Annotated in this window: 49 protein-coding genes, 1 tRNA gene and 1 pseudogene (2 of these 51 only partly in view); 27 read left to right on the plus strand and 24 right to left on the minus strand. The window is 64.4% G+C overall.

The features are described from left to right. The 6 genes from vioA to J0O65_RS04240 form a co-directional block, all read left to right on the plus strand. Positions 1–187 carry the end of a flavin-dependent violacein biosynthesis tryptophan-2 monooxygenase VioA gene (gene vioA / locus J0O65_RS04215; protein ID WP_251373412.1) on the plus strand. Its footprint begins 1,124 nt before the window's first position, so the window shows 187 of its 1,311 coding nt (coding positions 1,125–1,311); its start codon lies beyond the left edge, outside the window; the stop codon is at positions 185–187. After that, a complete protein-coding gene (vioB, locus tag J0O65_RS04220; protein ID WP_215404433.1) occupies positions 184–3,198 on the plus strand; it encodes an iminophenyl-pyruvate dimer synthase VioB in 3,015 nt (1,004 codons plus the stop codon). Before vioA ends, vioB begins: the two co-directional genes overlap by 4 nt. A 1-nt stretch (position 3,199) precedes the next feature. Further along, positions 3,200–4,489 (plus strand): NADP-dependent violacein biosynthesis oxygenase VioC, encoded by a 1,290-nt coding sequence (vioC, locus tag J0O65_RS04225; RefSeq protein ID WP_215404435.1) that lies wholly within the window; start codon positions 3,200–3,202, stop codon positions 4,487–4,489. Further along, complete coding sequence (gene vioD / locus J0O65_RS04230) at positions 4,489–5,607, plus strand: flavin-dependent violacein biosynthesis monooxygenase VioD (RefSeq protein ID WP_251373414.1); 1,119 nt, start codon at positions 4,489–4,491, stop codon at positions 5,605–5,607. The genes vioC and vioD overlap by 1 nt, the downstream gene beginning before the upstream one ends. A gap of 9 nt (positions 5,608–5,616) precedes the next feature. Then, positions 5,617–6,198 (plus strand): violacein biosynthesis enzyme VioE, encoded by a 582-nt coding sequence (gene vioE / locus J0O65_RS04235; protein ID WP_215404437.1) that lies wholly within the window; start codon positions 5,617–5,619, stop codon positions 6,196–6,198. Positions 6,199–6,289: 91 nt separating this feature from the next. Continuing rightward, entirely contained in the window at positions 6,290–7,453 is a 1,164-nt protein-coding gene (locus J0O65_RS04240; RefSeq protein WP_215404439.1) for an MFS transporter, read from the plus strand. Between the two features lie 138 nt (positions 7,454–7,591). Here J0O65_RS04240 and J0O65_RS04245 read toward each other — a convergent pair whose 3' ends face one another. After that, complete coding sequence (locus tag J0O65_RS04245) at positions 7,592–7,783, minus strand: hypothetical protein (RefSeq protein ID WP_215404441.1); 192 nt, start codon at positions 7,781–7,783, stop codon at positions 7,592–7,594. On the opposite strand from J0O65_RS04245, the gene J0O65_RS04250 reads away from it, so the two are divergent. Then, on the plus strand, positions 7,782–9,134 hold the full coding sequence (locus J0O65_RS04250) for a dockerin type I domain-containing protein (RefSeq protein WP_215404442.1): 1,353 nt from the start codon (positions 7,782–7,784) through the stop codon (positions 9,132–9,134). The genes J0O65_RS04245 and J0O65_RS04250 overlap by 2 nt on opposite strands. Positions 9,135–9,192: 58 nt before the next feature. Further along, a complete protein-coding gene (locus J0O65_RS04255) occupies positions 9,193–9,828 on the plus strand; it encodes a PEP-CTERM sorting domain-containing protein (protein WP_215404443.1) in 636 nt (211 codons plus the stop codon). Between the two features lie 16 nt (positions 9,829–9,844). On the opposite strand, the gene J0O65_RS04260 is transcribed toward J0O65_RS04255, so the two are convergent. Further along, the gene (locus tag J0O65_RS04260; protein ID WP_251373419.1) at positions 9,845–12,349 is read right to left on the minus strand and encodes a cation-translocating P-type ATPase; all 2,505 of its coding nucleotides are present in this window, start codon (positions 12,347–12,349) and stop codon (positions 9,845–9,847) included. Positions 12,350–12,550: 201 nt separating this feature from the next. On the opposite strand from J0O65_RS04260, the gene J0O65_RS04265 reads away from it, so the two are divergent. The 3 genes from J0O65_RS04265 to J0O65_RS04275 are packed head-to-tail and all read left to right on the plus strand — an operon-like array spanning position 12,551 to position 15,560. Continuing rightward, entirely contained in the window at positions 12,551–13,330 is a 780-nt protein-coding gene (locus J0O65_RS04265; RefSeq protein ID WP_215404445.1) for a universal stress protein, read from the plus strand. 23 nt (positions 13,331–13,353) lie between these two features. Further along, positions 13,354–14,136 carry an enoyl-ACP reductase FabI gene (gene fabI / locus J0O65_RS04270; RefSeq protein ID WP_215404860.1) on the plus strand — a complete coding sequence of 261 codons (783 nt, stop codon included), beginning with the start codon at positions 13,354–13,356 and terminating at the stop codon, positions 14,134–14,136. Beyond that, positions 14,133–15,560 carry a bifunctional enoyl-CoA hydratase/phosphate acetyltransferase gene (locus J0O65_RS04275; RefSeq protein WP_215404446.1) on the plus strand — a complete coding sequence of 476 codons (1,428 nt, stop codon included), beginning with the start codon at positions 14,133–14,135 and terminating at the stop codon, positions 15,558–15,560. Before fabI ends, J0O65_RS04275 begins: the two co-directional genes overlap by 4 nt. Before the next feature lie 305 nt (positions 15,561–15,865). On the opposite strand, the gene J0O65_RS04280 is transcribed toward J0O65_RS04275, so the two are convergent. The 3 genes from J0O65_RS04280 to J0O65_RS04290 form a co-directional block, all read right to left on the minus strand. Next, on the minus strand, positions 15,866–16,855 hold the full coding sequence (locus J0O65_RS04280; RefSeq protein WP_215404861.1) for a zinc-dependent alcohol dehydrogenase family protein: 990 nt from the start codon (positions 16,853–16,855) through the stop codon (positions 15,866–15,868). Between the two features lie 46 nt (positions 16,856–16,901). Further along, positions 16,902–17,342, minus strand: coding sequence for an Hsp20/alpha crystallin family protein (locus J0O65_RS04285; RefSeq protein WP_215404447.1), 441 nt, complete (start codon positions 17,340–17,342; stop codon positions 16,902–16,904). Positions 17,343–17,440: 98 nt separating this feature from the next. Then, positions 17,441–17,887 carry an Hsp20/alpha crystallin family protein gene (locus J0O65_RS04290; RefSeq protein ID WP_215404448.1) on the minus strand — a complete coding sequence of 149 codons (447 nt, stop codon included), beginning with the start codon at positions 17,885–17,887 and terminating at the stop codon, positions 17,441–17,443. A gap of 370 nt (positions 17,888–18,257) precedes the next feature. Between J0O65_RS04290 and J0O65_RS04295 the strand changes: the two genes are divergently transcribed. Then, on the plus strand, positions 18,258–18,725 hold the full coding sequence (locus J0O65_RS04295) for a pyridoxamine 5'-phosphate oxidase family protein (RefSeq protein WP_215404450.1): 468 nt from the start codon (positions 18,258–18,260) through the stop codon (positions 18,723–18,725). Between the two features lie 192 nt (positions 18,726–18,917). On the opposite strand, the gene J0O65_RS04300 is transcribed toward J0O65_RS04295, so the two are convergent. From J0O65_RS04300 to J0O65_RS04310, 3 genes are all read right to left on the minus strand, one after another. Then, positions 18,918–20,582, minus strand: a complete 1,665-nt coding sequence (locus tag J0O65_RS04300) for a bifunctional aminoglycoside phosphotransferase/ATP-binding protein (protein WP_215404452.1) — start codon at positions 20,580–20,582, stop codon at positions 18,918–18,920. Between the two features lie 218 nt (positions 20,583–20,800). After that, entirely contained in the window at positions 20,801–21,238 is a 438-nt protein-coding gene (locus J0O65_RS04305; RefSeq protein ID WP_215404454.1) for a universal stress protein, read from the minus strand. Between the two features lie 168 nt (positions 21,239–21,406). Beyond that, the gene (locus J0O65_RS04310; protein ID WP_215404455.1) at positions 21,407–22,132 is read right to left on the minus strand and encodes a lipid-binding SYLF domain-containing protein; all 726 of its coding nucleotides are present in this window, start codon (positions 22,130–22,132) and stop codon (positions 21,407–21,409) included. Positions 22,133–22,448: 316 nt separating this feature from the next. Between J0O65_RS04310 and J0O65_RS04315 the strand changes: the two genes are divergently transcribed. Together J0O65_RS04315 and J0O65_RS04320 are read left to right on the plus strand one after the other, a co-directional pair. Next, the gene (locus J0O65_RS04315) at positions 22,449–23,123 is read left to right on the plus strand and encodes a nitroreductase family protein (RefSeq protein WP_215404457.1); all 675 of its coding nucleotides are present in this window, start codon (positions 22,449–22,451) and stop codon (positions 23,121–23,123) included. A 54-nt stretch (positions 23,124–23,177) separates the two neighbouring features. Further along, a complete protein-coding gene (locus tag J0O65_RS04320) occupies positions 23,178–23,696 on the plus strand; it encodes a flavodoxin family protein (RefSeq protein WP_215404459.1) in 519 nt (172 codons plus the stop codon). 303 nt (positions 23,697–23,999) lie between these two features. Here the strand turns inward: J0O65_RS04320 and J0O65_RS04325 are convergent, their stop codons facing one another. The 3 genes from J0O65_RS04325 to J0O65_RS04335 all read right to left on the minus strand — a co-directional run bounded on the left by J0O65_RS04325 (position 24,000) and on the right by J0O65_RS04335 (position 27,888). After that, complete coding sequence (locus tag J0O65_RS04325; protein ID WP_215404461.1) at positions 24,000–24,659, minus strand: BON domain-containing protein; 660 nt, start codon at positions 24,657–24,659, stop codon at positions 24,000–24,002. 165 nt (positions 24,660–24,824) lie between these two features. Continuing rightward, on the minus strand, positions 24,825–27,440 hold the full coding sequence (mgtA, locus tag J0O65_RS04330) for a magnesium-translocating P-type ATPase (RefSeq protein WP_215404463.1): 2,616 nt from the start codon (positions 27,438–27,440) through the stop codon (positions 24,825–24,827). Between the two features lie 61 nt (positions 27,441–27,501). Then, positions 27,502–27,888 (minus strand): efflux RND transporter periplasmic adaptor subunit, encoded by a 387-nt coding sequence (locus tag J0O65_RS04335; protein ID WP_215404465.1) that lies wholly within the window; start codon positions 27,886–27,888, stop codon positions 27,502–27,504. A gap of 25 nt (positions 27,889–27,913) precedes the next feature. Between J0O65_RS04335 and J0O65_RS04340 the strand changes: the two genes are divergently transcribed. From J0O65_RS04340 to J0O65_RS04350, 3 genes and pseudogenes are all read left to right on the plus strand, one after another. After that, positions 27,914–28,963: a universal stress protein gene (locus tag J0O65_RS04340; RefSeq protein ID WP_215404467.1), complete on the plus strand. Its 1,050-nt coding sequence runs from the start codon at positions 27,914–27,916 to the stop codon at positions 28,961–28,963. Positions 28,964–28,987: 24 nt separating this feature from the next. Next, positions 28,988–29,686, plus strand: coding sequence for a phosphoribosyltransferase (locus J0O65_RS04345; RefSeq protein ID WP_215404469.1), 699 nt, complete (start codon positions 28,988–28,990; stop codon positions 29,684–29,686). 184 nt (positions 29,687–29,870) lie between these two features. Continuing rightward, positions 29,871–30,185, plus strand: a pseudogene (locus tag J0O65_RS04350) (transposase); the annotation flags it as partial. Between the two features lie 529 nt (positions 30,186–30,714). Here the strand turns inward: J0O65_RS04350 and J0O65_RS04355 are convergent. The 4 genes from J0O65_RS04355 to J0O65_RS04370 all read right to left on the minus strand — a co-directional run bounded on the left by J0O65_RS04355 (position 30,715) and on the right by J0O65_RS04370 (position 33,010). Then, positions 30,715–30,789: transfer RNA gene (locus tag J0O65_RS04355), tRNA-Val, on the minus strand. 82 nt (positions 30,790–30,871) lie between these two features. Next, positions 30,872–31,588 carry a DNA polymerase III subunit epsilon gene (gene dnaQ, locus J0O65_RS04360; protein ID WP_152252055.1) on the minus strand — a complete coding sequence of 239 codons (717 nt, stop codon included), beginning with the start codon at positions 31,586–31,588 and terminating at the stop codon, positions 30,872–30,874. A 215-nt stretch (positions 31,589–31,803) separates the two neighbouring features. After that, positions 31,804–32,241, minus strand: a complete 438-nt coding sequence (rnhA, locus tag J0O65_RS04365; protein WP_215404471.1) for a ribonuclease HI — start codon at positions 32,239–32,241, stop codon at positions 31,804–31,806. Further along, positions 32,234–33,010, minus strand: a complete 777-nt coding sequence (locus tag J0O65_RS04370) for a class I SAM-dependent methyltransferase (protein WP_215404474.1) — start codon at positions 33,008–33,010, stop codon at positions 32,234–32,236. Before J0O65_RS04370 ends, rnhA begins: the two co-directional genes overlap by 8 nt. A 19-nt stretch (positions 33,011–33,029) precedes the next feature. Between J0O65_RS04370 and gloB the strand changes: the two genes are divergently transcribed. Then, complete coding sequence (gloB, locus tag J0O65_RS04375) at positions 33,030–33,839, plus strand: hydroxyacylglutathione hydrolase (RefSeq protein ID WP_215404475.1); 810 nt, start codon at positions 33,030–33,032, stop codon at positions 33,837–33,839. Positions 33,840–33,922: 83 nt separating this feature from the next. On the opposite strand, the gene aceB is transcribed toward gloB, so the two are convergent. Continuing rightward, entirely contained in the window at positions 33,923–35,521 is a 1,599-nt protein-coding gene (gene aceB, locus J0O65_RS04380) for a malate synthase A (protein WP_215404476.1), read from the minus strand. Positions 35,522–35,737: 216 nt separating this feature from the next. On the opposite strand from aceB, the gene J0O65_RS04385 reads away from it, so the two are divergent. After that, a complete protein-coding gene (locus tag J0O65_RS04385) occupies positions 35,738–36,649 on the plus strand; it encodes a LysR family transcriptional regulator (RefSeq protein ID WP_035819455.1) in 912 nt (303 codons plus the stop codon). Between the two features lie 300 nt (positions 36,650–36,949). Here J0O65_RS04385 and J0O65_RS04390 read toward each other — a convergent pair whose 3' ends face one another. The 4 genes from J0O65_RS04390 to J0O65_RS04405 form a co-directional block, all read right to left on the minus strand. Then, the gene (locus J0O65_RS04390) at positions 36,950–37,153 is read right to left on the minus strand and encodes a cold-shock protein (protein ID WP_010398811.1); all 204 of its coding nucleotides are present in this window, start codon (positions 37,151–37,153) and stop codon (positions 36,950–36,952) included. Positions 37,154–37,451: 298 nt separating this feature from the next. Further along, entirely contained in the window at positions 37,452–37,814 is a 363-nt protein-coding gene (locus J0O65_RS04395; protein WP_215404477.1) for an Hpt domain-containing protein, read from the minus strand. A gap of 21 nt (positions 37,815–37,835) precedes the next feature. After that, a complete protein-coding gene (upp, locus tag J0O65_RS04400) occupies positions 37,836–38,486 on the minus strand; it encodes a uracil phosphoribosyltransferase (RefSeq protein WP_215404478.1) in 651 nt (216 codons plus the stop codon). A 152-nt stretch (positions 38,487–38,638) separates the two neighbouring features. Beyond that, complete coding sequence (locus tag J0O65_RS04405) at positions 38,639–40,321, minus strand: isovaleryl-CoA dehydrogenase (protein WP_215404479.1); 1,683 nt, start codon at positions 40,319–40,321, stop codon at positions 38,639–38,641. A 395-nt stretch (positions 40,322–40,716) separates the two neighbouring features. On the opposite strand from J0O65_RS04405, the gene J0O65_RS04410 reads away from it, so the two are divergent. Then, positions 40,717–42,456, plus strand: a complete 1,740-nt coding sequence (locus J0O65_RS04410; protein WP_215404481.1) for a putative bifunctional diguanylate cyclase/phosphodiesterase — start codon at positions 40,717–40,719, stop codon at positions 42,454–42,456. Further along, the gene (locus J0O65_RS04415; protein WP_215404484.1) at positions 42,453–43,949 is read left to right on the plus strand and encodes an HDOD domain-containing protein; all 1,497 of its coding nucleotides are present in this window, start codon (positions 42,453–42,455) and stop codon (positions 43,947–43,949) included. The genes J0O65_RS04410 and J0O65_RS04415 overlap by 4 nt, the downstream gene beginning before the upstream one ends. Positions 43,950–44,169: 220 nt before the next feature. On the opposite strand, the gene aroC is transcribed toward J0O65_RS04415, so the two are convergent. Continuing rightward, complete coding sequence (aroC, locus tag J0O65_RS04420) at positions 44,170–45,264, minus strand: chorismate synthase (protein ID WP_215404486.1); 1,095 nt, start codon at positions 45,262–45,264, stop codon at positions 44,170–44,172. Between the two features lie 423 nt (positions 45,265–45,687). Here aroC and J0O65_RS04425 point away from each other — a divergent pair, with 423 nt between their 5' ends. Continuing rightward, entirely contained in the window at positions 45,688–47,949 is a 2,262-nt protein-coding gene (locus tag J0O65_RS04425) for a putative bifunctional diguanylate cyclase/phosphodiesterase (protein WP_215404488.1), read from the plus strand. 68 nt (positions 47,950–48,017) lie between these two features. Here J0O65_RS04425 and J0O65_RS04430 read toward each other — a convergent pair whose 3' ends face one another. Together J0O65_RS04430 and J0O65_RS04435 are read right to left on the minus strand one after the other, a co-directional pair. After that, positions 48,018–48,464 carry a CBS domain-containing protein gene (locus tag J0O65_RS04430; protein ID WP_010398828.1) on the minus strand — a complete coding sequence of 149 codons (447 nt, stop codon included), beginning with the start codon at positions 48,462–48,464 and terminating at the stop codon, positions 48,018–48,020. A gap of 223 nt (positions 48,465–48,687) precedes the next feature. Beyond that, positions 48,688–49,311, minus strand: a complete 624-nt coding sequence (locus tag J0O65_RS04435; RefSeq protein ID WP_215404490.1) for a 2OG-Fe(II) oxygenase — start codon at positions 49,309–49,311, stop codon at positions 48,688–48,690. Positions 49,312–49,595: 284 nt separating this feature from the next. On the opposite strand from J0O65_RS04435, the gene J0O65_RS04440 reads away from it, so the two are divergent. Genes J0O65_RS04440 through J0O65_RS04455 form a run of 4 tightly spaced genes read left to right on the plus strand, consistent with a single transcriptional unit; the run spans position 49,596 to position 55,150 of the window. Then, positions 49,596–50,906, plus strand: coding sequence for an O-acetylhomoserine aminocarboxypropyltransferase (locus J0O65_RS04440; protein ID WP_215404492.1), 1,311 nt, complete (start codon positions 49,596–49,598; stop codon positions 50,904–50,906). Position 50,907: 1 nt separating this feature from the next. Continuing rightward, entirely contained in the window at positions 50,908–51,714 is an 807-nt protein-coding gene (locus J0O65_RS04445; RefSeq protein WP_215404494.1) for an alpha/beta fold hydrolase, read from the plus strand. A 23-nt stretch (positions 51,715–51,737) separates the two neighbouring features. Further along, positions 51,738–53,132 (plus strand): PoNe immunity protein domain-containing protein, encoded by a 1,395-nt coding sequence (locus J0O65_RS04450; RefSeq protein ID WP_215404496.1) that lies wholly within the window; start codon positions 51,738–51,740, stop codon positions 53,130–53,132. A 29-nt stretch (positions 53,133–53,161) separates the two neighbouring features. Then, entirely contained in the window at positions 53,162–55,150 is a 1,989-nt protein-coding gene (locus J0O65_RS04455) for a DUF6630 family protein (protein ID WP_215404498.1), read from the plus strand. Here the strand turns inward: J0O65_RS04455 and J0O65_RS04460 are convergent. Beyond that, complete coding sequence (locus tag J0O65_RS04460) at positions 55,147–56,532, minus strand: YihY family inner membrane protein (RefSeq protein WP_251373425.1); 1,386 nt, start codon at positions 56,530–56,532, stop codon at positions 55,147–55,149. The genes J0O65_RS04455 and J0O65_RS04460 overlap by 4 nt on opposite strands. Before the next feature lie 67 nt (positions 56,533–56,599). On the opposite strand from J0O65_RS04460, the gene wrbA reads away from it, so the two are divergent. Continuing rightward, positions 56,600–57,092 carry the 5' portion of an NAD(P)H:quinone oxidoreductase gene (gene wrbA / locus J0O65_RS04465; protein WP_215404865.1) on the plus strand. Its footprint extends 116 nt past the window's final position, so only the first 493 of its 609 coding nucleotides appear in the window; the start codon lies at positions 56,600–56,602; its stop codon lies beyond the right edge, outside the window.

The following is a 57,092-nucleotide window of genomic DNA, read 5'->3' on the forward strand; positions in this document are numbered from 1 at the left end:
CGTGCTGCTGCACCGGGACGGCATCATCTCGTGCTCGGATGCCTATACCGCGCATTGCGGCTGGATGGAAGGCAGCCTGATCAGCGCCCAGCAAGCCAGCGGCCTGTTGCTGCAGCGGTTAGATCAAGGGGAAGACGTCGCCGCCGCCAACGATACCTTCCTCACTTCCTCGACCGAGCGCGCATGAGCCTACTTGACTTCCCCCGCCTGCATTTTCGGGGTTTTGCCCGCGCCAATGTGCCGACGGGAAATCGCAATACGCACGGCAACATCGATATCGCCACGAACACGGTATCGATGGCGGGCGAGCCTGTCGACCTGAGCCGGCCGCCGGCTGAGTTCCATGCGTATCTGAAACAGCTTGCCCCCCGCTTCAATGCAGCGGGCAAGCCCGATCCGGACGGCGTCTTCAGCCTGGCGGCAGGCCACAATTTTTGCGGGAATAATCATTTTTCGTGGGAAAACGCAAGGATCACGGGCGTCCAGCTGCGCGATGGCGCGGTCGATACGCAAGACCCGCTGGTGGGCGCCAAGCTGGGCCTGTGGGGCCACTACAACGCGTACCTGCGCACCACGTTCAACCGCGCCAGGTGGATCGACAACAATCCGGCCCAGCCGGACACCACGCTGATCTACGCCGGCCAGTTCACCGTGAGCGACAAGCTGGCCACGCCCAACACGCCCACGCTGTTTACCGCCGACATCGCGCAGGCGCACTCGGTGCGCTGGCTCGGGAGCGGCCACATCAAGGAACACAGCGGACATTTCCTCGATGAGGAAATCGGTCGCTCCAGGCTGTTCCAGTTCTCCGTGGCCAAGCATGACCCGCATTTCCTGTTCAATCCAGACCTGCCGCTGCCGGCCAGCATGCACGCCTTGCAGCAGGCCCTGGACGACGATGAGGTGCTGGGCCTGACGGTGCAGTATTGCCTGTTCAATATGTCGACGCCGCCAAAACCCGATTCGCCCGTGTTCTACGACCTGGCCGGCAGCATCGGCCTGTGGCGGCGCGACGAGCTGGCCACCTATCCGGCCGGCCGCCTGCTGCAGCCGCGCCAGGGTGGCCTGGGACCGGTGCTGGTGCAACTGCATGCGGACCGCGTTGCGTTCAACATGCCGACCGCCATCCCCTTCACCACGCGCGACGCGGGCGCCGTCTCGGAACAGCATCCCACGCATGCCCTGGGCGGCAAGCAGGCGTTCGGCGACCTGCTGCTGCAAGACGGCGCCGGCGCCTTGCTGGCTCGCATTCCGGAACCGCTGTACCGCGACTACTGGCGCCATCACGGCGTCTTCGACGTGCCGCTGCAACATGCCCCCGCCGCAGGTTCGCTCAGCCTGGGCAGCGCGCAGGCGCAGTGGGACGAAGCCGACTGGGTGCTGCAGTCGGACAGCAACCAGTTGTACCTGGAAGCGCCGAACCGCGACAAGCACGAGGTATTCCCGCGGACGATCACCGTGCAAAGCCGCTTCCGCGGCGCGCTGGCGGCGCCGGATGCCCTGCCGGCACAGGCGGAAGACGACGCGCGGCTGAGCGTGCAGCAGCTGCCGTCGCCGCTCGGGCGCGGCTACACGGCACTGACCCTGACGGGGCGCCAGCCGGGTGCGACCCGCATCGTGCTGGGGACAGGCAAGCACAAACAATACCTCGGCGTGCGCGTGCTGCCCGACGACTGGCATCTGGACGACGTGCCGGCGGAACAGGTCGACTACGCCTTCCTCTACCGGCATGTGATGAGTTACTACGAGCTCGTGTATCCCTTCATGTCGGACAAGGTCTTCAGCCTGGCGGACCAGTGCAAATGCGAAACGTATGCGCGCCTGATGTGGCAGATGTGCGATCCGCAGAACCGCGACAAGAGTTACTACATGCCCAGCACGCGCGAACTGTCGCTGCCAAAATCGCGCCTGTTCCTGAAATACCTGACGCAGGTCGAGGCCAAGGCCAAGGCGGCGGTGCCGGCGCCGGCCACGCCGCACGCCATCGGCAGCAAGGCGGAATTGATCGACGAGCTGAAAAAGGCCATCGACCTGGAACTGTCGCTCATGCTGCAATACCTGTATGCCGCCTATTCCATTCCCAATTATGCGCAGGGGGCGGCGCTGGTGCAGGCGGGCCGCTGGCTGCCGGCCGAGCTGGAGCTGGCCTGCGGCGCCGAGGACCGGCGCCGCAACAGCGGCACGCGCGGCATGCTGCTGGAAATCGCCCATGAAGAAATGATTCACTATTTATTAGTCAACAATGTGCTGATGGCGCTTGGCGAACCGTTCCATCGAGGCGCCCCGGTGCTGGGCCAGCAGGCGCGCCAGCGTTTCGGCCTGGACACGGAATTTGCGTTCGAGCCATTTTCCGAACACGTGCTGGCCCGCTTCGTGCGTTTCGAATGGCCCGACTACATTCCCACGCCAGGCAAGTCCATCGCCACCTTCTATATCGCGATCCGCCAGGCCCTGGCCGGGCTGCCCGGCCTGTTCGAGAGCGGCGGCGGCAAGCGCGGCGGCGAACATCATTTGTTCCTGAAAGAACTGACCAACCGCGCCTATCCCGGCTACCAACTGGAAGTGTCCGACCGCGACAGCGCGCTGTTCGCCATCGACTTCGTTACCGAGCAGGGCGAAGGCGTGGCCGTCGATTCGCCGCATTTCGCCTCGTCGCACTTCCAGCGGCTGCGCGCCATCGCCGGCAAGTTTTCCGCCTGCGGCAAGCCGTTCGAGCCGGCGCTGCCGGCGCTGAAGAATCCGGTGCTGGCGGCGCGGGCGGACTGCAGCGTGGTGACGGATCAAAAGGCGCGCGCGCTGATGCAGCTGTATCAAGGCTGCTACGAGCTGACCTTCCTGCTGATGGCGCACCATTTCGCGCAGCGGCCGCTGGGCAGCCTGCGCCGCTCGCGCCTGATGAACGCCTCCATCGACATCATGACCGGCCTGTTGCGTCCCCTGTCGGCGGCCCTGATGAACATGCCATCGGGCGTGCCCGGCCGCCACGCGGGACCGCCCGTGCCCGAACCGGTCAACAGCCAGGTCAGCAGCGACTACAGCCTGGGCTGCGACATGCTGGCACAGAAGTGCCTGGCGCTGGCGCAGTACGCGCGCGGCCTGGAGAGCGATGTCATCGGCATGGCGCCGATAGAAATGTTGGAGTTTTTCAATCAGCAACTTACCGATTTATCTCGGGGAAAGATGTCAAGAGAGGCCTGAAATGCATAAAATCATTATCGTCGGCGGAGGCCTGGCAGGTAGCCTCAGCGCCATTTATCTGGCGCAACGGGGGCACGATGTCCACGTGATCGAAAAACGCGGCGATCCGCTGCTGGAGAATGCCGCCAGCGCCGACCCGGTCAACTCGCGCGCCATCGGCGTGAGCATGACGGTGCGCGGCATCAAGGCCGTCCTGGGAGCGGGCATCGGCAAACAGGAACTCGACCAGTGCGGCGAGCCCATCGTCGGCATGGCCTTCAGCGTGGGCGGCCGGCACCGGATACGCGAACTGACCCCGCTCGAAGGCCTGTTTCCCCTGTCGCTGGACCGCACGGCCTTCCAGCGCCTGCTGAACCGGCATGCCGCCCTGCACGAGGTGAAGTATTACTTTGAGCATAAATGCCTGGATGTCGACCTGGAAAGAAAAATCGTGCTGGTCCAGGGCCCGGACGGCGCCGTGCAGCAGCTGTATGGCGACCTGGTCATTGGCGCCGATGGCGCCCACTCGGCCGTGCGGCGCGCCATGCAAAGCGGCATGCGCCGTTTCGAGTTCAAGCAAAGCTACTTCCGCCACGGTTACAAGACGCTGGTGTTGCCGAACGCGGCAGATCTCGGTTTCCGCAAGGATTTACTGTATTTTTTCGGCATGGATTCCAAGGGCCTGTTTGCCGGCCGCGCGGCCACCATCCCGGACGGCAGCATCAGCTTTGCCCTGTGCCTGCCCTACACCGGCACGCCCAGCCTGGGCACGCTCAACCGCGAAGCCATGGCCGACTTCTTCAGCCGCTACTTCGGCAACCTGCCGCCGGAGCGCCGCAAGGAGATGCTCGACCAGTTCATGGTGCTGCCCAGCAACGACCTCATCAATGTCCGCTCCAGCACCTTCCACTACAAGGCCAATATCCTGCTGATCGGCGATGCGGCGCATGCCACCGCCCCGTTCCTCGGACAAGGCATGAACATGGCGCTGGAAGACGTCCACGTCTTCGTTTCCCTGCTGGAAAAGCACGGCAATGCCCTGGGCCCTGCCCTGTCCGAGTTCACGCAGCAGCGCAAGGTGCAGGCCGACGCCATGCAGGACATGGCGATCGCCAACTATGAAGCGCTGAGCAATCCGAATCTGATTTTCTTCCTGCAGACGCGCTACACGCGCTACATGCACAAGAAATTCCCCCGTGTTTATCCGCCGGACATGGCGGAGAAACTGTACTTCACATCGGTTCCTTACGATGAGTTGCAGCAAATCCAGAAGAAACAAAACGTTTGGTACAAACTTGGAAGGGTAAATTAATGAACATTCTCGTCATCGGCGCAGGTCCCGCAGGCCTGCTCTTCGCCAGCCAGATGAAACAGGCCCAGCCCGGCTGGAATATCAGCATTACGGAAAAGAATACCCCGGAGGAAGTGCTGGGATGGGGCGTGGTGCTGCCGGGACGGCCGCCGCGCCATCCGGCCAATCCGCTCTCTTACCTGGAGCAGCCGGAACGGCTCAATCCGCAGTTCCTGGAAGAATTCAAGCTCGTGCATCACGACCAGCCCAACCTGATGAGCACGGGCGTTACCCTGTGCGGCGTCGGACGCCAGGCGCTGGTGCAAGCCCTGCGCGCCAAATGCGTGACGGCCGGCATCGCCATCCGCTACGAAACGCCGCCAGCCGACAAGGCGCAACTGGAAGCCGAGTACGACCTGGTGGTGGTCTCGAATGGCGTCAATTACAAATCGCTGGACTTGCCGCCAGCGTTGACGCCGCACATCGATTTCGGCCGCAACAAATACATCTGGTACGGCACCACCCAGCTGTTCGAGCAAATGAACCTGGTGTTCCGCAGCAATGAACAAGGCATTTTCATCGGCCATGCCTACAAATACTCGGACACGATGAGCACCTTCATCGTCGAATGCAGCGAAGAAACGTATGCCAAGGCCGGGCTGGAAACGCTCTCCGAGCGCGATGCCGCCGCGTATATCGCCAGGACGTTCCAAGCCGAACTCGGCGAGCACGGCTTGCAGAGCCAACCGGGCCAGGGCTGGCGCAACTTCATGACCCTCAGCCACGACCGGGCCTGCGACGGCAAGTTCGTCCTGCTGGGCGATGCGCTGCAATCGGGGCATTTTTCCATCGGCCACGGCACCACCATGGCGGTGGTGGCGGCCCTGCTGCTGGTGAAAATCCTCCATACCGAAGCCAGCACGGCCGCAGCCCTGGACAGTTTCAATGCCCGCGCCTTGCCCCTGGTGCAATTGTTCAAGGACCACGCCAACAGCAGCCGCCTGTGGTTTGAAAGCGTGGGCGAGCGTATCGGGCTGAGCAATGCAGAGCTGACCGCCAGCTTCGACGCCCGCCGCAAGGACTTGCCGTCGCTACAAGAAGCGCTGATGGCCAGCCTTGGCTACGCGCTGGGCCGCTAGGGAGCTGCCATGCCGACACACGTCTCCCCGCCGCTGCTGCCGATGCAATGGAGCAGCGCCTATATTTCCTACTGGACGCCGATGCAGGAGGATGACCAGGTCACGTCCGGCTATTGCTGGTTCGACTATGCGCGCAACATCTGCCGCATCGATGGCCTGTTCAACCCCTGGACGGAAAAGGAACATGGACACTTGCTGTGGATGTCGGAAATCGGCGACGCCAGGCGTGAACAAAGCCACAAGCAGAAGGTGGCCTACGCAAGGCAAGCGCAAGCCGCCGGCGCGCAGCTGCAGGACACGGCGCTGGCCGATGAGGTAATCCCGTTCCATGAGCTGTTCCTGCCGCAAGCGGTGCTGCCGGACGGCGGCGCCCGTCACGCTGGCTGCCACAGCGTGCTGGGCCGGGAGGCGGACGCCTGGGTGGTCGAGCGGGAGGGCAAGCCGTCATCGGTCTTTTACCTGGAGGCCGGCGGCAACCGCCTGCTGCGCATGATCACGGGCAACGACCCGCAGCACCTGTCGGTACGCGACTTCCCCAACCTGTTTGTCGGCGCCATTCCGGACAGCGTCTTTACGTCTTGCAACACCTGACCGGAGCGTGGCGCGCGCAAGGGCCGCATGCGGCCGGGGCGCGCGCCACGCATGACGGGTGCTTTAGTGATCACTTTCAAAGGATATTGCTATGCCCTTGGTTGTTTACATTCTGGGGTTGACGATCTTTTCGTTGACGACATCCGAATTCATGGTGGCGGGCATGATGCCGTCGCTGGCCCTGGCCATGGACGAACCGGTGACACGGATCGGCTATCTGATCTCGCTCTACGCGATGGGCATGGTCATCGGCGGTCCGCTGAGCACCATCGTCCTGCTCAAGCTGCGCGTGCCGAACAAGAAGGGACTGCTGTGGCTGCTGTGCTTTTACGTCCTGGCCCAATCCGTCGCCGCATCCGCCACCAGCTATGACATCCTGGCCATCGCGCGGGTGGTCACGGGCGTGGCCGCCGCCACCTGCTTTGGCCTGTCCCTGGCGATCTGCGCCGACATCGTCGCGCCCAACGCGCGCGGACGCGCCGCCGCCGTCGTGATCGGCGGCCTCATGCTCGCTTCCGTGGTGGGCGTGCCGGTCGCCACGCTCATCGACCAGCACCTGGGATGGCGCGCCAGCTTCTGGCTGGTGGTGGTGCTGGCGCTATTGTGCCTGGCGCTCATCGCCGTGCTGGTGCCGCGCGCCAAGCCATCCGAAGTCGTCAGCCTCGGCAATGAACTGGGGGAATTCCGCAACCGCCACCTGTGGGCGGCGTACGCCAGTAGCGGCCTCATCATCGGAGCGATATTCGCGGCGTTCAGCTACTTCGCAGCCATCCTGACGGAAATTACCGGCTTTCCCGCCTCCGCTATCCCCTGGCTGCTGGGCGTCTACGGCGTCGCCAACGTGGTGGGCAATGCCGTGGTCGGCCGCTATGCGGACCGCTATACCACCCTCATCATGGTCTGGGGCATGGTCATCCTGAGTATCAGCCTGGCGCTGTTCGCCGTCTTCGCGCACGACAAGACCATCAGCGTCGCCTTGCTGGTCGTCACAGGCCTGGTCGGGATGTCGATGAATCCCGCCATCATCGCCCGCGTGATGAAGACCGCCCACCCAGGGCCGCTGGTCAACACGGTGCACACTTCCGTCATCAACATCGGCCTGGGCGCCGGATCATGGTTAGGTGGCCTCGGCATCGCCGCCGGCTACGGCCTGCGCTCCCCGCTGTGGGTCGGTGTCGCGCTGGCCGTGCTCGGCCTCCTCAGCTTGCTGCCTTACCTCGGGTACAGGCCGCGCGATTCGGTGCTGTCGCATTAGCGGCTGGCGGGGCGGTGCCAGGCGGTGTTCGATGCCATTGGCGGTACGGACTGTATCGACGGCGTGCTGGCCAGCCTGATTTTTCAGTGCATTTCAAACCATGCAGTAACGGATGCCCTCAAAAACACCCTCAGCGTATCAGTACCTACCTGGTCTGTCGAAGGATTTGACAGCCGTCACTGCAGCAGCCACTTTCCCACAATCATGTTCGTTATGAATCAAGAACTTGCGCATGATGGCCTTGTTCTTGCTCTTGCTCGTGCTGCGGGCATGACCTGCCTGCGAATCCGCCTTGCCCTTCACTCGCAGCACTTCAGGAGAGGACATCATGAACAATTTCGTACGAAGAATCGCCATGGCATGCGCGCGCGGCTGCCGCGGCGGCGCCACGGCGCTGGCCGCCGCCAGCCTGCTGATGGCGGCGCACACCGCCGACGCCGCAGGGCCCCGCACCGAGCTTCTGAGCGGCAACGGCTGGCAGGCCAGTCCGAATGGCGTCAACGGCTGGATCCCCGCCTATGCGCCCTATCCCAATCCGGTCACGATGCCGAATCCCTTCCTGAATGAATTCGGGATACACGCCGACCTGATGTGGTACTGGCCCGGCCCTGGCACCCCCACGGCCAGCAGCCCGCCAAGCACCGCGTATTTCCGCCACCAGTTCCGCCTGGAGGCGGAAAATGGCGTGAAACCGCAAATCGTCGCGCTGATGGCGGCGGACGACGAAATGACCCTGATCGTCAACGGCATCACGGTCGCCAGCTACCGCCTGGCCGACCATATCATGCCCAATGGCCAACCGGAAGCATTGGCGGTCGACATGACGCAGGCATTGCGGATCGGCGACAACCAGATCGACATCCGCGCGACCGATAACGGAATCTATCACTGGGTGTTTTTCGACAGTTACAATATCTTCCGCCCGACGGAAGTGCTGGTGCCGCGCGCGCCGGGCCAGATCAGCCTGATCGGCGACAAGGATGACTTCCATCCCGACGACCCGGCCGACACGGCGCCCAAGTCGCAGCACGTGCTCGACCTGCAAGACAAGCTCCTGCCGACACCCGCCATCGACCTGGACCAGCCCGCAGTAAACCAGTCGGTGGGTTTGACACATGACGTCAGCGTGCCGGAAGGCGCCACCATTACCTCGGCCAGCGTCAAATTGCATATCAGGATGACGGGCGACGTCGTCGACAACGACGTCCTCCTGTTTAACCAGAGCACGATCACCAACGAGGGGCTATCCACCAGGGTGATTGCCTTGCATGACCTGCTGGGCTTTCCGCCACAAGCGGGCGCCACCTACGACCTGATCTGGAACCTGGCGAAGACGCCGCTGCGCAATGTTGCCTCCCCTATCGTGACCGGGCAACCTGACCAGGTGGTCAACCTCCTGCCCATGCTGGTCAGCGACCAGCGCGTGGACGTGCTGCTGGCGGACGGCACCATGGTCGATTATTCGGAGCTGAGCGTCACCTACACCAGCGTCAGCGCCGCACCGGGCGACCTGAACAACGACGGCGCGGTCGACCGCGCCGACGTGAGCATTTTGCTGCTGGGCCTGAACACCCTGGCATCGGGCCCGAACGACCCGCGCGACTTCGACCGTGACGGCCGGATCACGGCGCTCGACGTGCGCAAGCTGGTGGCCGGCTGCAGCCACCCCTTGTGCAATTAGGCAGTACTTTCACGCCGGCCGTATGCGGCCGGCTTCCTCGATACGCGGGAGACTCATCATGAAGAAGCTATGTTTTTTAGCCATGTTCTGGCTGGCGTGCCTGAGCTGGGCGCCACTGGCCCAGGCCCTGCAAATGTCCCTGGTGCCGCGCGGCGGCTACCAGATCGCGCCGGGCGGCCTGCTGCTGGTCGACCTGAACATCGCCGGCCTGCAATCGGGCGGCCTGAGCACGGAACTGGGCGCCTTCCACCTGGACCTGTATTACGATCCGCTGCTGCTGTCCTTTTTGCCCGGCGCGCCATCGGGCTGGGGCACGGCGCTGGGCCAGACGGCTGGCGGCGCCCAGGCCCTGGCGTTCGCCGACGCCAGCACGCCCGGCCTGCTGCACCTGGACGAAGTGTCGCTGCTCGACGCCCTGAGACTGGACCAGCTGCAAGGTGATAGTTTCCGGCTCGCCACACTCGCCTTCCATGTCCTGGTGCCTCCCAAGCCCGCGCCGGCCAATACCATCCTGTTCGCCGACGACATCCTGCTCGCTAATGCTGCCGGCAACGTGATTCCGGCGACGCTCGAACAGATACCGATCCTGATACTGCAGGTCGACGAACCGGGCACGCTGTCGTTGCTGGGCCTGGGGATGGCGGCGCTGGCCTGGCAACGGCGCAAGCCCGGCCGGCTGCCCGGGCGCGCCTGAGCGTGCGCGCCGCGCGTCAGCGGGCGCCAGCGGGCCAGCGGGCTCGCCGCAGCAAGGCGCACCACGCCAGGGTCGCCACCGCCACCAGGCCGCACAGCAGCAACGGCCCTGCGGCGGGGATGGCAAAGGCAAACAGCTGCCGCAGCCCTGGCACGCCCAGCACCACCAGCAACAGCGACACGGCCGCGGCGGCGCTCCAGCCCACGTACGGGTTCCTGCCGCCCGGCGGCTCTCCGCGCCTGCCCGCCGCGCGCCGGTTGGCATGGATCAGGGCCAGGTTGGAGAGGGTCAGGGCGATGAACACGGCGGCGCGTGCCGCCTCGTCGGACTGGCCCGCTAGCCGCGCATGCCAGAACAGGGCCAGCAGCATGGCCAGCAGGCCGGCGCCCTGCAGCAAGCCGCGCAGCACGATGGCGCCGTCGAACAGGCGCTGTCCCGGCTTTCTCGGCGGCTGGCGCATGGCGTCCGCCTCCATCGGTTCGGCCTCGAAGACGATGGAGCAGGTGGGATCGATGATCAGTTGCAGAAACAAAATGTGCACCGGCAACAGCAGCAGCGGCCAGCCCAGCAGCACAGGCAGGATCGACAGGCCGGCGATCGGCACGTGTACGGCGACGATGAAGACGATGGCCTTGCGCAGGTTGGCGAACAGGCGGCGGCCATGGCGAACGGCCGTCAGCAGCGAGGAAAAATCATCCTTGAGCAAGACCAGCGCGGCCGCCTCGCGCGCCACGTCCGTGCCGCGCGCGCCCATGGCCACGCCGATATGCGCGGCCTTGAGCGCGGGCGCATCGTTGACGCCGTCGCCCGTCATGGCGACGATGTCGCCGCGCGCCCGCAGGGCTTGCACCAGGCGCAGCTTTTGCGCAGGCGCGATGCGGCAGCAGACGTCCGCCCCGGCCAGGCGGGCCTGCAGCGCGGCGTCATCCATGCCATCGAGCTCGTCGCCCGTGAGCGGCGCGCCGTCCGTGGCGATGCCCGCCTGGCGCGCGATCGACAGGGCCGTGGCGGGATGGTCGCCCGTGATCATCACCACGCGCATGCCGGCGTCACGGCACTGCGCGACGGCCGCCGGCACCTCGGCGCGCACGGGGTCTTCCAGCGCCAGCAGGCCGAGAAAAGCAAAAGCAAAGTCGTGCTGGTCGGACGGCAGCGGCGGCGCGGCGAAGTTGGCGCAGGCGACGCCGATCACGCGCATGCCGCTGTCGGCCAGGGCCGCCACCTGCGCCGCGATGCGCGCGCCATGCGCGGGCGCCAGGTGGCACAGGTCCATGATGGCTTCCGGCGCGCCCTTGGCGGCGATCACATAGTCTTGCCGACTGGCCGAACGCCACACGCGCGACATGGCCAGCATCTGGCGCGACAGCGGGTAATCGTCGATCAGCGCCCAGTCCGCATGCAGGTGTTCCGTGTTCGCCAGCAGGCGCGCGCCGGCCGCGCCGATGGCCGCTTCCATGGGATCGAACGCTTGCCGGTGACTGGCCAGCACCGCGTATTCGAGCAAGCCGTGCAGTTCTTCCGGCAGCGGCGGCTCCGGCGCCTGGCCGCATGCGTAGGCCGCTTCTTCCGACCACAGGCGGCGCAGCTGCATGCGGTTGCTGGTCAGGGTGCCTGTCTTATCGACGCACAACACCGTCGTCGCCCCCAGCAGTTCGATGGCCGGGATGCTGCGCGCCAGCACCTGTTCGCGCCCCAGGCGCCAGGCGCCCAGTCCCAGGAACAGCGTCAGGATCACCGGCAGCTCTTCCGGCAGCAGCGCCATGGCCAGGGTCAGCCCAACCAGCAAGCCGCGCAGGGCGTCGCCGTGCAGCCCCCAGTAGGCGATACCGAGCCCGGCCGCCAGTACCAGCGCGCCGATGGCCACGCCGCGCACGACGCGCCGCGTTTCCTGCTGGATCGGCGTCAGTTCCCCGCCCAGCGCCGCCAGCGAGGCGCCGATGCGCCCCAGCGCGCTGTGCGCGCCCGTCGCCGTCACGCTGCCGCTGGCCGTGCCCTGCGTGATCAGGGTACCCGCATACACGCAGCACGGCGGCAACTTCATGACCGGCACCGACTCGCCCGTCAGCATCGATTCGTCGGCCATCAGGTTCGACGCCGTCAACAGGGCGACGTCGGCCGGCACCCGGTCGCCTTCGGCCAGCAGCACCAGGTCGCCGCGCACCAGCTCGCGCCCGGCGATGCGCGCCTGACGGCCGTCGCGGATCACCAGGGCGCGGGGACTGGACAGGTCGCGCAAGGCGGACAGCGAGCGTTCGGTGCGCTGCCGCTGGACATAGCTGATGCCGATGACGAGCACCACGAATCCCAGCAGCATGAGGGCTTCCTGGCGGTCGCCCAGCAGCATATAGATGGCGCCGCACGCCAGCAGCAGCAAGAACATCGGTTCGCGCAGAATATCGGCCAGCAGGCGCCAGCGCGCCAGCGGGCGCGCGGCGGGCAGTTCGTTCGGTCCATCGGCGGCGAGGCGGGCCGCCGCCTCGGCGGCCGTCCATCCGCCGGAATGCGGGCGCTGCTGCGGCATGCTCATCCTCCTGTGTCGGGCAAGAATACATCGGGGCATACGGCAGGCGCAAGGCCCGCATGCTTGCCGCTGCAACGGGCTCGGCGCAAGGTCCGCCGCCCCATGCTTTTTGCCGCCGATCGCCGCGCACATGATGTAGATCACACTCAGGGTGACGGCGCTTTGCTACGCTGGCAGTCAGTCATCCGAAAGGAGCGTGCCATGTACAAGACCATCGTTGTTCACGTGGACGGCACCCCGCAGTGCCGCGAGCGCATCGCGCTGGCCGCATTGGTCGCGCAGCACCAGCAGGCCCACCTGGTCGGCGCCGCGGCCGCGCCAGCGGCCCTGCCCGACGCCAGGCGCCCGCTGCAGGAAGCGCTGGAACGCTTCGAGGCGCAAGCGCGCACCTTCGACGTGTCCTATGAAACCCGCCTGGGCGAGCAGGAGGCGGTGGCGAACCTGACGCTGCAGGCGCGCCATGCCGATCTGGTCGTGCTCAGCCAGGGCGGACCGGACAACGGCGCGGCGCAGCCGGCGCATCTGCCCGAGCAAGTGGCGCTGCATGCGGGCCGGCCCGTCCTGATCATGCCGCACATCGGCAGCTGCGCCCACCTGGACCGGCATGCGCTGGTGGCCTGGGACGGCAGCCGCGCCGCCACGCGCGCCATCGGCGACGCGCTGCCGCTGCTGCGCGCCAGCAAACTCGTCACCGTTGCCGTCTTCAACCCGGAGCGCGAATATGGCGTGCATGGCGCCCAGCCAGGCGCCGACATCGCCCTGTACCTGGCGCGCCACGGCATCCAGGTGGAAGTCCTGCGGCAAACCACGCCGCCCGACCTGCCGGTGGGCGAGGCGCTGCTGTCCCTGGCGGCGAACCTGCAGGCCGACCTGTTCGTCATGGGCGCCTATGGCCATGCGCGCTGGAACGAAATCCTGCTGGGCGGCGTCACGCGCACCCTGCTGCGCTCGATGACCTTGCCGGTCCTGATGTCGCACTAGGCGGCGCGCACGCCATGAGCAGCATGCCCGGCACGCCATTTTCACTGCTGGGCAAACGCGGCCTGATCCTCGGCCTGGCCAACGCGCACAGCATCGCGTATGGCTGCGCTTGCTGTACGCAGGCACTGGGCGCCAGGCTGGTGCTGTCCTGCGCCGATGAGCGCGCCCTGCCCTACGCCACGCCTGCCGCCACGAGCCTGAATATTCCCCTGCTCACCTGCGACGTGCAGCAGAAAGGCGCGCTGGAAAGGCTGGTGCACGGCGCGGTGGCGCAACTGGGCGGACTCGATTTCGTCATCCACTCGATCGCCTGGGCGCCCCTGGCCGACCTGCACGGCCGCGTCACCGACAGCAGCGTGGACGGATTCCTGCGCGCCATGGATATTTCCTGTCATTCGTTCGCGCGGCTGGCCCGGCTATGCGAGGCGCACATGCCCGATGGCGGCAGCCTGCTGACCATGAGCTACCTGGGCGCGGATGAAGCCATGCCCCAATACGGCATCATGGGCCCCGTGAAGGCGGCGCTTGAATCGCTGGTGCGCTACCTGGCCTGCGAGCTGGGGCCACGCAACATCCGCGTGCATGCGCTGTCGCCCGGTCCCTTGCCGACCCGCGCCGCATCCGGCCTCAAGGATTTCGACGCGCTGATGGAACGCAACCGCCGCGACGCCCCGCTGCGGCGCCTCGTCACGCTGGCGGAAATCGGCCAGCTGGCCGCCTTCCTGGCCGGCGACGGCGCCTCGGGCATGAGCGGACAGACCATTTACGTCGACGGCGGCTACCATGCCATCGCGGGCGGCACATGAGCGATGCGCCGCCCGCCGACCTGCCGGACGTCCTCGTCAACGTCCCGTACGAGGACCTGCGGGTGGGCCAGACGGCCGAGCAGTACCGCACCCTGGGCCGTGACGACATCGCGGCGTTCGCCGCCATTTCCGGCGACGTCAACCCGGCCCACCTCGATCCCGCCTACGCCGAAACGACGCGCTTCCATGGCGTGATCGCGCACGGCATGTGGGGCGCGGCGCTCATTTCGCGCTTGCTGGGCACGCGCCTGCCGGGTCCCGGCACCATTTACCTGGGACAAACCCTGCGATTCCTGCGGCCGGTGCGCATCGGCGACACCTTGCGCGTGCAGGCCTGCGTGCTGTCGAAAGAGGACGACAAGCGGCGCGTCGAACTGCAGTGCGACATACGCAACCAGACGGGCGCCCTGGTGCTCGATGGCGTCGCCAGCGTGATCGCCCCGTCGACGCGCGTCAGCCTCGCGCGCACGCATCTGCCGCAACTGTACCTGTTCGACAGCGCGGCGCGCTTTGCCGCCCTGCTGGCGCACGCGGCCGGCCTGGCGCCCTTGCGCTGCGCGGTCGTCCACCCGTGCGACGGCATGGCACTCGAAGGTGCGCTCGACGCCGCCGCGCGCGGCCTGATCATCCCGGTACTGGTGGCGCCGGCGGCACGCCTGGCTGCCGTGGCCGCCACCTGCGGGCGCACGCTGGACGGCCTCGAGATCGTGGATGTGGCGCATAGCAGCGCCGCGGCCGAACGGGCCTGCGCCATGGCCGCCGCCGGCGAGGTCGCACTGCTGATGCAAGGCAGCTTGCCACTGGACGAGCTGCTGCAAGCGGTCGCCGGCACCGCCGCCCTGCGCACGGGCCGCCTGCTGTCGCATATTCTGCACCTCGACACCCCGGTGTGCGACAGGCCGCTGCTGCTGTCCGATGCCGTGCTGAACTTGCGGCCCGGCCTCGAGGACAAGGCCGCCATCATCCGCAACACCATCGAACTGGCGCATGCGCTGGGTATGGAAGAACCCAGGCTGGCCATCCTTGCCGCGCAGGACGCCGTCACGCCAAGGCTTGCCTCGACCATCGATGCGGCGGCGCTGTGCAAGATGGCGCAGCGCCAGCAAATTCACGGCGCGCTGCTCGACGGTCCGCTGACGCTGGCCAGCGCCATCGCGCCCGCCGCGGCACGGCGCCATGGCCTGCCGCAGCCGGTGGCCGGCCAGGCCGATATCCTGATCGCACCCGACATGGAGTCAGGCAGCATGCTGGCGGGACAGCTCGAATGCCTGGCTGGCGCGTGCGGCTGCGGACTGGTGACGGGTGCGGCGATCCCCATCGCCCTGAATCATGGCAGCGACAGCAAGGAGGCGCGGATCGCGGCGGCGGCCCTGGCGCTGGTGCTGGCCCACCATCAGCGCGGCCAGCGCCCGACGGCCGCCTGAAGCGGCATTGCTCCCGCACGCTGGCCTGCGCTCACGTCGGCAGGGTCGGACTGTCCTGCCGCATCGGACCAGCCTGCCGCGCCTGTCCTCCCGCGCCAGCACGGCACGCCGTCGATGCCAGGATCGCGCACTTTCGCTGCGCCCGCCCGATGGCGTGGCGGATGATGACGGCCCTGTCGATCAGGCCACACGCCTGCCGCCGCGGCAAACGCCGTCACCATGTCCACTGCTTGCCGCGGCAAGCGTATCGGCCGCCGGAAACCGCATTGTTGTCGTGCGCAAAAACGGTGTCGAATTTATAATTTTCATAATACCGGCATCAGCACGGCCGCGCCATCGATGGCGCCGTCGCGCAAGGCCGCCAGGGCCCGGTTTGCCTCGAGCAGCGGAAATGTCGTCACCACCGTCCGCAGGGGCAAGCGGGCGGCCACGGCGAGGAACGCTGCGCCGTCGGCGCGCGTCAGGTTAGCCACCGAGCGCAGGCAGCGCTCCTGCCACAGCAGCGCATAGGGAAACGCGGGAATGTCCGACATGTGGATGCCGGCGCAGACGACAGTACCGCCCTTGGCGCAGGCCGCCAGCGCGGCCGGCACGAGCGCGCCGTGCGGCGCAAAGATGATGGCCGCATCGAGCGGTACGGGCGCGTCGGTGTCGCTGTCGCCAGCCCAGGCAACGCCCAGCGACAGCGCGAAGCGTTGCGTACGCAGGTCGCCCGGTCGGGTAAACGCATACACTTCGCGTCCGTGCGCCAGCGCCACCTGGGCAAGCAAATGGGCCGCGGCGCCGAAGCCGTACAGACCAAGGCGCCGCCCGGCGCCGGCCATGACGTACGCGCGGTAGCCGATCAAGCCGGCGCACAGCAACGGCGCCGCATGCGCGGCGTCATAGCGGTCGGGAATGGCCAGGCAATACCGTGCATCGGCAAGCGCATACTGCGCATAGCCTCCATCACGGTCATAGCCGGTGAACACCGGTTGGTCGCACAGGTTTTCGCGCGCCGCGCTGCAATACGGGCAATGCCCGCAAGTGCCGCCCAGCCATGGCACGCCCACGCGCTGGCCCACCTTGAAGCGCTCGACATGGGCGCCTGCCTGGACCAGCTCGCCGACGATTTCATGGCCCGGCACCACAGGCAGGCGATGCGGCGGCAACTCCGCATCGACGATGTGCAAGTCCGTGCGGCACACGCCACAGGCCAGCACGCGCAGCAGCACCTCCTCCGCGCCGCAGACGGGAATGGGCAAACGCACCTGCCGCAATGCCTGGCCTGGCCCCTGCCATTGCATCGCCAGCATGCTGCCTGCCTGCGTCATGGCCATCCCCGCCGCCACGCAAATACGGTCAACTTACCGGCACATACCGGCCCCGGCCGGATTTCTTTTTCGGCAAGCGCAGCTCCAGGACACCGTGGCGATACCGGGCCGCCGCCGCGCTGTCATCGAGGGCATGTTCCAGCGTGAAGTAGCGGTATTGCCCCTCCGATTGCCGTCCTTCCTTCCCGCCCTGCTCCTGACGGGGCGCCTCTGCAAAGATCAGCACGGCATTGCCATCAATTTCCACCCGCAAGGCATCCTTGTCACAACCGGGCAGTTCCGCCTGTACCAGGTAAGCGTCGTCATCTTCCGAGACGTCCAGCCGGAAACGCCGCCGCCCACGCAGGGTGTGCAGTGCATGCCGCAAACGCCATAACCGAAAACGCTGTTCCAAGCGCGCCACGGAGGGAAAACGCCCGGCCAAAGGATGCCCAGCCAAAGGAGCACTCTGTTGCAAAATCGCAGCCATGTTGCTCTCCTGTAAAAAGCCACCGCATGTAACCGCCCCATGTAGCCAGCCGCGCATGCATCCACCGGCGCGGGATACGGGCACTACGCATTGGGGCACTACTGGATTTGCAGCGTCCTGCCACCGCCGCCAGGTTTTTTCGGCAAGGTCAGCTCCAGAATGCCATCGTGGCATTTGGCCTCGGCCTTGCTCTCGTCGACTTCCTGCGGCAAGCTGAAGCTGCGATACTGCTGGCCGTAATACCGTTCGCTGCGCACCATATTGCCGTTTTCCTGGCGCTCCTCCTTCTTCACCTCGGCGGTAATGGACACCTGGTTGCCATCGATGGCCACCTTGATATCTTCCTTCTGGACGCCGGGCACTTCGGCCTTGAGCATATACGCCTGGTCGGTCTCCGACATATCGACCCGGATGCGTGGGGCGGTATCGGCCATGCGCAGCCTGGGGAACGCCGCGTAGTCCTGGAAAAAATCATCGATTTCACGAAACGGATCGAAACGGGCAATGTCACGTAATGGATTAAAGGGCATTAAAGTGTTGGCCATGGCAATCTCCTTGAATGTGATGTGCCTGCAGGGCGGACTGTGGTTCTACGCGGTCACGCATGTACATGTATAAGCATGTACACGTGCCTATATACATAAACCCGAAGGTGTGCCGACAGGCGACCCTTCAAGCTTATATCGCCGCCACAGTATCTCCCTGACATGCATCAAACAAGCCGTCTTGCTATTACTCAAACAGCCAGTGGAAAAAATCCCCTTCCTGTTGTGGTCGACGACACGCCCTCAGGGTATTAACTGCACCGGGCATGATCTCGATCAAGGTGCGTTCATACAGGACCGCCGCAACCAGCGTAAGCTGAAACACACGGCTCGTCCCTGTTCGCCTACTCACCTATCAAGGAGCGCCATCATGCTGCTGGACCACCACACCCGACAGTTCGTGCTGCACCTGCTCGACGAGGTACCCGACCTGACCTTGGCCACCATACGCCCGGACGGTTATCCGCAGGCGACCACGGTCAGCTATGCCCACGATGGGCTGACGCTGTATGTCGGCGTGGGCCTGGGTAGCCAGAAGGCCTGCAACATCCAGGGCAACAATAAAGTCTCGCTGGCCATCACCAAGCCGTACGCGGACTGGCAGCATATCCAGGGCCTGTCCATGGCGGCCACGGCGCGCATCATCGATGACCGGCAAGAAACGCAGCATGCGTCCGAGTGCATCTTGCGGCGTTTCCCCCGCATTAAGGACATGATGCAGGGAACAGACGCCCTGCCATGGGCTGGCGCCGTCTTCCTGCGCATCACGCCCAGCGTGATCTCCGTGCTCGACTATAAGCAAGGCTTCGGCCATACCGCCCTGTATGAAGTAGCGTGACGGAAGTGCGCTGACGGGCAAGCCCCTTGTGCGGACTGGCGGCGGCAAAGGCGCGCGGCGCGGCGCTCATGCCCCGCCTGGCCAACAAGCCAACAAGCCAACAAGCCCGATCCCGGCAAAAAGCGGCCTCCACCGGCCACCTTCGCATGCCGGTGGCGGCATTTCTCACTGGACAGACGCTGGCCTGTCCGATCACAGTACCGTGCCCTGCCCGCCTGGCAAGGCCCGCGCCTGGCGCCGCAGGCGTTCGCGCACGCGCGACGCCAGCGCCGCCACGACCTCGCCATCACAGCGCGCATCGTTGACGACAGCCACGGCCTCGTCCAGCTCGTCCGCCGACAAACCTTGCGCGCCGGCATGCATCATCTGATAGGCCAACACGGCCTGGTCCGCATCGGAAGGGTCGCCGCCAGCCTGTGCCCGCGCGGCCAGACGCGCTTGCAGCACGGCCAGCGGCGCACTCACCTGCAGCAGCAGGAACGCCGCCCGGCAGCGCCGCGCCAGGCGGCGAAAGGCCTGGCGCCGCTCGCGTTCCAGGAACGCGGCATCGACCAGCATCGGGAACCCGGCCACCAGGCCCGTGCGCGCGAACCGCGCCAGCTGACGATAGGTAGCGGTATTGCTGGCGCGATCATACATGCCTGCGCCCGGCAGGGACGGATGGCGCGATGTCAGCGCGCCGGCATGCAGCCGCTTGCGCTCGACATCCGAGCGCAGGCGCACTGCCTCCAGCGGTTCGACCAGCCTATCGCACAGCCATGACTTGCCGCTGCCGGACAGGCCGTGGGCAATGATCAGCGATGGCGCGCCAGGCGCGGCACACGCATGCGCGAACGCCAGGTAGCGTGACGCCCGGGCCAGCGCCGCGATGCGTCCAGGCTTGCCGGACACGGCACGCAGCAAGGCAACCTTGCAGCGGACCAGCGCCCGCTGCACCCGATAATAAGGCAGCACGGCCAGGCAATCGTAGTCGCCGCTGCGTTCCAGATAGTCATTCAACAGGCGCGCGGCAAGGACGCCCTGCCCCTGGCATTGCAGATCCATCCAGATGAACGCCAAATCCTGCGCCACATCGATCCAGCGCAAGCCCGCATTGAATTCGATGCCGTCGAAAACGCGAACCCGTCCATCCAGCGTCAGGATGTTGCCACAATGCAAATCACCATGACATTCGCGCACCCGGCCTTCCGCCTTGCGTCTCGCAAACACCCGCGCCAGGCGCCGGTGTTGCTCCCTGAGCCAGCCGGCTATCGCGGCCAGCAGGGTGCGCTGGCGCCGGCTACTCAACAGGGTAGCAACGCCATCGCAGTCTTCCTGCGTGCGGGCAACCACCAGCCTGGCGCTCCCCCAAGGCTGCGCCCGCGCGGTACGCGGGGCGCCAGCATGAAAATCCGCCAGCAGCACCGCAAGGCCCCTGACCTCGGCCGTTCCAAGCTGTCCGGCGTCAAGCCGCGCCTGCCACAATGCGGTCTGCGCGAAGCGACGCATGCGCACCGCCACCTCCAGCACCGTTCCCGGCCCGTCGATGACGGGACGCGAGCAACTGCCGTTGACGCTCGCCAGGCCCAGATACAGTTCCGGCGCAAGGCGCCGATTCAGGCGCAACTCTTCTTCGCAGGCAACGCGCCGTGCCGCCAGGCTGCCATAATCAAGCACGTCGCGCCGTATGGCCTTCTTGAATTTGTAGGCCAGATCCCCCGTCAGCAGTATCCAGGAGATATCGGTCTCGATCAGTTGCGTTCGCGCACCATCGCTCCCCAAGCGACGCGCCAGAAGGTGCAATAGCCGAGCCTGTTGCATGGCCACGCGGTCCTGCATGCCTGGCGATACAGGACGTCCATCGAGCGAGAAATTCAATTCGGCCTGCCTTGCAAAAGTCCTTCCTGTCCCCGGGCGTGACCGGTGGAAGCGAGACCGCACCAGCAAACCGGCTACGGCCTCTGCAGGGGGAAGCATGAGAACCGACGCGCTGACGCAAGACAGCATCGCTTGCTTCCCCATGGTTGCGGACCAGGCCGCCTGCGCCCATCCAGCTGACGCAATCGGTGCGATGGCACACGCCGCAGGGCTACCTGTCAGCGATATACGAGCACTGGCAACTTGCTGTGTGTCAGCACTTTCTGTGTCTCGCTGCCCATCAGCATACCCCGCATCCCACGCCGTCCATGCGACGCCATGGCGATCAGGTCGCAGTGGCGGCTGTGCGCAGCCTCGATAATCGCCTCATGGGGATCGTCGTGTTCCATGACCAGCGTCTCATACACGACGCCTTGCGCGCGAGCCGCCTCGGCCACTTGTTCCAGGCAAGCCCTGGCACGCGCCTGGCTATGCGCCGCATAGGTTTCAGGCGTATCGCGCAGCATTTCCGCGCTGGTGCTGAGCACGTGGAACGGCGCCACGACGTGTACGGCCGTCAAGCGTGCACCGCAATCTTTCGCAAACGCCACGCACTGCGCCAGCGCCGCGCGGGACGGGGCTTCCCCATCCGTGGGAAACAAGATGTGTTGAAACATGGCGTACTCCCTGCAGGGTACTAAATTACTTAGCATTAACATCAACCAGCTCGCTACCACGATGCCTTGCTGCCCGGCCACCTGCCAATATGGCAGAGCTGGAACAGGCAGCAAACACGGCTCTGGCGCCAGAGGATATCTGGCATGGCGCCGGCAACGAGGCTGGCCCTATCTGGCAACAGTGGATGCGCTGCCCAAGGCTTGCTGCAACGGCTGGGCCTGCGGATTGCTCACGGTGCCGGCGGCGATATCCTGCGGCCACAGCGCACGGCCATAATAGGCGTTGGTCATGCGCTGATTGAAACGGATATCGTTCACACCCACCGTCAGTACGTCGCCAAACAAGCCCTTGGAGGCGCTCCAGGCCACCACATCGCCGTTGCCCGCCGTGCTCTGGGCCAGCTTGCTCCAGTTGACCACCGTCAGGCCCGCATCGGCGCTCAGCGAGAAGTTATTCTTCTTCATGAATTCCTGTACCGCCTTGTCGTTGTTGAGCACCAGCGCCATCGGCCCCCCTTCGATACCGGCCTGCAGGCCGACCGTCAGGCCGCCCAGATTGTAGAAGGCGGGGCCGCTCCAGCCGCCATCGGCGCGCTTCAACAGCAAGAGTCCCGCGCCGCCATGCGCGCCGATACCCAATGCGGCCCGCCCGTAGGAAGGAACGATCAGCACGCCTTTTGCCTGCTGCAGCAGTTGCTTCATGCGCGGTTCCGCGTCGAGCTGGCGCACTACCGCCAGCGCTTCCGTCACCCGTTGCGCCGCCGTCTGCGCCGTCTCGGCGCCCGCCTCATTCCTGGCAGCCGCGCCATCGCCGGACTGCGCCGTGGCGCCACCGGCGAGTGCGCCTAAGAATCCGGCAAAAAGCCATGCCTTGATATGGTGCTGGATATGCATACGTCCTCCTGTGCTTGCAGCCTGTCGTGATGCGCCGTACATGACCGGCGCGGAAGCATCATACTAGGACGGCGCGCGCTGGGCACTTTGATGTGCGACAAAGGCGTGGAAAAAAATATGAAGGAGAGTTGACGCGAAACAATACGGTAAATGCTCAGTCTGCCAAGTGTCCAGGCAGGCGCCATTCAGCGCCGCCGCGCCATGGCAAAACAGCGCGAACTCTTTCCCCCGTCCGCAGGTCGAACCCACATCCGGAGGCAGCCGCCTCCTGCTAGCTGTCACGACCCTGAACCAGCCTTATCTGAAGGAGCATGCCATGAGTCCGGAAACGAGCCTGCTGACCAGCGATCCGCTACTGCACAACCTGCCACTCGAGAGTGGACAAAGCGCACTGACACCGCTGAGCCAGTCGCTGTGCCAGCTGCTGGAGCAACGGCGCAGCGAGCGTCTTTTCTCGTCGCGCCCGGTACCGGCGCCGGTGCTGGCGCAGCTGCTGTGGGCCGCCTGCGGCGTGAACCGCCAGGAGACGGGACAGCGCACCGCGCCATCGGCGAAGAACTGGCAGGAGATCGATATCTACGTGGCCCAGGACGACGGGCTGTTCCTGTTCGAACCTGCCGCCGGCGCACTGCGCCAGCTGGGACAGCGCGATGTGCGCGCCGCCACCGGCTGGCAGGACTTCGTCGCCGGCGCGCCCGTCAACCTGGTGTATGTCGCCGATCTGGCCAGGATGGATCACGCTCCCCGCTGGGAGCAGAAATTCTATGCCGCGCTCGACACCGGCTTCATCAGCCAGAACGTCTACCTGTTCTGCGCCGCGCAGGGCCTCGCCACCGTGGCCCGCGCCTGGGTGGACCGCCCGGTGCTGGCGCACGTCCTTGGGTTGCGGGACACCCAGCGCATCATGCTGGCGCAGACGGTGGGTTTTCCCGGCCAAGCAATGCAGGCCGCAGCCACGACTGACGGGCAGCCGAACGGTAGCGCCAGCTGACGCGGCCCCGCCCCACCACCACCTCGCCACCATCTGTCCATGGAGGAATGCACCGTGAAAAGCTGTCTGATCGTCTACTATTCGCGCACCGGCGTGACCGACCAGGCCGCCCATGCGCTGGCCGCGGCATGCGGCGCCGATATCGAAGCGCTGCAGCCGCTGCGCTCCTACCGCAACGCCGGCGGCTTCCTGCGCGCCGTATGGGATGCCGTGCGTCGCATTCCCGCTCCCATCGCTGCCACGCAACGGCATCCCTCCGACTATCCGTTCATCGTGCTCGGCACGCCAGTCTGGGCGGGCCATATGAGCGCGCCCATGCGCAACTATATTGAGCAGCAGCGGCAGCACTTCCACCGGGTTGGCCTGTTTTGCACCATGGGAGCACGGGGTGGCGAAGATGCGCTCGACGAAATGGCCGCGCTGTGCCATCGGGAACCGATTGCCAGGCTGTGCTTGCGTGAACACGAAGTGCGATCTGGCCACCATCTCGAACAATTGACGGCACTGGCTGCGGAACTGGGTCGCCTGGGACAAGGCACGCCCGAATTCGCCACCCGGCTATCGCCCGTCTAGGAGATACCGTTCAGCAGGCAGCCAGACGTTGCAGGCCGCCACGATCCAGGCGACCTCACCTAAGTTTAAGTACTAAGAAGTAGAGATAGAGAGTAGGTAGTCGTCGCCAAAGGCAGCAAGCCAGCACGAGATGACTGCGGGCAGGGCCAATCCCGAGAGCGCATACCGGGACGAGAGCGCACATTCTCACGCCGTGCCGCAGCACTCGCATGGAACGGCGCAAGAAAGAGCCAAGGGCACACGGTCATGCCCCGAGCTGCGCCCTGCCGCACTAGGCCAGCGGCACTACGCCGACGGCCATGGCTATGTCAGCGTCGGATTGATCTTGACGTGGTTTTCCACTTCCGTCACGCCAGGCGCATTCCAGGCCGCTTTTTCGGCATCTTCACGCTCCGTCCACGAACGCACCGTGCCGCTCAGCACCACGCGCGGGCCGTGTGCCTCGACGGTCAGGCGCGCCGCGTCAACGGTGGCGCTGCGCTGAAAGGCCGAAATGATCTTTTGCCGTACTTCACCGGCCGAGGCGCTGGGCCGCAAGCTGATCTGGTTGACGACGCTGCGCACGCCGCGCACGTTGTGCACCGCCTCCTCGGCCCGCTGGCGCTGGTAATTCCACGCCACCGGTCCTTCCAGCCGCAGCACGCCATCCTGCACCACCACCTTGATCGCTTCGGACGAGCTGGGCAACTGTGCCTTGAGGGCCGCCACGGCATCGCGCGCGATTTCAGGATCGGGCCGGGCCTGGCCCGCCAGCCTCACCTCGATATCGTTGGCCACGCCGGCCACCCCGGCCACGCCCTTGACGCAGCGCTCGGCCCGCATCTTGTCGCCGAAGCTGTGCGCGAAACCCGACAGCGTGACCACGCCATCCTTGACCGCCACGGCGATATCGCTGGCGGTCACATCAGCCGCCCAGTCCAGTTCATGTTCCACGTTCTTCCGTAGCTCACTATCGCTCAACATATGCACCTCCGTTATTCCGTTGATGTTGGCCCCGCCGTCAGGCCAGACCGCGTGGCGCTCCCACCAGCATAGGAGCCGCTCGACTGCCACCCTTGATCCGCATCAATCGTGCATGCAGGCTCACGACTACGTCGCCACAAGCCGTACCAGCTGAAATCTTCCGCCTTACCGACCCCAGCGCCGCTCGACATAGCGTTTTGCCGCATACGCCAGCACACCATATGCACACAGCAACAGCGGCAGCAGGAGCCAGTATGCAGATGGCAAGGGACGCAAGCCCAGGATGCCCCCCAGCGACGAGTACGGCAGCCAGATGCCGGCCAGGCAGACGATGGCGCCGGTTGCCGTCAGGGTGGCGCTGGCCCGGCTGTGCACGAAGGGCGGTCCCGCCGTACGGATGATATGGATGATCAGGGTTTGGCTCAGCAGCGACTCGACAAACCAGCCTGTCTGGAAGAGCGCCGCGTCCTGCCACGCATCGAATACCCATAGCATCATGGCAAAAGTGGCGTAATCGAACAGCGAACTGACCGGTCCCAGCAACATCATGAAGCGGAAGATGCCCTGGATGTCCCATTGCCGCGGCAGCGCGATGTCGGCCGCGTCCACGTTGTCCGTCGGGATCGCCGTTTGCGAGAAATCATATAGCAGGTTATTCGTCAGCACCTGGATCGGCGCCAGCGGCAAAAATGGCAGGAACAGGCTCGCCCCCAGCACGCTGAGCATGTTGCCGACATTCGAGCTGGAACCCATGCGGATGTATTTGGTGATATTGACAAAGACCCTGCGCCCCTCCAGTACGCCGCTGCGCAGTACCAGCAGGTTCTTTTCCAGCAGAATGATATCGGCCGCCTCCTTGGCAATATCGACGGCGCTGTCGACCGACAGGCCCACGTCGGCGGCTTGCAGCGCCGGACTGTCATTGATGCCGTCGCCGAGAAAGCCGACCACGTGCCCCTTGCTGCGCAGCAAACGCACCACGCGCGCCTTCTGCGCCGGCGCCAGCTTGGCAAAGACGCGCGTGCGCTGCGCCAGATCGGCCAGCGCCACGTCGTCCAGGCTGTCGATGCGGCTGCCCAGCACCACCTCGCCCGCGTCCAGGCCGACCTCGCGACACACCTTGCGGGTGATGACGTCGTTATCGCCGGTGAGGATTTTCACGGCCACGCCACTGTCCGCCAGCGCCTTGAGCGCGGCGGCGGCGCTCTCCTTGGGGGGATCGAGGAAGGCGATATAGCCGGCCAGGGTCAGGCCCGCCTCGTCGGCGACGCGATAAGCATCTTTATTCTCGGCAACGTCCTTGTAGGCGATGGCGACGACGCGAAAACCATCGTCATTCAATGCCCGCGTCTGCTCCTTGGCGGCGGCAATATGCGTCGCATCGAGCACGCCACGCTCGCCGTCCGCCTCGTAGCCGCTGCAGACGGCCATGATTTCTTCGACCGCTCCCTTGCAGACCATCAGGTGGCGCCCTTCCGGCGTGGCCACCACCACGGACAGACGCCGCCGGGAAAAATCGAAGGGGATTTCATCGACCTTGGCATAGCCCGCATCCACGCCCAGCAAGCCATGTAGTTCGACATGTTTTAACACGGCCACGTCGAGCAGATTCTTCAAGCCCGACTGAAAATGGCTGTTCATCCACGCATAACGCAGCACGCGTTCGGATTCCTTGCCGTGCAAGTCCAGGTGGCGCTTGAGCAGGATGCGGTCCTGCGTCAAGGTGCCCGTCTTGTCGGTACACAAGATATCCATCGCACCCAGATTTTGAATCGCATCAAGGCGCTTGACGATGACCTGCGTGCGCGACATGGCCAGCGCCCCCTTGGCCAGGTTGACCGTGACGAGCATCGGCAGCATTTCCGGCGTCAGCCCGACGCCGACGGCCAGCGCGAACATCAGCGCTTCCAGCCAGTCATGCTTGCTCAAGCCGTTGATCAGCAAGACCAGGGGCACCATGACGGCGATGCAACGTATCATCAGCCAGGTGAATTGCCGCACGCCCACATCAAAAGCCGTGGCGGGCCGGCTGCCGGCCGCCTGGTCCGCCAGTTCGCCAAAAAAAGTCATACCGCCCGTGCGCACGATCAGGCCCGTGGCATAGCCGCTCAGCACGTTCTCGCCCATGAAACACATATTCGGCAGGTCGAACGGCGAATCGGCGGCCAGGGTGCTGGGACCGGCAAACTTCTCGGCGGGCATGGATTCCCCCGTCAGCGCCGCCTGGTTGATGAACAGATCCTTCGCTTCCAGCAGGCGCAAGTCGCCAGGAACCATGTCGCCCGCCGTCAGGGTGACGATATCGCCGGGCACCAGGGTTGCCATCGGCACGTCCGTGCAGGCACTGTCACCGGCCGCGCCACGGCGGCGCACGCTGGCGCTGTTCGTGACCATCGAGCGCAGGCGCGCCGCGGCGGCACTCGATCGATGTTCCTGCAGGAAAGACATGCCGATCGCCAGCAAGGTCATCAGGACAATCAGCAGCGCCGCCCGCCCATCGCCCAGCACGTAGGCCGCGGCCGCAAGGCCCAGCAGCAAGGCATTCAGGGGATGACGCGCGTGCTGCCGCAATTGGCGCGCCATGCCGGGCGGCTCTTCCCGGCTGACGGCATTCGGGCCATAGCGCCGCAGCAGCGCCCGTGCGCTATCCCAGTCCAGCCCCGCCGGCGTGGAACCGAGCGCCGCGCAGCATGCGTCGGCATCGAGCTTGCTCAAGGCGAGCAGCTGCGCCGTTTCCGCCTGCCGGTGTTGCCGTTTCGCCTGCCACCTGCGTGTCGACATGGCCCTCTCCATCGTTCCGCCGACGCACCCGCGCCGGCGCGCCGCGCGACCAACGCGCCGCTCAAGGGGAAGGCGCCCCGCCCAAAGGGCGCGGATCGATGCGGGCGCACAACTGACCGGCCCTCAGCCGGGTATTGAAATCGCACAGGACGGATTGGATGACGCCCGACACATAGGTGCCGAAGGTGCCGACCTGTATCGTGGTGACGGGATTGACGGTGCCGCTGGACACGACCGCCGGCGCGACGCTGCCGCGCCCGGCCGTGACGGTCGCATAGTGCGGCAGCGGTCCTGTGGCATGGCGCCAGGCATAGCCGCCGACGAGCAACAGTAACGCCTGCACGCCGATGGCGGCCAGCAGCCATGCCCGCTGCCGCCAGCCATGGATGGCACTGCCCGGCCCCGCTTCAGACGGACTGCCGATCGTGCCTGTCGGGATGGCATGCATAAGCCAGAAGGCCTCCTACGGATGAATGAAGCAGCGCTCTGTCATCCTATATCGCGGCATCACCATGCCGCATGACGCAGATCAAGCCGCGCCCAGACGACATCTGATCCAGATCATCCCCCATATCGGCACGCCGGCCATAATGAAAATTTCCCTGGGCGTACGGGATTCGCCTGCCATCCATGAAACGGCAAATCGGCCTCAAATCCCCTTGCCTGCCAATGCGGAGCGGAGCATGTACAAGACCATTCTCATGTATGCGGACCAGTTTTCCGGTTTCGAACGGCGCCTGGAAGTGGCGGCAGCGCTTGCGCGAGACTACGACGCCCACCTGATCGGCACGACGGCCAGCGGGGGCGCCCAACTCGACTACATCGTATTTGGCGCGGCAACATTGGCGCCGCCGCCGCCGCTCGACTATGAACCGCTGCGCGAGGCGGCCAGGGAGCAGCTGCTCCGCTTCGACAGCAGTTGCAGCCGCCTTGGCGTGCTCTCCTATGAAACCCGTTTTCAGGACAGCAGCGCCGCCGACGCATTAATACTGCAGTCCCTGTATTGCGACCTGCTCATTGCCGGCCAAAGCGACATGAGCGATCCAGGCCTCGTCTGGTCGACACGCCTGCCCGGCTATCTGGCGCTGCACTGCCCGCGCCCCCTGCTGGTCATCCCCGACGACGGCGCTACCGCGACATCGCCCGGCCGCAACATCGTCATCGGCTGGAACGCGAGCGCGGCAGCCAGTCGCGCCGTGGCGGGCGCCATGCCCATGTTGCTGCGAGCACAACGCGTACAGATCGCCGTATTCAATCCACGCCAGCGATTTGGGCAGCACGGCGATGAACCCGGGGCCGATCTGGCCACCTATCTGGCGCGCCACGGCATGCGGGTGGAAGTGCACAGCAGCGTCACCGCCGAGGAGTACGGTATGGCCCTGTGCCGGCACGCCCGGGACAGCGGCGCCGACCTGATCGTCGCGGGGGCATACGGGCACAGCCGCTTCCAGGAATGGATACTGGGCGGCACGACGCGCCATTTGCTCAGTCAAGCGAAGCTCCCCGTGCTGCTGTCACACTGAGGAGGTGGCAAAGCGAGACGATGCATGCATCCCCTGTTTAAAAATCGTTTTCATGCAGGCCATTTACTCGCTCGGCGGCTGCTGGCGTACGCTGCCCGTCAGGATGTGCTGGTGCTGGCATTGCCGCGTGGCGGCGTGCCTGTCGCCTATAGGGTGGCGCGGGCGCTGGCCGCGCCCCTCGACATTCTGATGGTGCGCAAACTCGGACTGCCAAGCCAGCCTGAATATGCCTTGGGCGCCGTTTCGGGAGAAGGGATGTGCCTGGTGCGCCTGGACAAGATCAAGTCATCCGGGACGGAGATGGCAACGGTGCGCGCCCTGATCGACCGGGAAAGAGCGGAGCTGTCAAGGCGCGAGCTTCTATATCGCGCCGGCAGACCCGCGCTGCCGCTTCACGACAAGATAGTCATCCTGGTCGATGATGGCATTGCGACCGGCTCGAGCATGTGCATGGCGATTCGGGCCGCCCGACGCATGAAGCCGGCAAAAATCATCATCGCGGTCCCCGTCGCTCCCCGCACAGGGCGCAAAGCACTGATACACGTCGCCGACGAGGTGGTATGTCTGCACTCGCCGTTCCCGTTCACTTCAGTGGGCGAGTGGTATGCCGACTTTCGGCAAGTCGGCGACGATATAGTAATGACCTTGCTTGAGAAACGCTGGAAACAAGTCAGTCGCGCAAGAGCAGAGCTTGGGAGGGAGGCGGTACACGGAAGTATGTAAGCTCGTCGTGGTCAAGCCAGCATCGCAGTCAATACGAGAGAACCGGCGTTTGCGCAACCAAGCCTGGCGCAGACTATCGCTTGGATTGACCGCCCATATTATTCGCATTCATCGAGCCTGTAGAATTTCTGTGTGGAACGGGGTCATGAAATAATACCGAAAGGGCTGTTCCACGACCGACACGATGACCACCAAGAAATCACGCAAAAAGAAAGAGCCGTATCCATTCCCAGTTGATCTGATCGACCAGCGGCTGGCCCAAGTTCAGGACAAGAACGCTGAGTCTATCCTTGGCGAGTCTGGTTTGGCCGTCCAGTTCAAGAAGATGCTCGCCGAGCGGATGCTGGCGGCCGAATTGACGCATTACTTGGCCAACGAAGCTGCAACGAGCAAGAATCACCGAAGTGGCACGAGACCCAAGAAAGTGCTGGCGCCGGGCGGCGAACTGCACCTCGACAGTCCACGTGACCGTCTGTCTAACTTTGAGCCGCAGTTGATTCTCAGGGAAATCGACGCGCTGGCAAAAATCTAGTGCAGCGGGATCGCACCGACCTTCCATGGGGCATCCTACGTAGGCCAAGCTTTCGCAATGCATCGCTTTACCGGAGAGTGATGCAACTTGCAGTGATCCGGAAAGGAGATAAAAATGAGCAAAGGTAGCGGCAATAACGGGGGCCGTATTGGTGGCTCCCAAGGTAATGGCAGTAAAGGTGGCGGGGCAGCTGGGAGTGGCCGTGGGCCAGGAAATGGCGGAGGGTGGCCAAGTGGCACGGGCAAGCCATCCGGCGGTGGACGCAGCAACGCACCGGCTGGCGCTGGCAACAAATAGGTGTGGCGCTGGTTTAGCTTAACAATTCCGTCGAGAGGAACCGCCCGCAAGCTAAGCTTGTGGACTCCCTGAACGTGAAAACGGCCGCAGGAAGCGGCCGTATCGTTGAGGCTAGGCGGTGGAATAAAAATCCCATTGCCCCAAGTTCATATTCCGACAAGATGTAAAATCTCAAGTCATTGAATATAGACGAAAATTTTGGTGGGAAGTGCAAGTTTCGAACTTGCGACCCCTGCAGTGTGAATGCAGTGCTCTACCCCTGAGCTAACCTCCCGAAGCGAGGCGAATTATCGCATAGGTGTTGCGGCATCTGCAAGGGCTGGCGACAGGAAATTTACCATCTCCCCGCTTTTTCCTCAGGCGGCCGCTGGCGGCGATGTGACGGCGGTCCAGATGCACTGGCCTTTTGCGGCCTTGTCGAGGCCGGCGATGGTGGCTTCGTGGGCGGCCAGCTCGTCGGCCGTGGCGCTCTGAAAAATGACTTCGGCCAGGGGCACGATTTCCAGGGCGGCGCCGTCGGCGGCCACCTCCACTTCTTCTTCCATGCTGAGGCTGTTCTGGCCGCGCGTCATGGCCAGGTAGACGTCGGCCAGCAATTCGGAGTCGAGCAGCGCGCCGTGCAGTTTGCGGTGGGCGTTCGAGACGCCGTAGCGGTCGCACAGGGCGTCGAGCGAGTTGCGCTTGCCGGGATGCATTTCCTTCGCCTGCACGAGGGTGTCGATCACGCCATGCACCTGCTCGTGGACGGGCGGCAGGTTCAGACGCTTGAATTCCGCATTGAGGAAGCCGATATCGAACGGGGCGTTGTGGATGATCAGTTCGGCACCGGCGATAAACGCGCGGAATTCTTCCGCGATTTCCGCGAATTTCGGCTTGTCGCTGAGAAATTCCGTCGTCAAGCCGTGGACGGCCAATGCGCCCTCTTCCGAGTCGCGCTCGGGATTGATGTAATGGTGAAAATTATTACCCGTCAACATGCGGTTGTTCAGTTCGACCGCCCCGATCTCCAGGATGCGGTCGCCCGTGCGCGGGTTCAGGCCGGTGGTTTCAGTATCGAGAACAATTTGACGCATGGCAGATTCAGTCGTAAAAGCAAAAAGCGAAGGGCACAGTATAGCAAACCTGTGCCCTTCGATTACATCACGGTATGCCCGAATGCCCAACAAAACCGTAGCGAGCGACAGTGATTTGTGGCAGAGAAGCGCAACCGTACTTGGTACGGGGGCGCCGAGCCGGTGAGCATCGCCAGCCGCAAAGCGCGACGCGCAGTAGGTCTGGTTGGGCGTTCTCAGGCGCGCACGGTTTCCACGCCCAGGTTGGCCAGCTGATCGGCGCGCTCATTGCCCGGATGGCCGTTATGGCCGCGCACCCAGCGCCATTCCACTTCATGCACGGCCTGGGCCGTATCGAGCGCCTGCCACAGGTCGACGTTCTTGACGGGCGCCTTGGACGCCGTCTTCCAGCCGCGCGCTTTCCAGCCGTGGATCCATTCGCTGATACCCTTTTGCACGTACTGGCTATCGGTATACAGCACTACCTGGCAGGGACGTTTGAGCGCCGTCAAGGCTTCGATCACGGCCATCAATTCCATGCGATTATTCGTCGTATTCAGTTCCCCGCCGTAAATTTCTTTCTTGGCGCCATCGGCCACCATCAGCGCGCCCCAGCCGCCCGTGCCGGGATTGCCCTTGCATGCGCCATCGGCATAAATTTCAACCTTATCCATCTTGCTGTTCCCGCCTTTTATTCGTGACCGGTGCGCCTGCGGGCGCCGTCGCCGGTTTCTTGGTCCACGCCGGACCGATCAAACGCATCCCTTTGACGCGCTTGATCGCCTGCACTATATACACTGCGCCCAGATATGGCCACCAGCGCGCACCGGCCTTGTCCATGAAGGCGTTGCGACGCAGCCATTTTTCCGTCTTGCAGGCAGGCGCGTAGCAGCCGAAGTGGCTTTGGCTGACGCCCATGTTCAGCAATTTTAACCAGTCTTTCATGCGCGGCATAGAGATCAGTTCGCCCGCTTGCGGCAGATAATGACGGCCCGTGACCCGTCCCAGGCCCTGGCGCATGCCCCACAGGCTGGCCGGATTGAAGCCGCAGACGATCACGCGCCCTTCCGGGATCAGCACGCGCTCGACTTCGCGCAAGACCTGGTGCGGCTCGGCGGCAAATTCTAGTACGTGCGGCAAGACCACCAGGTCCAGGCTTTGCGAGTCGAACGGCAGCTCGTCGAAGGCCGACACGAGGGTCAAACGGCTTTCCTGCGGCGGGCGCGACGGCAGGCGCGCGTCGAGCAGCCATTTGTTCGGCATGCGGCTGGCCGCCAGCGCGTCGAGCTGTGGCAAGCCGATCTGCACGGCGTTAAAACCGAAGATATCGACGGTCAGGCTGTCGAGGCATTGCTGCTCCCAGGCACGCACGTAGAGACCTGCCGGCGTCTGCAGCCAGCCGTCAAGCGCTATAATGGATTTTTCGGATGCCGCACTGTCCATTCAGTTTTCTCTCTTGCTCATGACACACTCCCCTGAACACGCTTTATCGGTACTTGCCGTGCCCGCCTTTGCCGACAATTACCTGTGGCTGATCCATGACGGCCGCCATGCCGCCGTGGTCGACCCCGGCGATGCGACGGCCATCCTCGATGCGCTGCAAGCCCATCAGTTGACCTTGTCCGCCATTTTACTCACGCACCACCACGCCGACCACACGGGTGGCGTGCCTGCATTGTTGCAGCATTTCGCCGTGCCCGTCTTCGGCCCGCGCAATGAGGCTATCACAGCCATCACGGAACCGCTTGCCGAAGGCGATGTCGCCTACGTGCCAGAGCTGGGTTTGCGGATGACCGTCATCGACGTTCCCGGCCACACCAAGGGGCATATCGCCTATGTGCGCCAGCGCGACGCGCGCAATGGCGCGCCGTGGCTGTTTTCCGGCGACACCTTGTTTGCGGGCGGCTGCGGCCGTCTGTTCGAAGGCACGCCGGGGCAGATGGCCGACTCGCTGGGCAAGCTGGCCGCCCTGCCCGACGATACCGAGGTATTTTGCGCGCATGAGTACACCTTGTCCAATCTGCGCTTCGCCAACGCCGTCGAGCCGGGCAATCAGGCCTTGCAGGAACGCATCGCCAGCGACACGGAAAAGCGCCAGCAAGGTTTGTCGACCGTGCCGTCGACCATTGCTCTGGAAAAAGCCACGAACCCCTTCCTGCGCTACCGCGAACCGGCGATCCTGACCAGCCTGAAGGTGGAAGGCAAGCTGGCGGCGGACGCCTCGCCCGTGGAAGCGTTCGCCGCGCTACGGATGTGGAAAAACAGCTTTTAAGTCCACCCTTCCGCCATAAAAAATCCCGGCAGATGCTTTGTGGCATCGCCGGGATTTTTTTTTATCGATCTATTTGATCAGGATCAGATTTCCTCATACAGCGGCAAGGTCAGGAACTCGGCGAACGACTCCGACGTCGACATTTCCTCGAAAATCTGGCCGGCGCGCACATAGGTCGGGCCGTTGCCGCCTGGCGCATCGCGCTGCACCTTGGCCAGCTCTTCCGGAATCATGGCGCGCACCATCTCGGCCGTCACCTTGCGGCCGTCTTCCAGCACGCCCTTGCTGGAACGAATCCATTGCCACACTTGCGAGCGGCTGATCTCGGCCGTGGCCGCGTCTTCCATCAGGTTATGGATAGGCACACAACCGTTGCCGGCCAGCCAGCTGCCCAGGTAATGGATGCCCACGTTGATGTTGTAGCGCAAGCCCGCTTCCGTGATCGGTGCTTCCGGCTGGAAATTCAGCAAGTCCGACGCTTTCACGTCGATGTCGGGACGCTGCTTGTCGATCTGGTTCGGCTTGTCGCCGAGCACTTTGGTGAACTCGCCCATGGCCAGCTCGACCAGGCCAGGATGGGCAACCCAGCCGCCGTCGTAGCCGTCGGTGGCGTCGCGCGCCTTGTCGTTGCGCACACCGCCCATGGCGATGTCGTTCTTTTCCGGATCGTTCTTGATCGGGATCAAGGCAGCCATGCCGCCAATGGCTGGCGCACCGCGTTTATGGCAGGTTTTCAGCAGCAGCAAGGCGTAGGCGCGCATGAACGGCGCCGTCATCGTGACTTTCGCGCGGTCAGCCAGGCAGAAGTCCTTGTCCAGCTTGAACTTCTTGATGCACGAGAAGATGTAATCCCAGCGGCCCGCGTTCAGGCCCGAGCTGTGTTCTTTCAATTCGTACAGGATCTCATCCATTTCAAACGCCGCCAGAATGGTTTCGATCAGGACCGTCGCCTTGATCGTGCCTTGTGGCAAGCCCAACTCGTTTTGCGTCATGACGAAGATATCGTTCCACAGGCGCGCTTCCAGGTGCGATTCCATCTTCGGCAGGTAGAAATACGGGCCGGCGCCGCGTGCCAGTTGTTCCTTGGCGTTATGGAACATGAACAGGGCGAAATCAAAAATACCGCCGGAAATGCGCTTGCCGTCGACCAGCACGTGCTTTTCATCGAGGTGCCAGCCGCGTGGACGCACGACGAGTGTCGCGATCTTGTCGTTCAGCTTATACGACTTGCCATTTTGCTCCAGCGAAATCGTCTTGCGCACGGCGTCGAACATATTGATCTGGCCCGTCAGCTGGTTGTCCCAGTTCGGCGTGTTCGAATCCTCGAAGTCCGTCATGTAGCTGTCCGCGCCGGAATTGAAGGCGTTGATGACCATCTTGCGCTCGACGGGACCGGTGATTTCCACGCGGCGACATTCCAGCGCCTTCGGGATCGGCGCGATCTTCCAGTCGCCGTCACGGATATGTGCGGTTTCTGGCAGAAAATCAGGACGCTCGCCCGCGTCGAGGCGCTTGGCACGTTCCACGCGCACGGCCAGCAATTCCTGGCGGCGCGGCTCGAAGGCGCGCGTCAGCTTGGCCACCAGCGCCAGCGCCGCCGGCGTCAAGATCTGTTCGTAGCCGGGCTTGATTTCCCCCGTGATTTGCATGCCTTCGGGAAGGGCGATCGTGTTCTGCGTCATGAAGTTCTCCGGTTTTTAGTAAATATAAGCAAAGGTAATCTGGTGATCCAAGTATAAGCGGAACGACTGCGCTGGCAAGCCGGACAGAGGCGCAAAAACACTCTGCCAGGCGGCGCGTTTGTTCTATAGTATTGCACTATAAGGCATGGAAACGAGATTAAAAATCACTTCATCTATGCGTTTTTATCACAAATGATGGCATTGCGGGAGCACAACATGGGCCAGTTCAGACAAATATCAACGTTCGTGGAAGTCGTGGCGAAAGGCAGCCTGTCGGCCGCCGCGCGCGCAGAGGGGATCGCGCCGGCCATGATCGGCCGCCGCCTCGACGCGCTGGAGCAGCGCTTGGGCGTCAAGTTACTGCAACGCACGACGCGCAAGCTGGCCTTGACGAACGAGGGCGCCGCCTTCCTGGAAGATTGCCAGCGCATCCTGGGCGAACTGGAAGAGGCGGAAGCGGCCGTGGCCGAGCGCAGCGTGAAGGCCAGCGGCCATTTGCTCATTTCCGCGCCGGCCGGCTTCGGCCGCCAGCACGTGGCGCCCCTGATCCCCTCGTTCGTGGCCGAGCACCGCGACGTGACGGTGTCGCTGAACCTGAATGACCGCCTCGTCGACCTGATCGGCGAAGGCATCGACGTGGCCATCCGCATCGCCAGCCTGTCCGATTCGTCTCTGGTGAGCACCAAGCTGGCGGACAACCAGCGCGTGCTGGTCGGCTCTCCCGCCTATCTGAAGCGGGCCGGCACGCCGCGCATCCCGGCCGACCTGGCGAAACACAATTGCCTGGCGATCAGCAGCGAAGGCAGCCAGCGGGGCTGGACCTTCCGCGAAAACGGCAAGAACGTGATTTTAAAGGTGGCCGGCAATATGGTGTGCAACGATGGCGAAGTGCTGCACGACTGGGCCTTGGCCGGCAAGGGCCTGGCCTGGCGCTCGATGTGGGAAGTGGGCGCGGAGATCGCCTCTGGCCAGCTGGTGACGGTGCTGGACCAGTTCGCCGCGCCGGGCAATGACATTTACGCCGTGTTCGCCCAGCGCCGCCACCTGCCGTTGCGCATACGGGCGTTCGTGGATTTTCTAAGGCATTCGTATTCGCAGCCTGACTACTGGCGTGAGCGCGCTATTTGAGGACGCCCAATCAGACCTACTGCGCGGCGCGCTTTGCAGCCGGCGATGCTCACCGGCGCGGCGCCCCCGTACCAGGTACGGGGGCGCTTCTCGGCAACCTCTTCCTTCCGCTCGCGACGGTTTTGTCCGGCGTCGTGACGTATGAGGAAACAGCCTTAGCACCCGGATCAGCATTAGTTGGTGACGCGAAGCATGCCAAAAGAGCCACGTAGCCCACGCAAAACCGGTGCCTCACGGAAATTCAGGCGAAAAAAAATCCCCGGAGACCGAGGATTTCTTTATTTCGTTTGATCCAGCGTATTAGATTGGCTGAATGTTCGAAGCTTGCTTGCCTTTAGGGCCAGCGGTCACTTCAAAAGAAACGCGTTGGTTCTCTTGCAGGGACTTGAAGCCGTTCGACTGGATAGCCGAGAAGTGAGCGAACAGATCTTCGCCGCCTTCGTCAGGGGTAATAAAGCCGAAACCCTTCGAATCATTGAACCATTTTACGATGCCAGTTGCCATTACAATTTCCTATTTCAGTTAAGTTGGGCTTGCGCCCGTTATATCGTTTGAAGCAAGAAAGAAATGACAGACAAACTGCACTACTACCTCGAATCCAACGATGCCCAATTATACCAACAAAACTGAGAAAAACCATTCTTTCGCAAAATAAACTTGCGAACACCACTTTAATAGCCAAATCCCCGTCTTGCGGCGCCCTGTACCAGCGGCATGGAGACACTATATCCCAATCTGCGACGCGGGTGCTTTGCGTTGCATCAAATGAATCATTGCAACCACATCTCGATAGCGCTGTCGCTCATACGCTGAAATGGGTGGCGCCCGCATCGCGCGCGGCCCAGTCCAGCAGCGCCGCCACCTGTGCCCGCACGGCGGGCCAATCCGCCACCGCTTGCGCAGGGGCATTGAGCATGGCGCGTACCAGCTGTTCGATGCGGCGGCACTCCTGGCCCAGCGCGGCAAAGCCGAAGGTGGCGGCCGAACCGGCCACCGCGTGCAGTGCGCGGTGCAGCTCCGTCAGCGGCGCCAGACGGGGGCCTTCGCTATCGCAGCGGTCGCTTGCCTGCGTGATCGCCAGCATCTGGGCCGGGATGCCGGCCGCATATTTTTCGTTCAGGGCGCGCAAACGCGCGCGAAAATCCGGGTCGATCAAGGTTGCCATCGCAAGACTCGCCTGATCGGCTTACTTGGTGCCGAAGATACGGTCGCCCGCGTCGCCCAGGCCCGGCACGATATAGGCGTGGTCATCGAGGTGCGAATCGAGCGCGGCGCAGAACATCTTGACGTTCGGATGCGCGTTCTGGAACACGGTCACGCCTTCCGGTGCGGCAACCAGGGCCAGGAAGATGATCTGTTCGTCCGTCACGCCGCGCTTTTTCAGCACGTCGACGGCGTACACGGCCGAATTGCCGGTCGCGACCATCGGGTCGCACAGGATGAAGGTGCGCTCGTTCAGGTCTGGCAGGCGCACCAGATACTCCACGGGCATGTGCGTGGCCGGGTCGCGGTACACGCCGATGTGGCCCACGCGCGCCGATGGCACCAGGTTCAGCAAGCCATCGCTCATGCCGATGCCGGCGCGCAGGATGGGCACGATGGCCAGTTTCTTGCCTGCAATGACGGGCGCGTCTATGGTGACGAGCGGGGTCTTGATTTCGCGCGTGGTCAGCGGCAGGTCGCGCGTGATTTCATAGCCCATCAGCAAGGTGATTTCCTTGAGCAATTCACGGAAGGTGCGCGTCGACGTGTCGTGTTCGCGCATGTGGCTCAGTTTGTGCTGGATCAATGGGTGATCGGTAATGAACAAATTCGGGAAGCGTGTATCTTGTTTCATCTTGTTGTTCTTTCTCTGCTCTCTGGCGCGGCGGCAAGCATCGCCGCAGGCGCCATGTATCGATAAAATAATGGATTGCAGCATTATCCCAGCCCCCAGCCCGCCTGTGGCCGGAATTTTTGAAATAATTGCGTGCCCAGGCTGACGCGAACTCAGCACTCGCGCAAGGCGCGCGCCAGGATGGCCGCGCAATCGGTGCCGGCCGGCAAGCGGCCGTACGCCCCGCCCGGCGCCTGCGCCAGCCGCGACTGCAGGAATGGCTGCGCGACAAACGGTGGCGCATGGCGCAGCAGCAAGGCCGCCTGCACGGCCAGCACGATGCGCTCGGATAGTTGCCTGGCGCCAAATTCATCCGTCTGCGGCCCGTCCAGGTCGGCCAGCAGGCGCGCCCGATAGCTGGCAAAAATGGCATCGTCATCACCGGCCAGCGCCAGCTCGGCCGCCAGGGCGTCACGCGCGGCCGGCGACTTGCCGAAGGCGCGCAAGACGTCGAGGCACATGACGTTGCCCGAGCCTTCCCATATCGAATTGACGGGCAGTTCGCGGTACAGGCGCGCCAGCGGCGCGTCTTCCACATAGCCGGTGCCGCCCAGCACCTCCATGGCTTCCGCGCCGAAGCCCGGCCCGCGCTTGCAGATCCAGTACTTGCCGGCCGGCGTGAGCACGCGCGCCAGCAGCGCTTGCCCTGCCTCGTCCTTTTCATCGAAACAGCGGGCCAGGCGCAGCGCGAAGGCCGTGGCGGCTTCCGATTCGAGCGCCAGGTCGGCCAGCACGTTCTGCATCAGGGGCTGCTCGGCCAGCGGCTTGCCGAACACGGCCCGCTGGCGCGCATGGTGCAGCGCCTGCGTCAAGGCGGCGCGCATGATGCCGGTGCTGCCCAGCACGCAATCGAGGCGCGTATGGCTGGCCATTTCCAGGATGGTCGGAATGCCCCGCCCCGCCTGCCCCACCAGCCAGCCGTAGGCATTCGTAAATTCCACTTCCGACGAAGCGTTCGAGCGGTTGCCCAGCTTATCCTTCAGGCGCTGCACGCGGATGGCGTTGCGGCTGCCGTCGGGCAGGTAGCGGGGCAGGAAGAAGCACGACAATCCCCCCTCGTCCGCCTGCGCCAGGATCAGGTGCGCGTCGCACTGGGGCGCCGAAAAAAACCATTTGTGGCCGACGATGCGCCAGGCGCCGCCCGCCTCGGCGCCGAACAGGGCTTGCGCCTCGTCCGCCGGCACGGGCACGGCGCGCGTGGTGTTGCTGCGCACGTCGGAACCGCCCTGCTTTTCCGTCATGCCCATGCCGACCAGGGCGCCGCGCTTCTGCTCCACGGGCAGGGAGCGGGGATCGTACTGGCGCGAGAGGATAGTCGGCAGCCAGCGCTGCGCGATCTGCGGCAGGTCCAGCGCCTGGCGCAGGGCCGGCACCGAGGCATACGTCATCGTCACGGGACACTGCGTGCCGTTTTCCACCTGCCCCACCAATAGATAGGCCGCCGCGCGCGCCACCTGGGCGCCGGGACCGGGCGACGCCCAGGGCGACGCGTGCGCGCCCGCGCCGACGAGGATGGCCATCAGCTCATGCCAGGCGGGATGGAACAGCACCTCGTCGATGCGGCGCCCGGCCCGGTCGAACTGCTGCAGCTCGGGCGTGTGGATATTGGCCAGGCGCGCCAGCGCATACGTCTCGGCGCGCCCCAGCTTTTCGCCCAGCGCGTCAAGCTCCCGCAGCGCCGCGCCGCCGCCCTCGCGCTGCAGCGCCTCGGTCAGCGCCGGGTCGCAGGCGAACAGATTGACGTTTTCAAACGGCGCGGCCTGGTTGAAAACTTCATGCGTGTCAAAGGCATTCAAGGGCGTCACCTCCGATTTGTTATCATGGCGCCCTTGCCGTCGCTGGCGCACCGTCAACACCGTCTGCCAGCCAGACTAGCGCAAAGCGCATGGCGGGGCAAGCGCGCCAGTGGAAGCAAGCGCAGATAAATGTTTCCATGCGGAATGAAAATACCCACGTGTGTCGCGCGTATGATTTTTTTCATACAAGGCAGGAATATTTACAAAACCTGAAGCAATGTTGCTCTATTTCATGTAATCGGGTGCTTTTCAATGATACATTTCGTGTGGATCGCGTTCCTGTTGCCGCCCTTCCGGCCCCTATGGCGCGCGTCACGCACGATGCACTCTTTCCGTTGGCGCCCTGCCCTGCAGCGAGCGCCGGCACTGATAACAAAAAGGTAAAAGCCAGCACGATGTTTTCCAGTACCCCATCCGCCGCCCACCGCGAGGCCCGCCACGAGTTGGACAACCTCATGGAAGAGGCAGGCGACGTCGTGTTCCGGCTCGATACGGACGGCCTGATCCTGTTCGCCAGCAAGCGCGCGGCCACCCTGTTTGGCGCCCCCTCGGGCCTGTCCGGCCATTTGCTGCTGCCGCTGGCCACCGAGGCGTCGCGCGCGGCCCTGCAAGCGGCGCTGGAAGACGCGCTGGAAGAACCGGGTCGCCTGGAAGTGCGCCTGCAAACGCCGGACCAGGAAATCTGGTTCGAACTGCGCCTGTCCTCTTATATGAACGCGTCCGGCATCGCCGAATTGCTGGTGGTCGGACGCGACACGTCGGCCCAGCACAACACGGAAGAACGGCTGCGCCACATGGCCACGCACGATGCGCTCACGGGCCTGCCGAACCGCTTGCTGCTGTCGGACCGCATCCGCATGGTGATCGCCCAGGCGGCCCGTTCGGGCCAGGGCTTTTCCGTCGCCACCATCGGCCTCGATGGTTTTAAAAAGGTCAACGATGGCCTGGGCCACCCGGTCGGCGACGCCGTGCTGCGCCTGGCCGCGGCGCGCCTGCGCAAGACCCTGCGCGACAGCGACACCCTGGCGCGCGTGGGCGGCGATGAATTCGTCGCCGTGCTGCCCGGCAGCGCCACCGACGCGCAGATCAAGCTGGTGACAGGCCGCCTGCTGGCCACCCTGCAGGCGCCGTTCGAAGTCGACGGCCACACGATCTACGTGGGGGCGTCCGTCGGCGTGGCGATCTATCCGCTGCACGCGGAAGATGAGGTGCGCCTGGTGGCGCTGGCCGATGCGGCCATGTCGCGCGCCAAGGAAACGGGCAAGGCCCGCTGCCTGGTCTACAGCCCGCGCCTGAACGGCCCGTCGGAACACGATATTTCGCTGGAAGCGGCCATGTTCCACGCCGTGCGCGAAGGCGAATTCCTGCTCTTTTACCAGCCCATCGTCGATGCGCACACGCGGCAGATCCAGGGTTTCGAAACCCTGATGCGCTGGAAGCACCCGACCCTGGGCCTGGTGCCGCCCGTGCGCTTCATCCCGATTGCCGAAGCCAATGGCCTGATCAACCTGCTGGGCGCCTGGGCGCTGAAGGCGGCCTGCGTGCAGCTCAAGCAGTTCCAGGAAGTGGCCCGGCGGCCGCTGTACATCTCCGTCAACATCAGCCCGCGCCAGTTCCGCAACGACAAATTCCTCGACGTGCTCGATGACGCCATCGCGTTCTCGGGACTCTCCGGCGAACACCTGGTGCTGGAAATCACGGAAGGCACCCTGATGATCGATCCCGTGCATGCGGAAACCATTCTCGTCAAGATGACGGAGCGCCGCGCGCGCATCGCCATCGACGATTTCGGCACCGGCTATTCCTCGCTCGCGTATCTGAAGCGCTTTCCGATTTCCGTGCTGAAGATCGACCGCACCTTCATCAAGGACTTGCCCGAATCGAGCAAGGATGCGGCCATCTGCAACACCATTCTCGACCTGGCCAAGCATTTGAACCTGTCGGTGGTGGCCGAGGGCGTGGAAACCGAGGAGCAGATGCACTTCATCGAGTCGCGCGGCTGCCAGTATGTGCAAGGCTACCTGACGGGCAAGCCGATGCCGGCCCACGCCGCGCTTTCGGCCTTGAGCGACAAAACCTATGCGGCGCTGGTGCCTGTGCCGTCTGCCAATGAACCGCGCGGAGGGGTGCAATGAATCCAGGTCATTTCACGGCGCCGACACAGCTCGGCAAAAACACCCTGGACCTGCTGTGGGCGCGCACGCGCCAGCAGGGCGACATGCCCGGCTTCGCCAAAGCCATCAGCGCCATCCTGGGCGCCATGCGCGGCGAGGATGACCACGAATTCGACATCACGCAAACGGTGCTGTCCGACCCTGTCCTCACGCACAAGGTGCTCAGGCTGGCCAACAGCGGCATGTATTCGGCCTTCGGCCAGCGCGTCAACACGGTGTCGAAGGCCGTGCTGGTGCTGGGCATCGACGCCATCGGCCACCTGGCGCTGGGCCTGAAACTGATCGAGGAGCTGTCGCAGGCCTCGCCCGATTCCGTCAGCGCTCACGTAGAAATGGAAAAGGCCGTGCTGGCCGGGATGGTGGCGCAGCAGGTGGCCACCAGCGCCGGCAGCCTGCAGGCGGAGCAGGCCGTCGTCTGCTCGATGCTGCATACGCTGGGCCGCATGATGGTGACGTTCTATATGACCGATTTCTGGGCGCGCATGCAGGCGCACGGAGGACCCGGCAACGAGGCGGCCGCCGCGCGCGAAATCCTCGGCCTGTCGCTGCCGGAGGTGGGCTATGCCACGGCCGCCCACTGGGGCTTGCCGCAGCACCTGATCAACGGCATGCGCCCGATGGAGCCGTCGCCGGACGACTCGCCCGTCAGCGGCGCCGACTGGATGGCGGGACTGTCGACCATGGCGGCGCGCTGCGCCGACTCGCTGTGGCATGACGACGCGGCCGGCGCGGCGCAGGTGCATGCACTGATCGACGACTACGCGGGCACCCTGGGCATCACCGCGACCGACCTGGTGGCGGCGGTGGACAAGGCGAAAGCCATGGCGGCGGCCGACCTGTCGATCGCGCCCCTGTCGAAACCGGCCGAACGGCGCGCGCGCCAGCTGGCGTCGACGCGCATGCGCGCCGAAGGCAACCGCGTGCTGATCGGCGGCCTGGCCGACCTGCGCGGCGCCATCGGCAGCGCCAGCCCGGGCCAGATGGTGTCGATGGCGCTCGAAACGCTGCACCAGGGTTTTGATTTTTCACGCTCGGTGGCGTTCGTGCGCAACCACAGGGATCATCTGTATTCGGCGCGCATCAGCATGGGCGAAGGCATGGCCGACCTGCAGGATCTGATGGTGTTTGGCGACGCGTATGAGCCGAACGTCTTCCACGCCGCCCTCAATAGCGACCGCGTGATCTTCATCGACAACGCGCGCGACCCGAAATTCGCCGCCAAGCTGCCGCAATGGTGGAAGGCCACGCTGTCGGAAGCACGCAGCTTCGTTGTGCTGCCCCTGTCGGCCAACGGCCATCCCACGGGATTTTTGTATGGCGACTGGGACGACAGCTTCCCGCCGATTCAATTGAACCAGACGGAATTCAACCTGATCAACGATATCCGGGCGTTATTGGTGCAGTCGGTGGAGATGCGGCACCAATTGGAATTGGTGGCGAATAAGGTGGCATGAGGACACCTGACCAAACCTACTGCGCGTCGGCATAGGCGGCCTGCGATGCTCACCGGCTCGGCGCCCCCGTACTTAGTACGGTTGCGCTTCTTAGCCACCTCTCCCTTCCGCTCGCTACGGTTTTGTCAGGTGTCGCAAGTGTCGTTGTTAAACGAGAAAACGACCATCCAGGTCGCAGGTCGGATCAGGGCCGCAGGCCCGTCATCCGACAACATTCAGCTTACTTCAACTTCGGCGTATTCACGCTGACATCGCCGCATTGCGCGCGGTGCATCAGGGCGTGGTCGATCAGCACCAGCGCCAGCATGGCTTCGGCGATCGGCGTGGCGCGGATGCCCACGCACGGGTCGTGGCGACCGAAGGTTTCCACCATCACGGGATTGCCCTCTTTATCGATCGAACGGCGCGGCGTGCGGATAGACGAGGTCGGCTTGATGGCGATCGACACGCTGATATCCTGCCCCGTCGAGATGCCGCCCAGTACGCCGCCGGCGTTATTACCGATAAAGCCTTCCGGTGTCAGCTCGTCGCCATGCTCGGAACCCTTTTGCGCCACCGAATCGAAACCGGCGCCGATTTCCACGCCCTTCACGGCATTGATGCCCATCATGGCGTAGGCGATGTCGGCGTCGAGCTTGTCATAGATGGGCTGGCCCAGGCCGACCGGCACGTTTTGCGCGATCACGTCGATGCGCGCGCCGATCGAGTCGCCGTCGCGGCGCAGCTGGTCCATCGCCTCTTCCATGCGCGCGATCAGGTCCGCGTCGCCGCTGGCGGCAAAGAAGGGGTTCGCATGCACGTGTTCCCACGACTGGAACGGCACGGCGATGTCGCCCAGCTGACTCATGCAACCCTTGAACGTGGTGCCGTACTGCTGCAGCAGCCATTTCTTGGCGATCGCCGCCGCGCCCACGACGGGCGCCGTCAGGCGCGCCGACGAACGTCCGCCGCCGCGCGGATCGCGCACGCCGTACTTATGCCAGTAGGTATAGTCGGCGTGGCCGGGGCGGAAGCTTTCCGCGATGTTGCCGTAATCCTTGCTGCGCTGGTCTTCGTTGCGGATCAGCAGGGCAATCGGTGTCCCCGTCGTCACGCCCTGGTACACGCCGGAGAGAATCTCGACCGTATCGGATTCTTGGCGCTGCGTCACGTGGCGCGAGGTGCCCGGCTTGCGGCGGTCCAGCTCGGGCTGGATATCGGCTTCCGACAGGATCAATCCCGGCGGACAGCCATCGATCACGCAGCCGATGGCCGGACCATGCGATTCGCCGAAAGTGGTAACAGTAAACAGCTTGCCAAAAGAATTGCCGGACATAGTAGGAAGTGTGAGGACTGGAAAACCTAATTCTACCAGCCTGCGGGGCATGCCATGCCGCTAATGCCGCGCCTGGGCCCGATATTGCCCCACCCATCTCGCCATTTTTAAATCCCGCGTTTTTTTTCATATAAAAAACACCAAATATGAGTTGCAATCATGCAATACAAGAAATATTGCTCGACGGAATAGATTTAAAAAAACATTTTGCTTGTTAAATAGCTATATACTTGGATTAAAGCGCGCTACACAATACTGGTGGCCGAACCGGATATGGGCTGCGCCGAGAGCACGTCACAAGATGCCCAGGGCTAGGCGTCGTTGCCGAAGACAGTACGCGAGTACGGCGAGGCAACGCAACAACGCCATGGGCTTTTTGTGACGCGCTCGTAAAAATATCGAGTCATCCTGGAGAAGCTATACATGCCCGCACCGATCATCCCCCTTGACGCCAACAAGGACGATCACGACGACCTGGTATTCCTCGATGAGCAACCAGCGGCGCCGCTGGCCGTCGCGCCGCGCAGCGTCTGGCGGGTGATGATCATCGACGACGATGAAGACGTCCACTCCACCACCACTTTCGCCCTGGGCAACCTGGAAATGCAGCACCGCCCGCTGGAATTCGTGCATGCGTACTCGGCCGGCCAGGCGCGCGAGCTGCTCAAGCATGAAGACGACATCGCCGTCATCCTGCTCGACGTGGTGATGGAACAGGATGACGCGGGCCTGCACCTGGTGCGCTACATCCGCGAAACCCTCAAGATGACGGACGTGCGCATCATCCTGCGCACGGGCCAGCCCGGCTACGCGCCGGAAATCGACGCCATCCGCGATTTCGACATCAACGACTACAAGACCAAGTCCGAACTGACGCGCATCAAGCTGTTTACGACGGTGACGGCGGCCATCCGTTCGTACGAGCAGATCCGTTCAATCAGCAGCAGCCGGCGCGGCCTGGACCGTATCGTCCACGCCAGCACGCAGCTGATGGCGCTGCACGGCGTGCAGAACTTCTCGGCCGGCGTGCTGGCGCAGATCGCCGACCTGCTGGGCATCCGCGCCGACGGCGTGCTGTGCGTGCAGGATTTGCAGGACAATGGCAGCAAGGAGCTGCTCGTCTCGGCCTGCACGGGCAGCTTTTCCAGCTTGCCGCACAGCGCCCTGTGCGGCCTGCAAAACCCGCGCGTGATGGCCGCCATCGAGCACACCCTGACGCAGCGGCGCAATGTGTACGCGCACGACTACGCCACGCTGTATTTCGCGGGCAAGGCCAGCCGCGATGCGGCCGCCTACCTGGTGCTGCCGCGCCCTCTGTCCGCCATCGATGAAAGCCTGCTGGAAGTATTCTGCAGCAATGTCGCCGTGGGCCTGGACAACGTCGAGCTCGTGTCGCACCTGCACAATGCCGCCTTCTACGACCAATTGTCGAAGCTGCCCAACCGCACGCGCCTGGTGGAAATCCTCGACGCCACCCTGGCCGGCCCCGCGCGCGACGACGCCACCCTGTCGCTGGTCGACCTCGACCACTTTGCCGAGACCAACGACGCGCTGGGGCACCAGTTCGGCGACATGCTGCTGGTGGCCGTGGCAGGACGCCTGCAAACCCAGCTGGGACCGCAACTGACGGTGGCGCGCCTGGGCGGCGACATTTTCTGCGTACTGGGCGACTCTTCGCAAGTCAACCCAGGCAATATCCTGGCCCTGTTCCAGGCGCCGTTCAGCATCGATGGCCAGGACGTGCAATTGTCCGCCACCCTGGGCCTGGTGCGCCTGGGCGAACACGCGGGCACGGGCGCCGATGCGCTGAAGGATGCCGATATCGCCCTGAAACGGGCGAAAAGCCAGCAGCGCGCCGGCCATTTCTATTTTTCGCGTAGCATGGGCATCGAAATCCGCGAGCGCGTGCGCATGATGCACGCGCTGCGCACGGCCTTCAGCCAGGGCCAGCTGTTTGTCGTGTATCAACCGCAGATCGACCTGACCACGCGTCGTCCCGTGGGCGCCGAAGCGCTGCTGCGCTGGCAGACGCCGGACGGCAAGTTCATCTCGCCCGACCGCTTCATCCCCATCGCCGAGTATTCGGGCATCATCATCGACCTCGGAGAATGGGTGCTGCGCACGGCGTGCCGCGAACTGGTGCTGCTGCGCGAGCAGGGCCACCGCAACTTCGTCATGTCCGTCAACGTGTCGCAAGTGCAGTTCCGCCACCCCCTGTTTTTGGAAATGCTGCGCGCGGCACTGGAAGAGACGCAGGCGCCGCCCGAGTTCATCGAGCTGGAAATCACGGAATCGATGGCCATGGAAGAGCCCGATTTATTGATCAAGATGTTGTGGCAGATCAAGCAGACGGGCGTGAGCATCGCCATCGACGACTTCGGCACGGGCTTCTCGTCGCTGTCGTATTTGCAGCGGCTGCAAGTGGACCGATTAAAAATCGACAGGGCTTTTGTGACGGAAATCACGGGATCGGCGCGTGGCAGCAGCATCGCCGAGATGGTCATCCAGCTGGGCCGCAACTTGGGCCTGGCCGTCATCGCGGAAGGCGTGGAAGACGAGCGGCAAGCGCAAATCCTGCAGGCGCTGGGCTGTCCGATGGCGCAAGGCTTTCTGTTCGCCCGCCCCATGACGGCCACGGCGCTGGGCAGCTGGCTGAACAATGAGGCGCTGCAGGGCGCCGCCTAGGCGCCACAGTGACGAGTCGATGCAAAACGCCGGCGGTGCCGGCGTTGTTTTTACTGCGGGAGCAAAGCTTAATCGGTGGTTTCGGCCGGCCAGTCGCGGATGTACGCTTTCAGCATCTGGTTTTCAAAGCTTTGCGCTTCGAGCACGGCGCGCGCCACGTCGTAGAAGGAAATGACGCCTAGCAAGGTCTTGGCGTTCATGACGGGCAGGTAGCGCGCATGCTTTTCCAGCATGATGCGGCGCACTTCATTGACTTCCGTATCCGGGGTCACGGTGATCGGGTGGTCATCCATGTGCTTGCGCACGGTGCCGCCGCCGATCTGGCCCGCGTTTTCATGCAGCGCGTTCAACACTTCGCGGAAGGTCAGCATGCCGACCAGGTCGCCAAATTCCATGACCACCAGCGAACCGATGTCTTTTTCAGCCATGGTATTGGCCGCGTCAAGCAGGGGCTGGTCAGGCGTGACCGTGTAGAGGATATTGCCCTTGACTTGGAGAATTTCAGATACTTTCATATTGGCCGTCCTGTCCGCGTGATTGGTATTTTAGTTATTCTAGCCCTTACTGCGACTGTAGCCTATGCCTGCGGAAAAATCCAGCCTTGCGCGCAATCAAATCGAGGGGGATTGTCGGGCAAGAAAAACGTAGCGAGCGGATGCGCGGCGCGGCCGAGAAGCGCAGCTGTACACCAGTACAGCGAGCATCGCCGGCCGTGCCCCGCGACGCGCAGTAGTTTTTTCACGCTCTGCGACGGAACCAGCCTGCGATCGAGAGGCGCTGGCGCGCCGTCGACAACACCTCGTGCAGCATCTCGCCGGACAGGAACATGGCCATGCGGCCCGCTTGCGGCGCGATATCGACGTGCCCGCCAGCCTGCGGGTGCAGGCGCAGCGCGCCGCCGTGTTCGGGCAGCCAGTCGTCGTTCAGGTACAGCACGACGGACACGGTGCGCTTGTCGTCGTCGCGGAAACGGTCCAGATGGGCCCGGTAAAAGGCGCCCGGCGCGTACAGGGCGAAATGGCTTTCGTACTCGTCCAGTCCCAGGAACAGCTCCCGGTTCAGGGTCTGGCGCAGCGCTTCCATGTGTTCCAGGTAGCGGTCGCAAGCGGCTGAACGGCCCGTTTCCAGCCATTCGATATGGTCGCCGCGGATGTCCGGCTGCAGCAGCGGCGCATGGCCGCTGCCCACGCCGGCGCCCTTCATCTTGCCGCTGCGCATGGATTGCAGGCATTCGGCGGCCAGCTGGCGGCTCAGTTCAGGGGAGATAAAATGCTCTTGCATGAGCCAGCCTGCGTGACACAGGCCGTCGACGATGGAAGGTCCGGGAACGGCAAGGGCGCCGTCGAACGATATTGCGGGCATAAAATCTTTCCTGGTGGACATGCGATGAGAGTTCGCCTGAAGCCCAGGATTTCGCTGGCACGTGGCCGCCTTCCCTGCGGCGCGGCGCACGCGCACAAGTCAGACAGCCCGAATATCGCTGATCCGATATCCTACCACCGCCGTGCCGTGCCGGTCACTTTTTTTACACTTCAGGTTACACGCCCTGCCCGCAGGCATGGCGCCATGCGCCCTGCACGGCAGCCCTTTTGCTCAACTGCAAATCAGGTTACGATCTTGCCACCATAAAACTTGGCGGAGACACCATGAGCGGCCCGAAATACCCCGGCTTTGACACCCTATCCCTGCATGCGGGCGCCGCGCCCGACCCGGCCACGGGCGCGCGCGCCACGCCCATCCATTTCACCTCTTCGTTCGCCTTCAAGAGCTCGGAACATGCGGCCTCGCTGTTCAATATGGAGCGGGCCGGCCACGTGTATTCGCGCATCTCGAATCCCACCAACGCCGTGCTGGAAGAGCGCATCGCCGCCCTCGAAGGGGGCGTGGCCGGCCTCGCCACGGCCAGCGGCCAGGCCGCCATGCACCTGGGCTTGTCCACCATCGCCGGCGCCGGTTCGCACATCGTCGCCTCGCGCGCCCTGTACGGCGGCTCGCACAACCTGCTGGCCTATACCTTGAAACGCTTCGGCATCGAGACGACCTTTGTCGACCCGCGCGACGCGGACGCCTGGCGCGCCGCCATCCGCCCGGAAACGAAAGTGCTGTTCGCCGAAACCCTGGGCAATCCCGGCCTCGACGTGCTGGACATCCCGACGATTGCCGCCCTGGCGCACGAGCATCACTTGCCGCTGATGCTCGATTCGACGTTTACCACGCCGTATCTGCTGCGCCCCTTCGAGCACGGCGCCGACCTGGTGTTCCACTCGGCCACCAAGTTTTTATGCGGCCATGGCACGGCCATCGGCGGCCTGCTCGTCGATGGCGGCACCTTCGACTGGCAGGCTGCCTACGACAAGACGGGCCGCTACGCCGAACTGTGCGAACCGTATGAAGGCTTCCACGGCATGGTCTTCGCCGAGGAATCGACGGTGGCGCCGTTCGCCCTGCGCGCGCGGCGCGAAGGCTTGCGCGATTTCGGCGCCGTCATGAGCCCGCACAATGCCTTCGCCATCTTGCAAGGCATCGAAACCCTGGGCTTGCGCATGGACCGCCACGTGGCCAACACGCGCAAGATCATCGACTTTTTGCTGGCCAATCCGGCCGTGGATGCCGTGTCCTATCCCGAACTGCCGTCGCATCCCGATTACGCACTGGCGAAAACGCTGCTGCCGAAAGGCGCGGGCGGCGTGTTCACCTTCCGCCTGCGCGGCGACCGCGCGGCCGGCCAGCGCTTCGTCGACAGCCTGAAGCTCTTCTCGCACCTGGCCAACGTGGGCGACGCCAAATCGCTCGTCATCCACCCCGCCTCCACCACGCATTTCCGCGTGCCCGACGATCAACTGGCCCAGGCGGGCATCACGCAGGGCACCATGCGCCTGTCGGTGGGCCTGGAAGACGCGGACGATTTAATTGAAGACCTGGCCCGTGGCCTGAAACTGTCGCAGAAAGGCGCCTGAGATGCTGCTCACCATCGACAATACCGTCGCCTACTGCTACACGGGCGGCAAGCCATTCAAGCCGGGCCAGCCGACGGCCGTCTTCATCCACGGCGCGCAGAACGACCATTCCGTATGGGCCCTGCAAACGCGCTATTTCGCCCACCACGGCTGGAACGTGCTGGCCGTCGACTTGCCGGGCCATGGCCGCAGCGGCGGCGCGGCGAAAAGCAGCGTCGGGGAACTGGCGCAGTGGATCCTGGCCGTGCTGGACGCGGCCGGCGCGGACAAGGCCATGCTGATCGGCCACAGCATGGGTTCATTGATCGCGCTGGAAGCGGCGTACCTGGCGCCGGAGCGCGTCAGCCACCTGGCCATGCTGGGCTCCACCTACCCGATGAAGGTCTCGCCCGCGCTGCTGGAAACGTCGCTGCACGACGAACAGGCGGCCATCGACATGGTCAATATCTGGTCGCACTCGTCGATCGCGCAAAAGCCGTCGTTTCCCGGCCCCGGCTTCTATGCCATGGGCGGCGCGCGGCGCCTGAAACAGCGCATCGCCGCCCTCAACCCCGATCACGTATTTCACACGGATTTTTATGCGTGCAATGCCTACGCGAACGGCGACATCGCCGCCGCTTCGGTACACTGCCCCACTTTATTCATTTTCGGCGCGCGCGACATGATGACGCCGCCCAAATCAACCAAGCTGCTCATGTCTGCCATCGCGCATGGCACGGTGGTGCAGGTCGACAGCGGGCACGAATTGATGGCCGAGCAGCCGGACGCCGTGCTCGACGCGCTGTTTGCGTTTGCACAGACGGCGTGAATGCATGTTTTTAGGATAGATGGATGATGTTGTTGCATACCCTGTTTGACGAATTGACTGGCCGCGGCAGCGGCACGGAAGCGGCGCGGCGCGAACGCTATACATGGCTGGAGCAGTTGCGCTGCACCAACCCGGACGCGGCCGAGGGTGGCCCGATGGCCGGCATCCCCGGCCACCACTGGTACCGGCTGCCGCAGGCGCTGACGGTCGCGGGCCAGCAGACGGACCTGCTGGTCGGCACCCTGAATGCGCAATACCTGGTGTTCGCCGGCCGCCACGCGCAAGCGTTCGCGGCCGAACTGGGCCTGCAATACGATGCCAACAACCGCATCGACCGCCCCGGCGGCATCGATGAACTGCTCGACGCCTATGAAGAAGAGGCCGACGGCAGCTGGACCACTCTGCCGGCTGGCCAGGCGGCGCCACCGCTGGCGGGCTGGGACGACGTGCACTTCCGCGTGCGCGACCTGAGCGACGGCAAGGCCATCCAGAGCGTGACCACCATCGCCTACGAAAGCAGCCGCTTTCCCGGCTACACCTTGCTGGGCACGACCCTGGTGGGCGCGGGCGCCATCGCGCACGACGACGAGACGGCGCAATATCTGCGGCAAGTCTTCGCCGACTGGGCCATCCAGCGCGACTGCGCCGACGCCTGCCCGGTTTCAACCACGTCCTGGCCCCATGCGCCGCGCCAGGCGCCGCCGGCCCCGTTCGATTTTTCCCGCAACCTCGCCTACCTCGACGCCCTGCTGGCCGCCTATGTCCGCGCGCAGGCGCAGGCGGAAAACGACGGTGGCGACGCGGCCTACTGGGCGTGCGCGGCCGCCAGCACGGCCTATCAAGTCTTCTCGCTGCGCTACACGGCGGGCCTGCCCTTGCCCGACGTGGAAGCGGCGCTGGAAGCGGCCGTCGCCGCCTGCGAAACGGCGCGCGCGGCCCTGGCCTCCGCCTACGATGACGATGCCTTGCCCGCCTTCGATTTCGAACAATTGACGGACTACGCGCGCACCCTGCAGCTGCTGGGCGCCACCCTGCTGTTCGGCCGCCACGACCTGGCCACCCGCCTGGCCGCCCTGCAGACGGCCTTCGATGGCGCGGATGGCGTGTATGAAGCGCTGCTGTCCTTCGTCGATCCGCGGCGTCCCGCCGTTGACGAATGGTATTTCGCCGAGCCCTACACCGCCCTGTACGACTGCCTGGATGCGGACGATCCCGCGCAACGGCTCGAGCACCTGCGGCACTACCTGGCCGGCTGGCATGGCGCGCTGGTGCGCGAAGACTGGTTCAACGGCCATCTGCGCGCGCAGGGTCTGGGCGGCTATTACGGCCTGTGGGCCTTCGAGGCGGCCGCCGTGGCAAAGCAGCTGGGACTCGATCGCGGCGCGCTCGCGCACTGGGTCATGCCGCCATCGCCCTGACTACCCCGTACACTTTTAGATACATATTCATGATCCATACCGCAGCCCTGTTCAGCACCGCCTTTTTACCCGGCCAGGCCGGCTTCGACACCGACGCCATCACGGGCCTGGCCGAATGGCGGCTCGATAGCCCCATGCTGTTCAAGCTGCTCATCGGCGCCGAGGCGCAAGCCGTCGCCTGGCCCATCTACGGCGCTGGCGAAGACTGCCCCTGCGTGCTGGCCGCGCCGATGGCGCAGGCGCAGGCCAGCTGGCAAGCCTTGTGCGCCCTGATGGACAGGCCGCGCGACGCGGCCGCCATCGTCGCGCGCAGCGCCATCAGCACCCTGCTGGCCGGTGGCCAGGCGTGGCTGGTGTTGGACTGCGTGCAGCTGATCGCGCACGATATCGGCACGCCCGACTACGCGGCCGCGCTCGATGCCCTGCGCGCCGAAGCGCAAGCCCTGCACCTTGCCCTGCAACGCGGCGAGCGGGCAGCGCTGACGCCCCTGCTGGCCGCCGGCGCCGCATCGCCTGCCACCGGCTACTGGTCGGCGTCTGCCAGCGCACAGCTGGCCGATGTCGAGGAACTCGATGCGCAAGATGTACCGTTCCTGCAGGGCCTGGAAGTGGTGGGCTGGGAGGAAGACGCGCTGTGTTATAAAGTGCGCGCCGCCGGCGAACCGGAGGTCACCGGCCTGGTCACGCCCTATGGCCGCTGGATCGTGCCGCTGTCGCGGCGCTATGTCGACCTGGGCGTTTACTACGCGGACGATGGCTGGCTCACCTTTGCCACGGCGGACGCTCCCGACGCACACGGCGTGCTTGACCTCAATGGCACGGTGGTGCTGCCGCCCGCCCCCGGCGCCCTGTATGTGATCAGCCCCCACTTGCTGCAGCAGATCGATGCAGACGGCGCCAGCCGCCTGCTGCGCCTGCCCGATGGCGCGCTGCTCATCGACAGGGTGGACAATATGTGCCAGCGCGACGATGGATTGATCGACATCGAGCGCCAGATGCACGATGGCGAACGCAATGTGCACGGCGTGGTCGACAAGATGGGCAAGGTCGTGGTGCCGCCCGCCTACAGCTCCGTGCAGGATTTCGGCACGAAAAAGAAGATCGCCATCGTCAGCCAGCGCATCGCCGGGCGCTTCCTGTTTGGCCTGGTCAATAGCCAGGGCGAGCTACAGGCGCCGTGCCAGTACGAAGCCATCGATTGCGCCACCACCTCGTCGCCGCCCAGGCCGCGCAAGAACCTGATCTTCGCCATCGATGCGCAAGGCCTGGCCTGCATGCTGACCCTCGATGGCAAACAGGCGTTCACGCCCCTGTACCCACCGGCCCACCATCTGCGCGGCGTGGCCGTGCAAAGCGACTTTTTATATGTGGTCAAGGATGGCATGGCCTGGAGCATGGATTTCACGGGCCGGCTGCTGGAACGGTTCGACACCGTGGACAACTTCAAGGCGGCCATCACGGCGCAACTGAGCGAGTCCATGGGACTGGGCAAGAAAAAATCCGCCGAGCGCCGCAGCTTTACGCCCGCGCACATCCTGGCAAAGGCCGACCGCGCGCAGTTGCGCGCCATGGCCGCCCTGCTCTTGCTGGGCGACGCGGCACTGGCCGCGCGCTGCATGGACATCACGCTGGAAGAACTGGCGCAGGACGATCCGGAAGAAGAATACGAAGGCGACACGCCCGAGGCGGCGTGCTTTTTCCTGCTCTGGTCCACCGCCGCCCACACGCTGGGCCACGGTACCACCCTGGACTGGAAAGCCGTCGATGAAGTGCCGCGCATAGTCCAGCATATGGACCTGCCCGCGCTGCGCGATTTTTCGTGGCCAGAGCGCGAGGATGGCGACGCGATGGCCGAGGGCCTGGCCGCCATCGCCGCCCACCTGGCGCCGCACCAGCTGCGCCTGGTCAACCTGCACGGCGGCGAAGACACGTATTACCTCGGTGTGGTGCGGGCGCAGGATGCGGCGGCGTTCAGCAAGGTGGCGCTGCAGGCGGCCTTGCGGCCGGTGCTGCTTTAAGCGGCTTCGTTACAGCGCACGTCCCCGAAATGCTGCGCCAGGCTCATGCCCAGTCCCTGCTCCACGGCGTTTTCCACCTGCGCCGCCAGGGCTGCGGCTTCTTCCGCCGCCTGGATGTCGCGCTCGTTGGTGGAACCGGCCGGATAGCCCGAGTTCACGCGCATGCCGCCGAAGACGAACAGCCGGTAGACGTCGGCCAGGCTGATGCGGTTGACGTTGCCCAGCAAGACCCAGTGGTCGGAACTGTCGGCCACGCGCTTGCCCCACTGCACCCGCACGGCGCCCTCCACGTTGACTCTTCCCACCCAGCCCTGCTGCACCATCTTGTCGAGCAGGGTTTCCATCTCTTCGAAACCCAGGCGCGTGCTGCGGCGGATCTCGGCCGCGCCCACCAGGGCGGAGTCGGCGCAGTGGCACGCCTGGTGCAGCACTTTCAGGATGGCGACGGCGTCGACGAACTCGCTGCCCGGCGCCGCCTCGTACCACCAACGCTCGTATTTCACGACGGGCAAGGCGGCCACCAGCAAGGCGCCCACCAGGGTGATCATCCAGCTCAGGTAAATCCACACGAGGAACAGCGGCAAGGCGGCCAGCGCGCCATAGATGCGCGAATAGGTGGGGAATTCCTGGATGAATTCACCGAAGCCCCGCTTCGCCACCTCGAACGCCAGCGCCGCCAGCAAGCCGCCCCAGGCAGCGTCGCGCCAGTCCACGTCGCGGTTCGGCACGGCGATGTACAGCAGGGTAAATGCCAGCATGGTCAGGCCGACCGACACCAGGGTATAAAACACGGCGCCGAGGAAGGGCACGGCGCCCACCACTCCGCTGGTGGCCATGAAGAGGCGCGAGGTCACCGTCAGCGACACGCCCACCAGCAGCGGCCCCAGGGTGACGATGGCCCAGTAAACAAGTAAACGTTTAGTCCAGCGGCGCTCCTGGCGCACGCGCCAGATGCGGTTGAAGACGCGCTCGATCAAGCCCATCATGCCCACCGAGGTGACGATCAGGGCGCCCGCGCCGATGGCCGACAGGCGCGTGGCCTTCGAGGCGAACGTCGTCAGGTAGTCGAGGATGGTGTTGGATATCCCCTTGGGCATCACGCTTTGCACGAAATAGTCTTCCAGCGCGTGGCGAAAGGTATTAAACAGGGGGAAGGTGGTGAAGATGGCCAGGGCCAGGGTCAGCAGCGGCACCAGCGCGAACACGGTGGCGAACGTCAGGCTGCCCGCCACCTGCGGCAGGCTTTCCTCGCGCACGCGGCGGCGCGCGAACTGCAGCAGGTCGCGCGTTTCGGACCACGTCAGGCCGCGCACGACGGCCAGTCCCATGCTCAGGGCGCGCCACAGGTAATGAAAGATGGGAAGTATATATTTTGAAAACATGTGCAAAATCAGAACGGCGCCATGACAGCAGTCGTATCAGGCTGTAAAGCGCCCTATAATACCAATGATGAAGCCAACCAATCTGATTATTCTCGTATTGTTTTATTCACGCCATGGCGCCACGCGCCAGTTGGCCGAGCTGATAGCCCAGGGAGTGGAAAGCGTGCCTGGCTGCGATGCGCGCCTGCGCACCGTGCCCGCCGTCTCCACGGTGACGGAAGCGACGGCGCCCGAAGTGCCGCTGGACGGCGCGCCCTACGTGGAACTGGAAGACTTGCAGGAATGCGCGGGCCTGGCCCTGGGCTCGCCCACGCGCTTCGGCAACATGGCCGCCGCCATGAAGTACTTCTGGGACGGCACGGCCAGCGACTGGCTGGCCGGCAGCCTGTCCGGCAAGCCCGCCTGCGTGTTCACCTCCACGGGCAGCCTGCACGGCGGCCAGGAATCGACCCTGCTGTCGATGATGATCCCCCTCTTCCACCACGGCATGCTGGTCATGGGCCTGCCCTACACGCACCCCGAACTGATGACGACGTCCACCGGCGGCTCGCCCTACGGCG

This window comes from Janthinobacterium sp. JC611, from assembly GCF_018682595.1.
Lineage (GTDB): Bacteria > Pseudomonadota > Gammaproteobacteria > Burkholderiales > Burkholderiaceae_D > Janthinobacterium.

Coding starts and splice junctions, on each gene's coding strand:
- vioB (WP_215404433.1), top strand. CDS start 184: ATGAGCCTACTTGACTTCCCCCGCCTGCATTTTCGGGGTTTTGCCCGC.
- vioC (WP_215404435.1), top strand. CDS start 3,200: ATGCATAAAATCATTATCGTCGGCGGAGGCCTGGCAGGTAGCCTCAGC.
- vioD (WP_251373414.1), top strand. CDS start 4,489: ATGAACATTCTCGTCATCGGCGCAGGTCCCGCAGGCCTGCTCTTCGCC.
- vioE (WP_215404437.1), top strand. CDS start 5,617: ATGCCGACACACGTCTCCCCGCCGCTGCTGCCGATGCAATGGAGCAGC.
- J0O65_RS04240 (WP_215404439.1), top strand. CDS start 6,290: ATGCCCTTGGTTGTTTACATTCTGGGGTTGACGATCTTTTCGTTGACG.
- J0O65_RS04250 (WP_215404442.1), top strand. CDS start 7,782: ATGAACAATTTCGTACGAAGAATCGCCATGGCATGCGCGCGCGGCTGC.
- J0O65_RS04245 (WP_215404441.1), bottom strand. CDS start 7,783: ATGATGTCCTCTCCTGAAGTGCTGCGAGTGAAGGGCAAGGCGGATTCG.
- J0O65_RS04255 (WP_215404443.1), top strand. CDS start 9,193: ATGAAGAAGCTATGTTTTTTAGCCATGTTCTGGCTGGCGTGCCTGAGC.
- J0O65_RS04260 (WP_251373419.1), bottom strand. CDS start 12,349: ATGCCGCAGCAGCGCCCGCATTCCGGCGGATGGACGGCCGCCGAGGCG.
- J0O65_RS04265 (WP_215404445.1), top strand. CDS start 12,551: ATGTACAAGACCATCGTTGTTCACGTGGACGGCACCCCGCAGTGCCGC.
- fabI (WP_215404860.1), top strand. CDS start 13,354: ATGCCCGGCACGCCATTTTCACTGCTGGGCAAACGCGGCCTGATCCTC.
- J0O65_RS04275 (WP_215404446.1), top strand. CDS start 14,133: ATGAGCGATGCGCCGCCCGCCGACCTGCCGGACGTCCTCGTCAACGTC.
- J0O65_RS04280 (WP_215404861.1), bottom strand. CDS start 16,855: ATGCTGGCGATGCAATGGCAGGGGCCAGGCCAGGCATTGCGGCAGGTG.
- J0O65_RS04285 (WP_215404447.1), bottom strand. CDS start 17,342: ATGGCTGCGATTTTGCAACAGAGTGCTCCTTTGGCTGGGCATCCTTTG.
- J0O65_RS04290 (WP_215404448.1), bottom strand. CDS start 17,887: ATGGCCAACACTTTAATGCCCTTTAATCCATTACGTGACATTGCCCGT.
- J0O65_RS04295 (WP_215404450.1), top strand. CDS start 18,258: ATGCTGCTGGACCACCACACCCGACAGTTCGTGCTGCACCTGCTCGAC.
- J0O65_RS04305 (WP_215404454.1), bottom strand. CDS start 21,238: ATGTTTCAACACATCTTGTTTCCCACGGATGGGGAAGCCCCGTCCCGC.
- J0O65_RS04310 (WP_215404455.1), bottom strand. CDS start 22,132: ATGCATATCCAGCACCATATCAAGGCATGGCTTTTTGCCGGATTCTTA.
- J0O65_RS04315 (WP_215404457.1), top strand. CDS start 22,449: ATGAGTCCGGAAACGAGCCTGCTGACCAGCGATCCGCTACTGCACAAC.
- J0O65_RS04325 (WP_215404461.1), bottom strand. CDS start 24,659: ATGTTGAGCGATAGTGAGCTACGGAAGAACGTGGAACATGAACTGGAC.
- mgtA (WP_215404463.1), bottom strand. CDS start 27,440: ATGTCGACACGCAGGTGGCAGGCGAAACGGCAACACCGGCAGGCGGAA.
- J0O65_RS04335 (WP_215404465.1), bottom strand. CDS start 27,888: ATGCATGCCATCCCGACAGGCACGATCGGCAGTCCGTCTGAAGCGGGG.
- J0O65_RS04340 (WP_215404467.1), top strand. CDS start 27,914: ATGAAGCAGCGCTCTGTCATCCTATATCGCGGCATCACCATGCCGCAT.
- J0O65_RS04345 (WP_215404469.1), top strand. CDS start 28,988: ATGCATCCCCTGTTTAAAAATCGTTTTCATGCAGGCCATTTACTCGCT.
- dnaQ (WP_152252055.1), bottom strand. CDS start 31,588: ATGCGTCAAATTGTTCTCGATACTGAAACCACCGGCCTGAACCCGCGC.
- rnhA (WP_215404471.1), bottom strand. CDS start 32,241: ATGGATAAGGTTGAAATTTATGCCGATGGCGCATGCAAGGGCAATCCC.
- J0O65_RS04370 (WP_215404474.1), bottom strand. CDS start 33,010: ATGGACAGTGCGGCATCCGAAAAATCCATTATAGCGCTTGACGGCTGG.
- gloB (WP_215404475.1), top strand. CDS start 33,030: ATGACACACTCCCCTGAACACGCTTTATCGGTACTTGCCGTGCCCGCC.
- aceB (WP_215404476.1), bottom strand. CDS start 35,521: ATGACGCAGAACACGATCGCCCTTCCCGAAGGCATGCAAATCACGGGG.
- J0O65_RS04385 (WP_035819455.1), top strand. CDS start 35,738: ATGGGCCAGTTCAGACAAATATCAACGTTCGTGGAAGTCGTGGCGAAA.
- J0O65_RS04390 (WP_010398811.1), bottom strand. CDS start 37,153: ATGGCAACTGGCATCGTAAAATGGTTCAATGATTCGAAGGGTTTCGGC.
- J0O65_RS04395 (WP_215404477.1), bottom strand. CDS start 37,814: ATGGCAACCTTGATCGACCCGGATTTTCGCGCGCGTTTGCGCGCCCTG.
- upp (WP_215404478.1), bottom strand. CDS start 38,486: ATGAAACAAGATACACGCTTCCCGAATTTGTTCATTACCGATCACCCA.
- J0O65_RS04410 (WP_215404481.1), top strand. CDS start 40,717: ATGTTTTCCAGTACCCCATCCGCCGCCCACCGCGAGGCCCGCCACGAG.
- J0O65_RS04415 (WP_215404484.1), top strand. CDS start 42,453: ATGAATCCAGGTCATTTCACGGCGCCGACACAGCTCGGCAAAAACACC.
- aroC (WP_215404486.1), bottom strand. CDS start 45,264: ATGTCCGGCAATTCTTTTGGCAAGCTGTTTACTGTTACCACTTTCGGC.
- J0O65_RS04425 (WP_215404488.1), top strand. CDS start 45,688: ATGCCCGCACCGATCATCCCCCTTGACGCCAACAAGGACGATCACGAC.
- J0O65_RS04430 (WP_010398828.1), bottom strand. CDS start 48,464: ATGAAAGTATCTGAAATTCTCCAAGTCAAGGGCAATATCCTCTACACG.
- J0O65_RS04435 (WP_215404490.1), bottom strand. CDS start 49,311: ATGCCCGCAATATCGTTCGACGGCGCCCTTGCCGTTCCCGGACCTTCC.
- J0O65_RS04440 (WP_215404492.1), top strand. CDS start 49,596: ATGAGCGGCCCGAAATACCCCGGCTTTGACACCCTATCCCTGCATGCG.
- J0O65_RS04445 (WP_215404494.1), top strand. CDS start 50,908: ATGCTGCTCACCATCGACAATACCGTCGCCTACTGCTACACGGGCGGC.
- J0O65_RS04450 (WP_215404496.1), top strand. CDS start 51,738: ATGATGTTGTTGCATACCCTGTTTGACGAATTGACTGGCCGCGGCAGC.
- J0O65_RS04455 (WP_215404498.1), top strand. CDS start 53,162: ATGATCCATACCGCAGCCCTGTTCAGCACCGCCTTTTTACCCGGCCAG.
- J0O65_RS04460 (WP_251373425.1), bottom strand. CDS start 56,532: ATGTTTTCAAAATATATACTTCCCATCTTTCATTACCTGTGGCGCGCC.